Origin of the sequence: Nostoc sp. ChiQUE02, from assembly GCF_034531305.2 — a bacterium.
Classification (GTDB): domain Bacteria; phylum Cyanobacteriota; class Cyanobacteriia; order Cyanobacteriales; family Nostocaceae; genus Nostoc.
Window position 1 is genome coordinate 173,015 of record NZ_JAVRBN020000008.1, and the last position, 57,671, is coordinate 230,685.

53 protein-coding genes and 1 pseudogene (2 of these 54 running past the window's edge) are annotated in these 57,671 nt (G+C 42.2%); 23 read left to right on the forward strand and 31 right to left on the reverse strand.

The window, feature by feature from the left end:
* On the forward strand, positions 1-1,277 hold the 3' portion of the coding sequence (locus RM347_RS11280; protein WP_322721908.1) for a GTP-binding protein. Its footprint begins 70 nt before the window's first position; only the last 1,277 of its 1,347 coding nucleotides appear in the window; its start codon lies beyond the left edge, outside the window; its stop codon occupies positions 1,275-1,277.
* A 414-nt stretch (positions 1,278-1,691) separates the two neighbouring features.
* Positions 1,692-1,949, forward strand: coding sequence for a Calvin cycle protein CP12 (locus RM347_RS11285; RefSeq protein ID WP_322721909.1), 258 nt, complete (start codon positions 1,692-1,694; stop codon positions 1,947-1,949).
* On the opposite strand, the gene RM347_RS11290 is transcribed toward RM347_RS11285, so the two are convergent.
* Entirely contained in the window at positions 1,946-2,764 is an 819-nt protein-coding gene (locus RM347_RS11290) for a TlyA family RNA methyltransferase (RefSeq protein WP_322721910.1), read from the reverse strand. The genes RM347_RS11285 and RM347_RS11290 overlap by 4 nt on opposite strands.
* A 259-nt stretch (positions 2,765-3,023) precedes the next feature.
* Complete coding sequence (gene apcB / locus RM347_RS11295) at positions 3,024-3,533, reverse strand: allophycocyanin subunit beta (protein WP_322721911.1); 510 nt, start codon at positions 3,531-3,533, stop codon at positions 3,024-3,026.
* Between the two features lie 357 nt (positions 3,534-3,890).
* On the opposite strand from apcB, the gene glnA reads away from it, so the two are divergent.
* Positions 3,891-5,312 (forward strand): type I glutamate--ammonia ligase, encoded by a 1,422-nt coding sequence (gene glnA, locus RM347_RS11300; protein ID WP_322721912.1) that lies wholly within the window; start codon positions 3,891-3,893, stop codon positions 5,310-5,312.
* 122 nt (positions 5,313-5,434) lie between these two features.
* Here the strand turns inward: glnA and RM347_RS11305 are convergent, their stop codons facing one another.
* Positions 5,435-5,635 carry a hypothetical protein gene (locus RM347_RS11305; RefSeq protein WP_012411649.1) on the reverse strand — a complete coding sequence of 67 codons (201 nt, stop codon included), beginning with the start codon at positions 5,633-5,635 and terminating at the stop codon, positions 5,435-5,437.
* Positions 5,636-6,084: 449 nt separating this feature from the next.
* Here RM347_RS11305 and RM347_RS11310 point away from each other — a divergent pair, with 449 nt between their 5' ends.
* A complete protein-coding gene (locus RM347_RS11310) occupies positions 6,085-7,146 on the forward strand; it encodes a class I SAM-dependent methyltransferase (protein ID WP_322721913.1) in 1,062 nt (353 codons plus the stop codon).
* 629 nt (positions 7,147-7,775) lie between these two features.
* Here RM347_RS11310 and RM347_RS11315 read toward each other — a convergent pair.
* The 3 genes from RM347_RS11315 to RM347_RS11325 form a co-directional block, all read right to left on the reverse strand.
* A complete protein-coding gene (locus RM347_RS11315) occupies positions 7,776-7,898 on the reverse strand; it encodes a hypothetical protein (RefSeq protein ID WP_322721914.1) in 123 nt (40 codons plus the stop codon).
* Between the two features lie 13 nt (positions 7,899-7,911).
* The gene (patX, locus tag RM347_RS11320) at positions 7,912-8,139 is read right to left on the reverse strand and encodes a heterocyst-inhibiting protein PatX (protein WP_416211943.1); all 228 of its coding nucleotides are present in this window, start codon (positions 8,137-8,139) and stop codon (positions 7,912-7,914) included.
* Positions 8,140-8,246: 107 nt separating this feature from the next.
* Entirely contained in the window at positions 8,247-10,061 is a 1,815-nt protein-coding gene (locus RM347_RS11325; RefSeq protein ID WP_322721916.1) for an FAD-dependent oxidoreductase, read from the reverse strand.
* 174 nt (positions 10,062-10,235) lie between these two features.
* On the opposite strand from RM347_RS11325, the gene RM347_RS11330 reads away from it, so the two are divergent.
* The 5 genes from RM347_RS11330 to RM347_RS11350 all read left to right on the forward strand — a co-directional run bounded on the left by RM347_RS11330 (position 10,236) and on the right by RM347_RS11350 (position 17,328).
* Positions 10,236-10,703, forward strand: coding sequence for a helix-turn-helix domain-containing protein (locus RM347_RS11330; RefSeq protein ID WP_322721917.1), 468 nt, complete (start codon positions 10,236-10,238; stop codon positions 10,701-10,703).
* A gap of 153 nt (positions 10,704-10,856) precedes the next feature.
* On the forward strand, positions 10,857-11,549 hold the full coding sequence (locus tag RM347_RS11335) for a hypothetical protein (protein WP_416211944.1): 693 nt from the start codon (positions 10,857-10,859) through the stop codon (positions 11,547-11,549).
* 62 nt (positions 11,550-11,611) lie between these two features.
* Positions 11,612-12,658 (forward strand): zinc-dependent dehydrogenase, encoded by a 1,047-nt coding sequence (locus RM347_RS11340; RefSeq protein ID WP_322721918.1) that lies wholly within the window; start codon positions 11,612-11,614, stop codon positions 12,656-12,658.
* An 81-nt stretch (positions 12,659-12,739) separates the two neighbouring features.
* On the forward strand, positions 12,740-14,035 hold the full coding sequence (locus RM347_RS11345; protein ID WP_322721919.1) for an inorganic phosphate transporter: 1,296 nt from the start codon (positions 12,740-12,742) through the stop codon (positions 14,033-14,035).
* 806 nt (positions 14,036-14,841) lie between these two features.
* Positions 14,842-17,328 carry an EamA family transporter gene (locus tag RM347_RS11350; RefSeq protein ID WP_322721920.1) on the forward strand — a complete coding sequence of 829 codons (2,487 nt, stop codon included), beginning with the start codon at positions 14,842-14,844 and terminating at the stop codon, positions 17,326-17,328.
* Here RM347_RS11350 and RM347_RS11355 read toward each other — a convergent pair.
* Positions 17,325-17,447, reverse strand: a complete 123-nt coding sequence (locus tag RM347_RS11355; protein WP_322721921.1) for a hypothetical protein — start codon at positions 17,445-17,447, stop codon at positions 17,325-17,327. The two genes, RM347_RS11350 and RM347_RS11355, sit on opposite strands and share 4 nt — an antisense overlap.
* A gap of 252 nt (positions 17,448-17,699) precedes the next feature.
* Here RM347_RS11355 and RM347_RS11360 point away from each other — a divergent pair, with 252 nt between their 5' ends.
* On the forward strand, positions 17,700-17,852 hold the full coding sequence (locus RM347_RS11360) for a hypothetical protein (protein WP_322721922.1): 153 nt from the start codon (positions 17,700-17,702) through the stop codon (positions 17,850-17,852).
* 909 nt (positions 17,853-18,761) lie between these two features.
* Here RM347_RS11360 and RM347_RS11365 read toward each other — a convergent pair.
* Positions 18,762-19,067: a hypothetical protein gene (locus tag RM347_RS11365; protein ID WP_322721923.1), complete on the reverse strand. Its 306-nt coding sequence runs from the start codon at positions 19,065-19,067 to the stop codon at positions 18,762-18,764.
* A gap of 77 nt (positions 19,068-19,144) precedes the next feature.
* Between RM347_RS11365 and hetR the strand changes: the two genes are divergently transcribed.
* The gene (gene hetR / locus RM347_RS11370; RefSeq protein WP_322721924.1) at positions 19,145-20,044 is read left to right on the forward strand and encodes a heterocyst differentiation master regulator HetR; all 900 of its coding nucleotides are present in this window, start codon (positions 19,145-19,147) and stop codon (positions 20,042-20,044) included.
* Between the two features lie 512 nt (positions 20,045-20,556).
* Here hetR and RM347_RS11375 read toward each other — a convergent pair.
* Positions 20,557-21,192 (reverse strand): hypothetical protein, encoded by a 636-nt coding sequence (locus tag RM347_RS11375; RefSeq protein WP_322721991.1) that lies wholly within the window; start codon positions 21,190-21,192, stop codon positions 20,557-20,559.
* Positions 21,193-21,659: 467 nt separating this feature from the next.
* Between RM347_RS11375 and rpsD the strand changes: the two genes are divergently transcribed.
* Positions 21,660-22,268 carry a 30S ribosomal protein S4 gene (gene rpsD / locus RM347_RS11380; protein WP_012408407.1) on the forward strand — a complete coding sequence of 203 codons (609 nt, stop codon included), beginning with the start codon at positions 21,660-21,662 and terminating at the stop codon, positions 22,266-22,268.
* 73 nt (positions 22,269-22,341) lie between these two features.
* Here rpsD and moaA read toward each other — a convergent pair whose 3' ends face one another.
* Positions 22,342-23,328, reverse strand: coding sequence for a GTP 3',8-cyclase MoaA (gene moaA, locus RM347_RS11385; protein WP_322721925.1), 987 nt, complete (start codon positions 23,326-23,328; stop codon positions 22,342-22,344).
* A 161-nt stretch (positions 23,329-23,489) separates the two neighbouring features.
* On the opposite strand from moaA, the gene RM347_RS11390 reads away from it, so the two are divergent.
* The 3 genes from RM347_RS11390 to RM347_RS11400 all read left to right on the forward strand — a co-directional run bounded on the left by RM347_RS11390 (position 23,490) and on the right by RM347_RS11400 (position 26,070).
* Positions 23,490-24,521, forward strand: a complete 1,032-nt coding sequence (locus RM347_RS11390) for a hypothetical protein (protein ID WP_322721926.1) — start codon at positions 23,490-23,492, stop codon at positions 24,519-24,521.
* 439 nt (positions 24,522-24,960) lie between these two features.
* Positions 24,961-25,233, forward strand: a complete 273-nt coding sequence (locus RM347_RS11395; protein WP_322721927.1) for a transposase family protein — start codon at positions 24,961-24,963, stop codon at positions 25,231-25,233.
* A 279-nt stretch (positions 25,234-25,512) separates the two neighbouring features.
* Complete coding sequence (locus RM347_RS11400; RefSeq protein ID WP_322721992.1) at positions 25,513-26,070, forward strand: ISAs1 family transposase; 558 nt, start codon at positions 25,513-25,515, stop codon at positions 26,068-26,070.
* Between the two features lie 104 nt (positions 26,071-26,174).
* Here the strand turns inward: RM347_RS11400 and RM347_RS11405 are convergent, their stop codons facing one another.
* The 4 genes from RM347_RS11405 to RM347_RS11420 all read right to left on the reverse strand — a co-directional run bounded on the left by RM347_RS11405 (position 26,175) and on the right by RM347_RS11420 (position 29,309).
* Positions 26,175-26,750, reverse strand: a complete 576-nt coding sequence (locus tag RM347_RS11405; protein WP_322721928.1) for a TMEM175 family protein — start codon at positions 26,748-26,750, stop codon at positions 26,175-26,177.
* 312 nt (positions 26,751-27,062) lie between these two features.
* Complete coding sequence (hisS, locus tag RM347_RS11410) at positions 27,063-28,451, reverse strand: histidine--tRNA ligase (protein WP_322721929.1); 1,389 nt, start codon at positions 28,449-28,451, stop codon at positions 27,063-27,065.
* Positions 28,452-28,583: 132 nt separating this feature from the next.
* Positions 28,584-29,030, reverse strand: coding sequence for a DUF3598 family protein (locus tag RM347_RS11415; RefSeq protein ID WP_322721930.1), 447 nt, complete (start codon positions 29,028-29,030; stop codon positions 28,584-28,586).
* 105 nt (positions 29,031-29,135) lie between these two features.
* The gene (locus tag RM347_RS11420; protein WP_416211946.1) at positions 29,136-29,309 is read right to left on the reverse strand and encodes a hypothetical protein; all 174 of its coding nucleotides are present in this window, start codon (positions 29,307-29,309) and stop codon (positions 29,136-29,138) included.
* Positions 29,310-29,347: 38 nt separating this feature from the next.
* Here RM347_RS11420 and RM347_RS11425 point away from each other — a divergent pair, with 38 nt between their 5' ends.
* Positions 29,348-29,554, forward strand: a complete 207-nt coding sequence (locus RM347_RS11425) for a hypothetical protein (RefSeq protein ID WP_322721931.1) — start codon at positions 29,348-29,350, stop codon at positions 29,552-29,554.
* Positions 29,555-29,576: 22 nt separating this feature from the next.
* On the opposite strand, the pseudogene RM347_RS11430 reads toward RM347_RS11425, so the two are convergent.
* The 8 genes and pseudogenes from RM347_RS11430 to RM347_RS11465 form a co-directional block, all read right to left on the reverse strand.
* A pseudogene (locus RM347_RS11430) lies at positions 29,577-29,630 on the reverse strand (type II toxin-antitoxin system VapC family toxin); the annotation flags it as partial.
* Positions 29,631-29,699: 69 nt separating this feature from the next.
* On the reverse strand, positions 29,700-29,876 hold the full coding sequence (locus RM347_RS11435) for a hypothetical protein (protein WP_322721932.1): 177 nt from the start codon (positions 29,874-29,876) through the stop codon (positions 29,700-29,702).
* Positions 29,863-30,099, reverse strand: coding sequence for a type II toxin-antitoxin system VapB family antitoxin (locus RM347_RS11440; RefSeq protein WP_322721933.1), 237 nt, complete (start codon positions 30,097-30,099; stop codon positions 29,863-29,865). Before RM347_RS11440 ends, RM347_RS11435 begins: the two co-directional genes overlap by 14 nt.
* Before the next feature lie 373 nt (positions 30,100-30,472).
* Positions 30,473-30,679 (reverse strand): hypothetical protein, encoded by a 207-nt coding sequence (locus RM347_RS11445; RefSeq protein WP_322721934.1) that lies wholly within the window; start codon positions 30,677-30,679, stop codon positions 30,473-30,475.
* Positions 30,680-30,881: 202 nt separating this feature from the next.
* Positions 30,882-31,025 (reverse strand): hypothetical protein, encoded by a 144-nt coding sequence (locus RM347_RS11450; RefSeq protein ID WP_322721998.1) that lies wholly within the window; start codon positions 31,023-31,025, stop codon positions 30,882-30,884.
* Positions 31,026-31,592: 567 nt separating this feature from the next.
* Positions 31,593-33,017 (reverse strand): aldehyde dehydrogenase family protein, encoded by a 1,425-nt coding sequence (locus tag RM347_RS11455; protein WP_322721935.1) that lies wholly within the window; start codon positions 33,015-33,017, stop codon positions 31,593-31,595.
* Positions 33,018-33,095: 78 nt separating this feature from the next.
* Positions 33,096-34,130: a nitrilase-related carbon-nitrogen hydrolase gene (locus RM347_RS11460; protein ID WP_322721936.1), complete on the reverse strand. Its 1,035-nt coding sequence runs from the start codon at positions 34,128-34,130 to the stop codon at positions 33,096-33,098.
* 53 nt (positions 34,131-34,183) lie between these two features.
* Positions 34,184-34,951 (reverse strand): red chlorophyll catabolite reductase, encoded by a 768-nt coding sequence (locus RM347_RS11465; protein ID WP_322721937.1) that lies wholly within the window; start codon positions 34,949-34,951, stop codon positions 34,184-34,186.
* Positions 34,952-35,323: 372 nt separating this feature from the next.
* On the opposite strand from RM347_RS11465, the gene RM347_RS11470 reads away from it, so the two are divergent.
* Together RM347_RS11470 and RM347_RS11475 are read left to right on the forward strand one after the other, a co-directional pair.
* On the forward strand, positions 35,324-35,827 hold the full coding sequence (locus RM347_RS11470; RefSeq protein ID WP_322721938.1) for a hypothetical protein: 504 nt from the start codon (positions 35,324-35,326) through the stop codon (positions 35,825-35,827).
* A gap of 46 nt (positions 35,828-35,873) precedes the next feature.
* Entirely contained in the window at positions 35,874-37,478 is a 1,605-nt protein-coding gene (locus RM347_RS11475; RefSeq protein ID WP_322721993.1) for a sensor histidine kinase, read from the forward strand.
* A 278-nt stretch (positions 37,479-37,756) separates the two neighbouring features.
* Here the strand turns inward: RM347_RS11475 and pbpC are convergent, their stop codons facing one another.
* Positions 37,757-40,135, reverse strand: a complete 2,379-nt coding sequence (gene pbpC / locus RM347_RS11480; RefSeq protein ID WP_322721939.1) for a penicillin-binding protein 1C — start codon at positions 40,133-40,135, stop codon at positions 37,757-37,759.
* A gap of 496 nt (positions 40,136-40,631) precedes the next feature.
* On the opposite strand from pbpC, the gene RM347_RS11485 reads away from it, so the two are divergent.
* The gene (locus tag RM347_RS11485) at positions 40,632-46,301 is read left to right on the forward strand and encodes an alpha-2-macroglobulin family protein (RefSeq protein ID WP_322721940.1); all 5,670 of its coding nucleotides are present in this window, start codon (positions 40,632-40,634) and stop codon (positions 46,299-46,301) included.
* A gap of 20 nt (positions 46,302-46,321) precedes the next feature.
* Here RM347_RS11485 and RM347_RS11490 read toward each other — a convergent pair whose 3' ends face one another.
* On the reverse strand, positions 46,322-46,549 hold the full coding sequence (locus RM347_RS11490; protein WP_229549800.1) for a type II toxin-antitoxin system HicA family toxin: 228 nt from the start codon (positions 46,547-46,549) through the stop codon (positions 46,322-46,324).
* Positions 46,546-46,749, reverse strand: coding sequence for a type II toxin-antitoxin system HicB family antitoxin (locus RM347_RS11495; protein WP_109007161.1), 204 nt, complete (start codon positions 46,747-46,749; stop codon positions 46,546-46,548). The genes RM347_RS11490 and RM347_RS11495 overlap by 4 nt, the downstream gene beginning before the upstream one ends.
* 32 nt (positions 46,750-46,781) lie before the next feature.
* Here RM347_RS11495 and RM347_RS11500 point away from each other — a divergent pair, with 32 nt between their 5' ends.
* The gene (locus tag RM347_RS11500) at positions 46,782-46,949 is read left to right on the forward strand and encodes a hypothetical protein (RefSeq protein ID WP_428850543.1); all 168 of its coding nucleotides are present in this window, start codon (positions 46,782-46,784) and stop codon (positions 46,947-46,949) included.
* A gap of 110 nt (positions 46,950-47,059) precedes the next feature.
* Here the strand turns inward: RM347_RS11500 and RM347_RS11505 are convergent, their stop codons facing one another.
* Complete coding sequence (locus tag RM347_RS11505) at positions 47,060-47,320, reverse strand: DUF7219 family protein (RefSeq protein ID WP_322721994.1); 261 nt, start codon at positions 47,318-47,320, stop codon at positions 47,060-47,062.
* A gap of 280 nt (positions 47,321-47,600) precedes the next feature.
* A complete protein-coding gene (cbiE, locus tag RM347_RS11510) occupies positions 47,601-48,809 on the reverse strand; it encodes a precorrin-6y C5,15-methyltransferase (decarboxylating) subunit CbiE (RefSeq protein ID WP_322721942.1) in 1,209 nt (402 codons plus the stop codon).
* 124 nt (positions 48,810-48,933) lie between these two features.
* Here cbiE and RM347_RS11515 point away from each other — a divergent pair, with 124 nt between their 5' ends.
* Both RM347_RS11515 and RM347_RS11520 read left to right on the forward strand, forming a co-directional pair.
* Entirely contained in the window at positions 48,934-49,155 is a 222-nt protein-coding gene (locus RM347_RS11515) for a hypothetical protein (RefSeq protein WP_322721943.1), read from the forward strand.
* Between the two features lie 81 nt (positions 49,156-49,236).
* Positions 49,237-49,359, forward strand: a complete 123-nt coding sequence (locus RM347_RS11520; protein WP_428850544.1) for a hypothetical protein — start codon at positions 49,237-49,239, stop codon at positions 49,357-49,359.
* Between the two features lie 171 nt (positions 49,360-49,530).
* On the opposite strand, the gene RM347_RS11525 is transcribed toward RM347_RS11520, so the two are convergent.
* The 4 genes from RM347_RS11525 to RM347_RS11540 form a co-directional block, all read right to left on the reverse strand.
* Entirely contained in the window at positions 49,531-50,739 is a 1,209-nt protein-coding gene (locus RM347_RS11525) for a 4-hydroxy-3-methylbut-2-enyl diphosphate reductase (protein WP_322721944.1), read from the reverse strand.
* Between the two features lie 125 nt (positions 50,740-50,864).
* Entirely contained in the window at positions 50,865-51,692 is an 828-nt protein-coding gene (locus RM347_RS11530) for an SGNH/GDSL hydrolase family protein (protein WP_322721945.1), read from the reverse strand.
* 166 nt (positions 51,693-51,858) lie between these two features.
* Entirely contained in the window at positions 51,859-53,286 is a 1,428-nt protein-coding gene (locus tag RM347_RS11535) for an ammonium transporter (RefSeq protein WP_416211948.1), read from the reverse strand.
* A gap of 496 nt (positions 53,287-53,782) precedes the next feature.
* Positions 53,783-54,106 (reverse strand): YnfA family protein, encoded by a 324-nt coding sequence (locus tag RM347_RS11540; protein ID WP_322721947.1) that lies wholly within the window; start codon positions 54,104-54,106, stop codon positions 53,783-53,785.
* Positions 54,107-54,339: 233 nt separating this feature from the next.
* Here RM347_RS11540 and RM347_RS11545 point away from each other — a divergent pair, with 233 nt between their 5' ends.
* Positions 54,340-57,671, forward strand: the 5' portion of a protein-coding gene (locus RM347_RS11545; protein WP_322721948.1) for a GAF domain-containing protein. The gene runs 1,345 nt beyond the window's last position; 3,332 of the gene's 4,677 nt are visible here — the first part of the coding sequence; the start codon lies at positions 54,340-54,342; its stop codon lies off the right edge, out of view.

The following is a 57,671-nucleotide window of genomic DNA, read 5'->3' on the forward strand; positions in this document are numbered from 1 at the left end:
GATATCTTCGTAAATCAGGACAGTTGTCATCCAACCCAGAATTGGTAGGTTTGGTGAAACCAGAATTGGAAGCTTTGAACGCCACACTCAACAAGCTGGATTCTAACGTCATTAGAATTGCCGTCTTTGGTTTGGTGAGCCGGGGAAAGTCAGCAGTTTTAAATGCCTTGCTGGGAGACAAGATTCTGCAAACTGGGCCCCTGAACGGTGTCACTCAATGGCCCCGTTCCGTCCGTTGGCAGCCCGGTGGTAAGGTACTAGTAGAGTTAATTGATACCCCCGGATTAGATGAAATTGAGGGTGAGTCACGCGCGGATATGGCCCGAGAAGTAGTACATCAGGCTGATTTAATTTTGTTTGTTGTGTCTGGTGATATCACACGTACCGAGTATCAAGCGCTGTTGGAATTACGACAAGCACAAAAACCCCTGATTTTAGTATTTAACAAAATAGATTTATACCCAGATACAGACCAGGAAGCGATTTACCAAAATTTGCAACAACTGGGTGCGGGACATCCCCAAGCAAAGCCTCTACTACCTGATGAAATTGTCATGGTGGCGGCGGAACCAGCAGCAATGGAAGTGCGGGTAGAGTGGCCTGATGGGCGTGTCAGTTATGAATGGGAGACACCACCACCGCAAGTAGATGAACTCAAAGAGACAATTCTGAATATTCTCAATCGGGAAGGGCGATCGCTCCTCGCTTTAAATGCACTCATCCAAGCACGGGATGCAGAAGCCGCGATCGCTCACAAAACCATCGACTTACGCGAACAAGAAGCCGAAGATATCATCTGGCAATTTACCAAATACAAAGCTTTGGCAGTAATGCTCAATCCCATTGCTTTTTTAGATATCCTTGGCGGAGCTGTTGCTGATTTGGCTTTAATTCGCGCTCTAGCTAGATTATATGGTTTGCCGATGACTAGCTATGAAGCCGGGAAAATTTTAAAAACGATTTTATTTAGTTCTGGTGGCTTGCTGCTAGGTGAATTAGGTAGTAGTTTTCTTTTGGGTTTAGGTAAAAGTACGGCTGCAATAACCAGTGGTGACAATCCCAGCAATATTACTGCCTTTGCTGGCAGTGCGATCGCCCAAGCTGGTATCGCCGGTTATGGAGCATACTCTGTTGGCAAAGCCGCCCAAGTGTATCTCGAAAAAGGCTGTACCTGGGGGCAGTTGGGCGCTAGCAGTGTAATTCAAGAAATTCTTTCTCAAGTTGACCAAAACACAATTCTGTATCGTTTGCGACAAGAATTAGGAATAAAGTATTGAGAATAAATAAAAATTGTTTCCCGTTTGTTGCCGTTTATAAGTGTTTATCAACTTCTATCAAACTCTTCTGACAATTGACTGACATTCCCAATTTGGGATGCAAGACTGAGAACATGACCACCTCTGCTTGTTACCGCAACTAGTAGAATTGCTGTAGCTTTTTGAATCAAAGATGACAAGAGGGTAATTCCCACTCAAATTAGCTAAAAAGATGACGGTGTTTACCACCACCTCTTGTGGGAAGCCTATCTAAACTGGAAATGTGAGCCAGCCCGGTCTTGTTGCTCCAACAAAGAGGGACTGGCGTTAGCGCAGCGTTAGCGACGCAGGAGCGTCACCCGGAGGGTGAGCTTCCTGGGGTCATTGAAAGCTCACAGTTAATATCTATCTCTGTAAACTAAAGGTGAAAATATCATGACAACTACCCTAAAATTTGAAACTACTGGGGCGACAAATCTTGAAGAAGCCATTACTGAAGCCATTACTGAAGCCCGTACAACTTGTGAGCTAGATGGTAGTAATTCTGCTGGTTGTGCCGTAGCCTGGGACATTGTGGAAGAATTACAAGCTGAGAAAGCTCATCAACAGCAAGCAAAATCAAACAAAACCTCTTTGGAAAACTACTGCGATCACCATCCTGATTCCGTAGAATGTCTAATCTACGACCTTTAACTTTTCCGTAAATCAGTTGTTGCTGACTGCGTTATTTGCTTAATTGCCTCTAAATCAGGTAGTGGTATTTCACTTCCCATTCCCAACCACAAAAGATATTCGATATTCCCAGCAGGACCAGTGATCGGCGACCAAGTTAAGCCTTTGTATTTCCATCCTAATTCGTGGGCTGTTTGCAACACCTGGAAAATGGCATCAGCTTGGTCGTTTGGATCTCGCACAACACCTTTTTTACCCACACGGGATCTGCCGACTTCAAACTGTGGCTTGACTAACAATACAGCTTCTCGGTTAGCTTGAGTTAGTTGCCACAAAGCAGGCAGAATTTTAGTTAAAGAAATAAACGATACATCGACCACCGCCAAATCAGGAATCGGGTCATTTTCGCCATATAACTCATCTGGTCGTAGTTGCCGTAAATTGGTGCGTTCCCGCAAAATCACCCGCGAATCATTTCGCAACCGCCAATCAACTTGACCGTAACCGACATCAATGCCGTAAACTTGTTTTGCTCCAGCTTGCAAGAGACAATCAGTAAAACCACCAGTAGAAATCCCACCATCTAAACAAATGCGCTCTGCTACAGGAATGGCAAATACTGACAAAGCTTTGGAGAGTTTTTCACCACCTCTAGAAACAAAAGGCGATCGCTCTTTAATATTTATTTGAGCCGAAATATCAACTTCTGTACCAGGCTTATCAACTAGCTGCTGATTAACAGTAACTTCCCCCGCCTGAATTAACCGCTGTGCTAAGGCGCGAGAAGAACATAAATTTAGCTCTACTAATAGTGTATCGAGTCGCTGTTTAGCCAATTAATTAGACTCTCCTGGTCAGATTAAAGTCAAAGCACGATTGATAATTTCTTCTCGGTTAACTCAAGTTAATAATTTTTCCATAATCAGCGCCTCAAACATCGGCAACTTCTATTGTGCCTTACGAGCAAAACTTTACACCCTTTGCTCCTCATATCCTAATAGTGTCTAAAAAAAGCGATCGCTCTTTTCCAACACAGACAAAAGTGCGATCGCTATTTATGTTTATGTCGGGGCAGACACCTTGCCCGCTTAAAATCTAAATATCCTGTTCGCTCAACTCGCGTGTGATGTGATCGAATGGTTCATCGACAAAAGCAGTATTAACCACACCTGCTGCTGCTACTTGCTCTTTAATCAGATCCTTGAGAATCTGGATACCGCGAACTGTAGGCCCAATAGGCACTCCTAGAGAATTGTAAGTTTCCCGTAGCCCTTGTAGCACTCGTTCATCCAACACATTCGTGTTTCCTGCAACCAGCGCATAGGTGGCGTAGCGCAGATAGTAGTCCATATCCCGCAAACAAGCCGCATAACGACGAGTTGTATAAGCATTTCCACCGGGGCGAATCAATTCTGGCAGTTCTTCAAATAACTTCAAACCAGCCTGCTTGACAAGTGCGGCCGCATTAGTATTTATCGCTGCCGCCGCTTGTACTCTTGCTGTACCGCTGTCAAAGTAAGACTTCAGGCTATCGATCGCATTCCGGTCAAAATACCGACCAGCTAAGTCATAATTCTTAATTAAACTTGTTACTGCATCGCGCATTCTTTTTTCTCCCAATCCTTGCTATTTATGGTTTGATATTTATTTGGCTGCACTTATGCACCAGTAAATTTTTGTGCTATTTAAAATAGATTCGGCACAAAAACAATCTATCCACTATTTAAGGATTCTATGCCAAAGTTGACCCCTATGTGATGAACTTTCCAGTTTTGTACAGATGATCGCTGAAAGGTTAATATAACCTGATAATCTAGATATCTGTAACATAAGCTACAAAATTCGCTAATGTCTAGTATTTAAGATATTTCTGGTGTGTCACGGTCTGATTGAGATCAGCAGGGTTAGGATGCAATGTAAGATTCTGGTTTACTTTAGGAAATTGGTAGAGAAGGAGTAACAATGACAACACCACAAGAACTCTTGAAGAGAATTCAAGATGAAAAAATTCAGCTGATTGATCTCAAATTCATCGATACAGTAGGGACTTGGCAGCACCTCACACTGTACCAGAACCAAATCGATGAGACTGCATTCACTGATGGCGTAGCTTTTGACGGTTCCAGCATTCGGGGTTGGAAAGCAATCAACGAATCGGACATGACGATGGTACTCGACCCCAACACTGCTTGGATCGACCCATTTATGGAAGTGCCAACACTAAGTATAATTTGTAGTATTAAAGACCCCCGCACGGGTGAACCGTACAACCGTTGCCCACGCGTTATTGCCCAAAAAGCAATAGATTACCTGGTTTCTAGTGGCATTGGTGATACAGCCTTCTTTGGCCCTGAAGCTGAGTTCTTTATCTTTGATAGTGCTAGGTTTGCCCAAACTGCTAACGAAGGCTACTACTTCTTAGACTCCGAAGAAGGTGCTTGGAATTCCGGTAAAGCCGGTACAGATGAAAAACCCAACTTGGGTTACAAACCACGCTTCAAAGAAGGTTACTTCCCAGTTTCACCAACGGATTCTTTCCAAGACATCCGTACAGAGATGCTGTTGACAATGGCAGAATTAGGTGTGCCCATTGAAAAGCATCACCACGAAGTTGCTACTGGTGGTCAGTGCGAACTAGGTTTTCGTTTTGGTAAGTTGATCGAAGCGGCTGACTGGTTGATGACTTACAAATATGTCATCAAGAACGTTGCCAAGAAATACGGCAAAACCGTCACCTTCATGCCAAAACCGATTTTTGGCGATAACGGTTCAGGAATGCACTGTCACCAGTCCATTTGGAGAGACGGTCAACCTCTGTTTGCAGGTAATGAGTATGCTGATTTGAGTGAAATGGCGTTGTACTACATTGGTGGTCTTCTCAAACACGCACCAGCGCTGTTGGCAATTACCAACCCTAGTACCAACTCATACAAGCGCCTAGTGCCTGGTTATGAAGCTCCTGTTAACTTGGCTTACTCTGAAGGGAACCGTTCTGCTTCTATCCGTATTCCTCTATCTGGTAAGAACCCCAAAGCCAAGCGTTTAGAATTCCGTTGTCCAGATGCTACATCTAACCCCTACTTGGCATTTGCTGCAATGCTTTGTGCTGGTATCGATGGCATCAAAAACAAAATCCATCCTGGTGAACCCCTAGATAAGAATATCTATGAACTCTCTCCAGAGGAGCTTGCAAAGGTTCCCTCAACTCCAAGTTCTTTAGAACTGGCATTGCAAGCACTAGAAAACGATCACGCCTTCTTGACAGAATCAGGCGTATTCACGGAAGACTTTATCGAAAATTGGATTGACTACAAGCTTAACGAAGCCAAGCAGTTGCAACTGCGTCCTCATCCCTACGAGTTTTACCTCTATTACGATGCTTAATGAAGAGTCGTATCTAATTAAAAAGTAATAAATTTTGCCACCCTAAAGTAGAGGGTGGCTTTTTTTCCAAAGTTGTCAGTTGAGACTTTCACTCAAAAAATCCAGCTTAAAATTCCTGAAACTTAGCTCATGGAAGCGTGACTGGGGCCATAAATCATCCGACTGCTAGCATCTACCTTCCCTTGAATCGGGTTCCAGTAGTGAGATACTTCTTCAGGAAGACCAAGTTCCTGTGCCGCCCTCATCAGCATTGATTGTTGGCGATTCTTGACTTGCTGATGTTCACGCACCATCAAAGCACGAGATTTATCTGCGATAGACATAACCATACTCCTGTGTATTTTGTGAATATATAATTTTTTTTCCTCACAAGACTAATATAACAAAAATTCTGTAACATAAGCTACTTTTTACAAAAATTTATATTTTCTTTGCCCACAATATTAGGTATTTTTTGTCAAAAGCCGGAAAAATCTTCTGAATACACCTTTGAGAACTAAAATGATCTGGCTTAATATTTGTCTTAGCCCAGGGCACATAACCTTCCAAAGAGGAGATAATTTATACGTTATAATTGTTACACGGAATACAAGTAGTCAAAGCTCAAGCTCTTTTTATGCCTGATAAGGGAACTCCAAGAAATAAATTATCCAATTTCACGCCCATCAAAACGACTTTCTCTCCCCCTGCCCCCTCTCCCCCAATCCCCACTCCGTGGGGGCCCCGAGTCCCCCTGCTCCCCTGCTTTAAAAACGATGGGATATTTATTTATTTGGAAGTCCCCAATTTAACGAAGCTGACTTATCAGACCTTTCAACAAAGCAAAAATTACTTTGGTCTGGCACACAAAATATTAAGTTCACAGTTGAGGAACCTGGTGTATCCAACGCTTGAACAAAAGACCAAACCAATCCCAAACGAGGTTGTACTCAAACTTCAAGAGAGATTAAATCAGGTGCTGGAGACAGACTGGCAAGATGCCCAAAAAGGTGTTTATCCGGAAAGTCTGCTGTTTGACAACCCTTGGGAAGACTTTTTCCGCTACTATCCGCTAGTATGGCTAGATTTCCCTCAAATGTGGGAGCGGGTTAAACAACAGAATTACCAAGATTTTTCGCCCGAAATTGACACAGATGGTTATCCGAGCTACTACGTGCAGAACTTCCATCATCAAAGTAATGGCTACTTGAGTGACTTGTCAGCCAATTTATATGACTTACAGGTGGAAATTCTTTTTGGAGGGGCAGCCGATCCAATGCGGCGGCGAATTCTTGCTCCCCTCAAGCAAGGGCTGAAAGCTTTTGACTCTGTTCCACCAAGGCAAGTTCGGATTTTGGATGTAGCTTGTGGAACTGGGCGGACTCTGAAGATGATTCGGGCAGCATTGCCTCAAGCATCGTTGTTTGGTACGGATTTGTCACCAGCTTATTTGCGGAAAGCAAACGAACTATTATCCCAAATTCCAGGAGAACTACCGCAACTTTTACAAGCGAATGCCGAAGAGTTACCCTATCTAGATAACTATTTTCATGGTGTAACTTCTGTTTTTCTCTTCCATGAGTTACCAGCGATCGCACGTCAAAGTATCATTGAGCAATGCTTCCGGGTGACAAAACCAGGAGGAGTCTTTATTATCTGTGACTCAATTCAGTTGAGTGATTCACCTGAGTTGGAACAGATGATGGACTTTTTCCCTGAAGCTTTCCATGAACCCTACTACAGGCATTACACTACTGATGATTTGGTAGAACGCTTGCACAGAGCTGGCTTTGAGAATATTGAGATGCAAATCCATTTTATGAGCAAGTATTTCATTGCTCATAAGCCAGCTTGAGACCCTTTTCTTTAAATAAAATTCATCTAAAAAGGGCAGATGCAAAACTTTGCATCTGCCCTTGGGTGTAGAACAATTAAGATAACTAAGATGATCAAACAGATCCTTCTTAATATTTATTTCGTCGGGAGCCATTTGCGAAAAGAATGAACCAGGGTGCAAGAGTAGGTCAGGAATAGTAAGATTTGTTGCGAAGTGCAATAAACCTATACTACTTAGGCGAATCCATACCCTAAATAGCTCAGATGAAACGAAAGGGATTTTATGCTTCGGCAAGGGACGCTAAACAGGCGTCGAAGCGAAGAGCAATTAATTGCTGATGTAAATAACCAGCTAGTCAATGTATGAAAAGAAAACCTATTGGGGAATAAAGTGGAGTTGCCTTAAGACTGTTTCTTCAACAAGCAAAATGTTTGAATTAGATGTGCTTTAGATTAACTGATAGTCTAAGTAACATCTATTTCTAGAGCAGTTGAGAATTGAGACGCAGAGCTTCCTAAGAAATATGAGCAACAGTTGTGTAGCTTTTGAGGAGTTGGTAATGCTGTTGATCAAGGCACTGAATTTGATTTGCGTTTTGATCGGCAGGATTGAGGCCAACTATATATACAAAGCTTGCAGTTGAAATACTAAGCGATCGCTGAAGATTTTCGTGTGTCAACTGTATATATCTCTGCCAGAAAAGCTGTGTAAAATATGTTAACACAACATCCTGTTTTCTGGTAATTTGGTTCTTCTGGAAAAAGAGGCATTAGCCTATGATCGTTAAACGACAGCATAAATATTTCCGAATTTTTGCGTCACTTCTCTGCGCCCACTACCGCGATGACGTGGCGCATCATCTGGATTTTGTTCAGATGCCGCCGAGAGCCACTGTTCCGAAGCAGGCGTGGAAAGCAGCCCTGTTGATAAGTGATTGACCATTGTTTGGCAGTTAGAAGCTAAGGGGCCGAACACCAGACTCGAGACTAAAAGTGAAATGGCAGCACGCATAGCAGATGTCTATTTTGGAACTCTCCACTTCACTGATACTTAGCTTTTTAATGAATATCCGGACAATTAATCAAAAAGTATTGTGTTTTACTGAAAATAAACTCTTCTTATCCTCCGTTTAAATGTTCGACTAATAACCAATTACCAAAATGATTTTGACGACCCCACAATGTAACTAATTGTTCGTGGGGATAAGCGCGTAATTGCTCGTCGATATGCGATCGCAAAGTTACAAGCTGCCAATTTTGCCCTTGATATGCGGCTGGTGCTGTGACAGTGAATCTGTATTCCTGCTGATCCAAGCGGTAGAAAATGCCTTTGAAACAGTTACTTTCCCGAATTAATGCCTTGCCAAAAGTAGAGTCAGGGTACTCATTCCTCGATGAGCAATCGCAATCACCACTGGCTGGATAGGCTTGTGGGTTATTTAAGTAATACAGTTGCCAGTGCAGCCAATCCGAATGATTGGGTGGAAGATTAAATAAAGGAATAATTGCTGCTTTTGAGCGATTATCTTCTAATAAAGCCGTTTGCAGTGTTTTAACGGTCAAATCCCTCGGCTGGCAGTTTAACTCAACACATATCGCCGCTGCCATCCCCGCTGCTTGACCAATGCCCATAACCATAGGTTGTAATCTGGTGGCCCCATTGGCAATGTGGGAGACAGAAATATTTTTTTCACAAACCAAGAAACCATCTGTTGTGGCTGGAATTAGACAACTGTAGGGAATTGTAAAGGGAGTCCCAGTCCAGCGTCCCCCCCAACGGATAGATTTTGGTTGCAGTGAGAATTGAACACCAGGATAATGATGGTCATTGGCGTAGTTACCAACTGCGATTGCTTCGCAAACGCCAAGGGCGAACGCATCATTAAATATAGATGCAACTCTACCTCCAGCGATCGGCAAAATATCCTGTTCTCGGACAGTAGTTAGTCCCACTAAGCGGCGGCTTTCCCGGTAATAGGGATGTAGTGCAAAAGCTGTAGAGGTGTGAGGAAATACTTTTTCTGCTAAACCATAGCGACGGCCAAGCTGATTTTGGATAAAATGGGCAAAATTTTGGCTGTGCCAGTGAGATTCTTGGATGAATTCACCTCTGGTTACATCTGACTCTATCAACCGCCCTACCCCTTTACCGTAGTCATTGCCACAGATTGGCCAATTAATCATAAATAGACCACCAGGCAAGCGTCCATAATTCAAAAATGTCTCTGCTCCATAGTCATCCCAAGCACCTGTAAACTGGGATGGATCATAGTTAGGGGCAGCCGGAATTTCTGGTGCCGCAGCTACGCCCGTCGTAGACATCGCTTCACCAAAGTCTTGCATAATCACTACATAAGTCGGCGCTTGCACAGGATATCTCTGGGTTAAAGAGTTAAAAGTCACTGGGGCGCTGGGTTCTCCCCACTCAGATTGCAATTCCCAACCCCAGCGGTAAGGTATCTCACCTAAAGCCAATAAATCTCCTAACTCTGTGCCATCGAGAGTAATCTTGGCTGTGACAGCAAAATCAGTAAAGCGCACACCAGTAATAGAATCACCTTGTCGATAAACCTCCATTGGCACTTGTCCAGAAATCCAGTGCAGATTGGGCAATTCCTGCACCCAATCTGCAAAAATCTCTGCCCCAATCCGGGGAGTGTAACTAAAAAAGCTTACCCAGCTGTTATCTAATCCACCAGGCTGTCGTTCTCGCAATTCCTGCAAAAACGCACCCCATAAGCCCGTTTGAAAGGCTTCTAATTCGTTGCCATCGGGTACAGACACTCCAGCCGAAGTTAGCATCCCCCCCAACCAAGGAAATTCACTCACCAAAATCGTTTTGGCTCCTCGTCGCGCCGCTTGAATAGCAGCCGCAGTGCCTCCGGTTCCCCCACCGACAACTAAGACATCAGCTGTGTATGTCTGATTAACCATCACTTAACCTCACTGGAGTTCCGACATATTCTCTCCAGATAGCTTGGCATCAGACAAGATAATTTATTTTATTTTTCGGATATTTCGTTTGTGTAGTGTGTATTATAAGATATGAATAATATATATATAACATTGACGACGTAACGTCCCATAACACAAGAGGAAGTAATCACGATGTCTAGGCATAGCGTGCTTTCAGAGTCTGTAATGCCTCCAGAGCAAGAAGCGCAATCTATAAAGGAACTGGAGCGTAGACTTAAAATTGAAGGCTCCCAAACGAAACTAGTAGGAGCCAAAGGAGAAGAAATTTCCATTCCTGATTCGGTGTATCAGGTGTTACGTCAAGCTGTCCATGCAATGGCACTAGGTAAAGTGGTATCTGTAGTTATTCAGGATCGAGAACTGACAACTCAAAAAGCAGCAGACTTTCTTAAAGTTTCACGTCCCCATCTGATTAAGTTATTAGAACAGCGGGAAATTCCCCACATTATGGTGGGAACACATCGGCGTGTTCATTTTGAGGATTTAGTAAAATATAAGAAACAGCGCGATAGTAAGCGTAGGGAAGGACTTAAGCAATTTACTCAATTTTTAGAAGATGAGGGGTTCTATGATGACGAGAGTAGCGAATTAGATCAGTAAAATGGTTCTCTCGGTTGTTTTGGATTCCTGTGTTATCTACCCCATGCCTTTGTGTGATACGCTTATGCGTGCTCCTGAGGCAGAGTTATCGAACTTCATTTTTCACAAGAAATTCTGGATGGTGCGACTCGTAACCTTGTAAAAGATGGAAGAATGAAAACAGATGCTCAGGCGGCATACTTTCAACAACAAATCAAGACAAACTTTCCTGATGCGATAGTGGAAGTACCAGAGTATTTAGTTGCAGTGATGACAAACGATCCAGGCGATCACCATGTTCTCGCTGCTGCTATAGTTGCTAAAGCAGAAGTCATTGTTACCACTAACCTTGATGACTTTCCTATAGAATCTTTAGCTCCTTATGAAATTGAAGCTTGGCATCCAGATGATTTTTTGGTTTACCTGGATGAGCAACATCCAGGAACAATGATTAAAATTATTTGGGAGCAATCTAATGCGCTTAAACTTCCAAGGAGTGTTCCAGAGACCCTTGATAAGTTGGAAAAAAATAATTTAAAAAGAAAGAATAGAGTACCAAAATTTACTTGTAGTATTCGCTGCCAATTTTATTCTGATGAAATTGTGCAAATTGCTGAAAAAGCTTTGAAGAGTAAGTTTGCAAAGAAAGCATCGGAAGGTGGTCGATGCTTTGAGGGTAAACGGTATCGACTCTGGCAAAAAGGGGGAATTTTAACAATTACGGCTAAAGACAACCGGGGTGAGATCCTCAGGCTTGAGAATGGCGGAGTTGGGGGATATCTTTCATCGGCGGATGTTGAAGCATTCCAAATATTTAAACAAAGCTTAGAACAACAACTAGAACAAGCCAACATACAAAAATCATAAGCCTGATAGCCTAACGTTGCTGCTAATGTTACATCTAGTATCGTTGAGCGGGAAAAACCAACGTGAAAGCACAGGTATTTAGAGGCGTCAATCAACTGTCTTACGAAGATATCCCAGTTCCAACCTTAGAACCAGATGAAGTGCTGGTACAGGTGCGGGTTGTGGGGTTGTGTCAGTCAGATATTAAAAAAATTCGTTATCCCCTATATGAACCGCCGCGTATTTTTGGACATGAAACTGCTGGTACGATCGCAGCACTAGGCAATGATGTCAAAGGTTGGCAGGTTGGACAAAGAGTAGCAGTGATGCACCACATCCCCTGTATGCGTTGCGCCTACTGCCTAAATGATAATTTCTCTATGTGTGATGTTTACAAAAATATTTCTACAACCGCAGGTTTTAATGCTAGTGGCGGTGGTTTTGCCGATTATGTCAAGGTTCCCGGACATATTGTCCAAAATGGCGGACTAATTCCCATCCCGGATAATATCAGTTTTGAAGAAGCGAGTTTTGTAGAACCGACTAACTGCTGCTTGAAGGCAGTGAAAAAAGCCCAAATTGCTCCTGGACAAACTGTGTTAGTTACTGGTGCTGGACCAATTGGGTTAATGTTTATCATGTTGGTGAAGTATTTTGGAGCAAAAGCGATCGCTACTGATTTACTACCTTCTAGAATTGATAAAGCCTTAAGTGTCGGTGCAGAGGCGGCTTTTGATGCGCGTGATGCCGATTTACCCGCCAAAATCTCTGCCTTAACTGGTGGATTAGGTGTTGATGTTACTTTGCTAGCTGTCCCTAGTGAGAAAGCCTTCTTTCAAGCACTTGATAGTACCCGCAAAGGTGGCAAAATCTTGTTTTTCGCCGAATTCCCTGATGAGGTGGAAATTCCCATCAACCCCAATATCCTCTACCGTCGGGAAATTGACTTGATAGGCAGTTACAGTTCATCTTATCGGCTTCAGAATCTATCAGCCGATATTGTATTTAATCAGCGGATTGACGTGCAAGCGTTGATTAGCGATCGTTATCCACTAAAAGATTTATCAGCAGCTGTCGAAATTGCGATCGCACCCACACCGGATACTTATAAAATTTTAATTTATCCGTAAAAGGGGATAAGAAAGACGCGGGGACGCACAGAGTAATTTCCCCGTATCTTCTTGCCTCATCCCCCCATTAGCCTAAAAAAAATGCTGATCACCCAAGTTACAGTCGTTATACTAGCTTTCTACGTTGCCTGGAATCTCGGAGCAAACGATGTTGCTAACGCAATGGGAACCTCTGTCGGTTCCAAAGCCGTTACCCTCAAACAAGCAATTATTATCGCTGGAGTTTTAGAGTTTACTGGTGCTGTATTGTTTGGACATGAGGTAACGGAAACTCTAGCAACGAAAATTGCTAATCCCGCCTTATTCGCAGCTACACCCCAAATATTAGTTACTGGGATGGTAACGGTACTAATTTCTTGTGGTGTGTGGTTGCAAATTGCCACATCACGCGGTTTACCTGTATCGTCTTCTCATGCGGTGGTTGGTGCGATCGCTGGCTTTAGTTGGGTAGCTTTGGGAGTAGGTGCAATTGATTGGTCATCCATTGGCTTAATCACCATTGGCTGGATTTTGACACCGTTAATTAGTGGTGCGATCGCCGCTTTATTTTACAGTCAAATCAAGCGCTGGATTTTGGATCAACCCAATCAAGTAGTGCAGTTACAAGAATGGATTCCCTGGTTGAGTACTCTACTGCTAGGTATATTCGGCGTGATTGTATTACCATCGCTGACTAAACCGTTAACCAATTTTGTAATTGAGCAAGTTGGTTTCAAAATCCCCGCTTACGACATTCCACTGTTAACGGGTGCAATAGCAGCAGTTGGACTCACAATCATTAGTTGGCGACAGTTAGAGGAGGTTGGGAAAGGGGTATTAGAGGAAAAATTTTTACCCCAGACTCAGGAATTACCACCAATCCAAAATCCTGTTGAGCGATTATTTGGACGATTCCAACTGCTAAGTGCTTGCTTTGTTGCTTTTGCTCATGGTTCCAATGATGTAGGAAATGCGATCGCTCCTTTAGCTGCGATCGTTTACATCAATCGCACTGGTAGCGTACCTACAGATAGTATTACTATCCCCATTTGGATTTTAATCCTTGGTGGTGCTGGTATTGTCGGTGGTTTAGCTGTCTGGGGTAAAAAAGTCATCGCTACCATTGGCGAAAACATTATTGCCTTGCAACCCAGTAGTGGATTTTGTGCCGAACTTGCGACTGCTACCACCATCCTCATCGCCTCCCGGCTAGGTTTACCAGTCTCTACCTCTCACGCTCTTGTTGGTGGTGTAGTAGGTATTGGACTAGTGCAAAATCTCAAATCGATTAAGTTCCAAACACTAAAAGGTATTGCCGCCGCATGGCTAATTACAATCCCCGTTAGTGCAGTCCTTAGCGCTGCCATCTTTAGCATCGCCCGGATTTTATTCCTCTAAGAATTATTAATATTTTCCTAACTTTTCCCTCTAAGGCTTAATTAAATCAAAGTTCGCAGTTAGCGGCTCTAGCCATTGAGAACTTTATTATATAGAGTGATAAATTGCTCACTACGAACAAAAGTTTATCTTAAATTTAATTACTCTATCTACTTCCCGGATGTACTCAAAGTAGAACGTAGACTGCAACAACGCCAAAAAAGCGTAATTTTGCAGAATTGCTGCTCATTCATTAGAATGTTGTGCAGGGGATAGCGTAACTTTAAATTTCCACAGAAAGATACTTTAATCTCTATTTAGAGATGTAAACTGTCACACAAGTTACATTCCACACAAATTTACAGCTAGTTTCGCAAGTCAGACAATTTTGTGGCGATAGTGCACGCATCTGCAAGTCTTTGACAATTACTCTTGGCAGCAAAACAATAAATATTTTATTTGGAGTGAGATTTGTTTAAAAGTAAAAATCTCATTGGCAAATAATTGATGAAAATTAAACTGGCCAAAAACAAAAAAGGTCTCAGTTCAAGCGACTTCCAGTCGTGTCGATAATTCAAAACCTCAAAATCCAAAATCCAAAATCGAATGGCAAATACTTCTAAATTCTGAAGAGAACACGGTGTAGTAACCAGTAAAGCAAATTTTATGCTTTGCCAACCTGTGTCCAGTATGACAGAATTACGTTGAAATGCGGAAGTGCTGTTAAAATTTTTAATTTATCTGACAAAATACAGGAAATTAAGATGAGCGCCAATAAAGTGTACCGGAAGCAGCTTTATCGTCAAGGTGTTAGAGGTTAGAAGCTAATGGGGCGATTCGAGAAGCAACCAGAAAACCCGAGAGTCAGAGGCGAGTTATCTAGAGCAGCAGAAAATGCTCTTTGGGCTGTAGTTGAAGACTTAGAAAATCTTCAGCAGAATGTCCTCAGAGCGTTGCAGGAAGATGTAAAGCGGCTTCAGGCAGAAAAAAACCGATTATCTGATGACATTCAAAGCTTGGTAGAGGAAAAAGAGCATTTACAACAAGTGCGCCAAATCACTGAGCAGCAAGTGTTAATTCGTCAACTGGCAGAAGTTCTGGCCAAACATATATCTTCACAACTGCAATCCTCTCTGGCAACTTTAGCTAACCAAACCATAGAGGGCAAATCTTACGAACAAGCTGCGCTGAAGTCTGCTGAAGTGAGCAGCAATGTAGTAGGTGAAATCAATGAAAAAGTCGAACACATGTTTGACAGTCTGGATGACACCGTTACTGTTACCTTTAACTCGCTACAACAGGAGCTGAAGAACTATCAAAGTAATCTTTCCCAACAGTTGTCACGGATGTATAGCCAGCAGCAGCAAGGGGAAACGATTTTAACGGAGTTTGTTAATCGTCTGCATGGAGAGCTAGAAAAAACTATAGAAGAAACTTCACGCAAACCAGCAACAGCAGGTATACCTACTGTTTTGCAGTTTACGGAGCCAGAAAAAAACAGTTCTTTTGAGACATCCTCGCCACAGATTGGCGAAGGAGTAAAAAATTCCCCTGAGCCAATTTCCCCGATCCCTAATCAATTTTCACCAAGGGAAACGACATCAGAGCCGACCGTTGTTAAAGAAAACACGGCGAACCCAATTTCTGTCCCCAGCAAAGACTTATCCCAAAGGGAAACAAAATCACAGCCGCCGATTCTTAGAGAAAACGTCGCTAATCTAATTTCTATTCCTAACAAAGACTTGTCTCAAAGGGAAACGACATCAGAGCCAACCGTTGTTAGAGAAAACGCTGCGAACCCAATTTCTCTCCCCAGCCAGGACTTGTCCCAAAGGGAAACGACATCAGAATCAACCGTTGTTAGAGAAAACGCTGCGAACCCAATTTCTCTCCCCAGCCAGGACTTGTCCCAAAGGGAAACAACATCAGAACCAACCGTTGTTAGAGAAAACGCCGCAAACCCAATTTCTCTCCCCAGCCAGGACTTGTCCCAAAGGGAAACGACATCAGAGCTTCCAGCGGCTGTAGTTCCGCCACCAAAAGACAATGCTACCGAGCCAATTTCTGTCCTCAATCAGGACTTGCTGGAAAACGAAACGACATCAGAGCCTCCACCTGGATCTTTGCCACAGCCGAGAGTAATCCGACCTTCTCTAAAGCTAAATACTACTGAACCAATTTCTGTCCTCCGCAAGAACGGTTCACAGAGCAAAGCTCAATCCTCACCGACCACTGCGCTAGAGCCGCAGCCGGCAGCAAAACCTCCACAATCGCGATCGCGTAATTCCTCTGGTTTATCGTCGATCCAAATCGGTTTCTTGTTGATTGTCTTATCGGTAGTAGTATCGTCGCTTTACAATGTAGCCATCAAGGTAATTTTCCACGAAGGTTCCCAAATTTTTGGAGTATTAGAGGTAGAGCAGTTGCTACCGCCGACTTTGGGCAATACTCTGTTAATTTTGACGCTACGGTTTATGGTGGTAGTACCACTGATGGTATTGTTATCTCCTATACTGCATCCAAGATTGTGGCAAGACCTGGAAAACTTGGCCGCTTCAGTCCGAGGAAATCCCACACCTGCTAACGCAGCTACAAGGCAGATTTTGGTGCTGTCGATTGTGAGTGGGTGCTTTTTGTTTTTGTCTCAGGTGCTCATCTACATTGCGATCGCTCAAGTCACAACTGGAATGGCGATCGCACTATTCTTTATCTATCCAATGGTTAGTGGTCTATTGTCGTGGTTTCTGTTTCGCGATCGCCCTACAATATTCCGCATCGGTGCGATCGCCGCGATTTGCTGCGGTGAATTGCTGGTTTTAGGGGGTTCTCCCAGCATCGGTATGGATAATACTTCAATGGGAAGCAGCACTGCCATTCTTTCGGGCGTGGCTTTTGCTGCTTACATAATTCTGACGCGGGTTTGTGCTAGCAAACTGCATCCCGTGACTTTTACTTTGATTAACTTCGCTACCATGTTGTTGTTGAGCTTTATCTGCTTGATGCTACCTTTTTGGAACTTGGTAGTTGACAACTCTAAGATGCTGGAACTGGTTTTAAGCGCGTTTATTTTGGGTGTACTGACTCTTGCCGGCTATTTGCTCAACAATGTTGGTATTACTAAACTAGGTGCCTCACGATCGGCAATCATCGGTGGTAGCATCCCTGTTTTAACCGTGATTTTCGCTGGGTTAATCATTCAAGAAAATTTGGATATTGTGCAAATTCTGGGAGTGTTGTTAGTAACCTTTGGCGCGGCTGCTTTCAGCTTTGAAACAATGCGAAATCAGGTTAAACCCTCTAGTCCCACGAATTAAATGGCGAGTTCAATCAGTTTAGCTGTGATGGGAGCTACTTTACCTCCCATCACTCTCAGCATGAATTCTGACGCTAATGCACCCACTTGTAACTTCTCTAAATCATCTCTGATAAACAAGATCCCCGACTTCTTTGAGAAGTTGGGGATTTAAGTTTTCACGAATGATTTAGGACTGCTGTATAGGTGGATATAACACTTAATAGACAAGCGACCAGTAATCAGAATAACTTGACTTGTAATATATTTTTAGGGATTTAGCCTGATACAGGTGGGGAAAACACGTATATATAAGCAGCATGAGTAGTACTGACTCCAGCAATTGAGTCCGAGTACTTGCTCAGAGAGGAAATTGGCAAGGAGCTAAGACCATTGCAGTACGTTTTGGAACTAGAAAATGAAGAAGTAGCAGAAGTGTGTAGAGTAACCCGTTTTTTAAGCGTGGGAGACTATCTACATAAATATATGGAGCGATCGCCCATGAAACAGCTAGTACCTTTATCCTACGAAAACCTCTGCGAGTAACGCGGAATTTAAAATTTCTCATTTTCATACTCTTGTGTTTGGTGAGATAGTATCTTTATTTCTGCTCTTCTCTACTAGTCAACTTGGTCTGCGATCGCTCAGATCCCCAGACAAAGAAGCCTATATCATAGCCTGCTGCGTATTTTCCTTCTTTTATAGCAACAAACTAGCTACGAGATTCAAACCTCTCAAATAGACAAAACAGCGAGGTAAAAACATCCTTGAAAGTAGCCAATGAATTAGTTAAAACATGAAATTTTAAAATTTTTTCATGAAAAAAATATAAATTTATTAAAAAGCAATCTCTAAATAATTATCAGATGGAATCAAAAATATTTTATTAGATGTATGTCTAGTAACTAACTTTTCAGTTCTTAGCATAATCCAAAAAGCCTTATAGCTACGCGATTCAGTCTAAAATAATCGCGGCTTTCTGTGTCCAAGAATCAATACAAAAAGATAAATCAAAGTTAGATTTAAAAGTAAAAATAAAAATATCACCAAACCTTGATTTAGAAAAAATGTAAATTATTTAAATACAGATAATTGATATACTTTAAAAGAGATAAATTTTTTCCAAAGCCAAAAAACAATGATATGATAAGGAACAATATTTGAAAAAACAACAGGTATTTTGAAATTGGAATTATTTGCTCTACTTGATGTCTACTATCTTCCCTCAAGCCAACGGCTGATACTGCCGAGACATCGCTGGAGGTTGTAAAGGGGATAATAGTTCACAACGAGCCGTGTGGCTCAACTTCTATGGCTACACCTGGTAAGCGATTTCTTTTTAGACTACTCCCAATTATTTCTAGTCATCTGTGTACTACAAATAATTCGTCAAAGCTGAAAAAAAGCATCTTTTTCGAGTAATAGATATCCCAGATGAACCGTGCAAACTAGTTATTACTCCGAGTCGGCATAGCGCCATATTAGGTGTAAGCAGCTTGATATTGTTACTCTTGAAAGATGAGAAAAACTCCAGAGAACTGAAAAGCTTTGTAGATTACTTGCAAAACATTTGACTTCTGGGATGTAAACCGCCGTCAAGCTGAACTTGGTGATGTCTGTAATTTTCTGGTCAGATGCAGAGACAGTTATAGTCACAACCAACGAATCTGCCTTTGTACCAGAAAATATGCGAAAATGGTAGTTTGGACTACCACCGATTTCATAGTTATCGCATACTAATATAGTCTGAAGTAAAGACATTACCTTCAGCCAGGTGTATACTACCTATTTTCACTCGATTAAAAACTCTGTAAACGTGCTATTCAATTGTCTGTAATATGAGTAACGACATAGATCTGATCAAACGTCTTGACCCCAGTGCGATGGATCAGATCATGCTTTATCTGGCTTTCAGTGCCATGCGGACGAGTGGGCACAGGCATGGGGCATTTTTAGACGCAGCCGCAACAGCAGCAAAGTGTGCAATTTACATGACCTATCTAGAGCAGGGACAAAACCTGCGGATGACAGGGCATTTGCACCACCTGGAGCCGAAACGGGTAAAAATTATTGTAGAAGAAGTCAGACAGGCGCTAACAGAAGGCAAACTGTTAAAAATGCTGGGTTCTCAAGAACCTCGCTACTTGATTCAATTGCCTTATGTCTGGCTAGAAAAATATCCTTGGCAACCGGGGCGATCGCGCGTTCCTGGTAGCAGTCTGACCAGTGAAGAAAAAAGACAAATTGAGCAAAAACTGCCAAGCAATCTACCTGACGCCCAGTTAGTTAGCTCTTTTGAGTTTTTGGATTTGATCGAGTTTTTGCACAAGCGATCGCAAGAAGATTTGCCACCCGAACACCAAATGCCTTTGAGTGAAGCTTTGGGTGAGCATATCAAGCGCCGTCTGCTCTATTCAGGCACGGTAACTCGCGTTGATTCTCCTTGGGGAATGCCCTTCTACGCTCTTACCCGTCCTTTTTATGCCCCAGCAGACGATCAAGAACGTACTTACATCATGGTAGAAGATACCGCTCGGTATTTCCGGATGATGAAAAATTGGGCAGAACGGCGACGAAATGCCATGCGCTTGTTGGAAGAACTTGATATTCTTCCAGAAAAAATGGAGCAAGCTATGGAAGAATTGGATGAAGTTATCCGTGCTTGGGCAGATAAATATCACCAAGACGGAGGGATTGCAGTGGTTTTACAGACAGCTTTTGGCGAAAGAGAAGACTAGTACAATTGTGCAAAATTCCAAATTCCCAAAGGCGATCGAGTAACGTGACTTTGACCAACCTCTCTCCAACTCCTTTCCGTGTTGGAGAGGAGTATTATAGTGTTTTTCATTTATTTGAATCACAATTACCAATAGGGGCGTACATCTGTGCGCCCCTATAGTATGGTTTATTGGAAAAAATTCAAGTTTTGCCCAAATTTATCTTCAATATCTACTGATTATTGATGGAATTGGTGGTGCTGAACAAGTTTAGATAGACCAGTTCTCGAATCAGGCAGTGCTTGCTAATACAAATATTACTGCGATCGCCTAACTTTGCTATAGAGTCAGCAAAAGTAAATTACCCAGTCAGGTTGAGGCATTGTAATATACAAGGTTGGGTTGAGCTGTTGCTCAACCCAACCGATAAATTCAAATCGGATGATTTATTTTTGGTAGTCCCTGAATCGGGTTGGCAAATAGCCAACTCTATATTCAACCTGTATTTTCAATCAATTACAAAGCACTGTAATTTAATTAGTCCCGCCGGGTTGTGCTGGAACAAGCGGTTGCGTTGGAAATGGGGTATTCTCGATACTTGGACTTGATCCCGCAGGAATTAGCGTCGGCGGTGTAGATAAAGATGAAGCGCCAACAACACTATCATCAGCACTGATACAGGTATCTAGCGCTTGAGTAGGGGGAAAGTCGATTTGACTACGCAAGCCAACCACACACTGGCCAAAGCGCACGGGTAATAAACTACGTCCACAGTAATCTAAAACTGCCGGATTAGCTTCTTCCTTAATACTTAAGCTAACACCAACTACACAAGTAGCTAACTCTTCAGGACGCCGGGCCTTACCACAAGAAGAAAGCGCATCTGTCGCGGCAATTTGGGTTTCCTTATCAATTTTAACCACGCAAGCAGCCAAATCCCTTGGACGCAATGCTGCTGCACAACCTTGTGATGCCGCTTCTGCCGTTACGCCCACTTTTAGGAGGCGACCCGCACAGACACTATAATCATTGCTGTAGGAGGCAGCGATCGCTGTATTGGGTAAGATCGTTGTCAACCATCCAGCTATAGCCAAAACTGGTATTGTTAAATTCCTAAAGGTGGAACTGGCTTGTTTGTTCTTACCTCTATTAACCGCTTTATTGCTCATTGACATTGCCATTCTCCAAACACCCAAGGTTATGCTAACTCAAATATTTTAAAAATCCTCTGCAATTAAAGAATTTCAGCGGGAGCAAGCTATAGACATAATTAATTATGTCGAAAATTGTGTTAATATAACTGTTTGAAAGATAAGTAGGCAACGTAAAAAGTATTTCAGAGTAAGAATACTGCGTAAACCAATCTGATGATTGAGTAGCCTACGAAACTAAATAAACACAAAAAACTTATTGGCAGGAGTACGGCGGGGCACGTCGGAATTCAGGCTTGGAAGCCAGTGCGTCGGCTCTACCGACTTCAAACAGCTGGTGTAATGAAGATGCCTCTACATTGGTAGGATACGTCATACCAAAGCAAGCAGCCTCAAAAAACCAAGAATCCTCTGATTTTTAATCAGGGGAATGTCAAAATTGAATGTTTGGGTAAAGTTTAAACAGGATTAGATTAAGGAAACTCATGTCCCGATATAGAGGGCCACGCCTCAGAATTGTACGCCGCTTGGGCGATTTACCAGGATTGACTCGGAAAAGCGCTAGACGCGCTTACCCACCTGGTCAGCATGGTCAGAACCGCAAGAAGCGCTCTGAGTATGCTATCCGTCTAGAAGAAAAGCAAAAGCTCCGCTTCAACTACGGTTTGACTGAAAAGCAATTGCTCCGCTATGTGCGGAAAGCCAGACGTGTTACTGGTTCTACCGGACAAGTGCTGCTGCAATTGCTAGAAATGCGTTTGGATAACACCGTTTTCCGCTTGGGTATAGCCCCGACTATCCCAGCGGCTCGTCAACTGGTGAATCACGGTCACGTAACTGTTAACGGTCGTGTGGTTAATATTGCCAGCTACCAATGCCGTCCTGGTGAAGTAATTGCGGTCAGGGATCGGGCACAATCACGGAAGTTGGTGGAAGCTAACTTGCAATATCCCGGTTTGGCCAACCTCCCCAGTCATTTGGAGTTTGACAAAAATAAGTTGGTTGGTAAAGTCAACAGCGTTATTGAACGGGAATGGGTGGCACTACAAGTTAATGAACTACTTGTGGTGGAATACTACTCACGACAAGCGTAATAGTCATTTGTCCTTAGTCATTTGTCCCTAGTTATGTGCAAAGGACAAATGACAAATGTCCAATGACCAATGACTATCCACCAATTTGCGACATGGTGCGGGTATATGTACTTAAAATGCCAGAATTGCGCTGTTTAAAGTTAATTTCTGGTTTAATCCCGAGTAAATCTCTGACCTGCTCTTGTAATTGAGCGGTGCTGATACCAGATCGCAAAGCAGTTTTTAAATCTATTTGACCAGTTTCATTCAATAAACAGGGACGCAGCCAGCCATCGGCACTCAGGCGCATCCGGTTACAACGATCGCAAAAACATTCCGACATCTGACTAATAAATCCCAGTGTCCCCTTCGCACCGGGAATTTTAAAGACATCAGCTGGGCCAGCACCACGAACTTGGGATTCGGTCAAGCCCCAGCGATCGCGGATTTGTTGCCGTAATTCGGCTGAAGATACCCAACCGCGATCGCCAAACAAATGCAAATTGCCAATAGGCATAAATTCAATAAATCGAACATGCCACTGTTTGTCAATTGTCAGGGCGGCTAAATCTAGAATTTCGTGGTCATTGACGCCAGGAATCACCACCACATTCAGCTTCAGGGGGTCGAATCCGACTTGATGGGCAGCTTGAATTCCGTGCCAAACTTGTTGCCAACGAGAACGACCTTGGTTACCGATAATTTGATTAAAAGTGTCGGGATCAAGAGAGTCTAGACTAATATTAATTCTTCGCAGACCTGCGTTGTAGAGATTTTGTGCCATCGGAGCCAGCAAAAACCCATTGGTGGTCATTGAGAGGTCTTGAGTTTGGGGCAGAGTTGCGATCGCATTTACCAAATCCACCACACGGGGACGCAATAAGGGTTCACCCCCAGTCAAACGAAACCGATTAAAGCCTACTGGAATAAATACCTCTTGAATTAGGGTAAGCAGCTCCTCATCACTCAACATCTGTTGCTTGAGAATATAGTCCAGTTCTACTCCCTCTGGCATACAGTATTGACAACGAAAATTGCAGCGATCTATTAAGCTAATCCGGAGGTAGTCTACCTGGTTCATCGTTTTATTTTTATTCTCTTCGATCAATTAAAGACCTCACTGAGGTGGGTTACCCCTTTCTACTATTTTGTTGTAATTCAAAATACCGTACTCCCCCTTAAGTGTGAGTCCACAGATTGTGGCATAATAAGCCGATCGCATCCACTAGTTAGTCATCAATCGTGCAAGACACCGACTCCATCAACGACCTTGCTGCTGCTTTACTACAGCCAGCAGATATCAGTTTTGAACTGCCCGATCCAGAAGATGAACAGATTCTAGAGTCAGATTTTCAACAGCAACTCGAAATAGCCTGGCAGGTATGCGATCGCTTTGATTTGCAAACTGAAATCTGGCGGGGGCGAATTTTACGGGCGATCCGCGACAGAGAGAAAGTCGGTGGTGACGGACGCGGTACTGGCTTTCTGCGATGGCTAAAAGAGCGGGAAATCACCAAAAGTCAAGCATATTCCTGGATTCAACTGGCGAATAGTGCTGATACTCTCATCGAAGATGGTAAACTTGACCCCGGATCTGTAAACAACTTCAGCAAACGGGCTTTTGTCGAAACCTCCAAAGCTGTCCCAGAAGTGCAACAGATGGTGAGTGAAGCCGCCCAAAAAGGCGATCGCATCACCAGACGGGAAGTTCGTCAACTCAGTGATGAATGGACAGCCATGTCCTCAGATTTATTACCTGAAGCAGTCAAGGAAAAAGCAGCAGATAACACCCTTCCCCCGCGTTACATTGCCCCACTAGTGAAGGAAATGGAAAAACTGCCAGAATCGCACCAAAAGTTTATCCAAAAGGAAATTGCTGCCAATCCTGATGTGGATACCCTCAAACAAGTTACTACAGAAGCGCGTAACTTGGCCAAATATCTCAAAGGGGCGGCTCAAGTTCAGGCGCTGACGCAGGAAAATATTGATATTGAAACAGCTTTAGAAGAAGCGCAAAGAGTCGGCTGTTTGAGCATTGCTGCTGATTTGGTCAATCAAGCATCGCAGATTGAACAAACGATCGCTAAACTCTACATGACTTGGAAACGAATCGGCAATTTGGCAGATAGATTATATGTAGATACAGGCGCAAGTACACCCAACTTGCGATCGCTCCTCACTTGCTTGGAACCTCTGGGTGGTGAAATTATGGAATTGCAACTTAGTGGTGCGACTGAACACACTGTACGTCTGCAAATTCAGGAGACGAGTTAGGGAGTGGGGAGTTAGGAGTTAAAAGGGAGGTTAGAAACCGCGTCTACACAGACAAAACCCACCTCCGTGGGTTTCAAACACTCAATTTTGTTTTTGTCTTAGTCCGCGGAGACGGACTTTGTTTGTATAGCCGCGTAAAGCCTTCTCTACGAGAGGCTTGTCTGCGACACGCTGCGCGAACGCCAACGGCATAGCTTCGCTTAACGCGTCAGCGTGCCGGAGGCTCTATTCTATTCGCCAGAGCTTAAGCGATCGCAGTTCAATACTTCTCGGTTAAGGTGCATAGTCATTGGAGATCCCCCTTAGTCCCCCTTAAAAAGGGGAAAATAAGGCGTTCTTAGCCCCCCTTTTTAAGGGGGGTTGGCAGGGTGGTTTCATACAACGAGAGAAAAATAATAATGATTTGTAGAGGGTAGAGAAAAATGGATAACTAACAAGTATGAATCTCGTCGAACAATTACAGCAAGTCCCAGACTATAGGCACATCCGGGGACGAAGACATGAATTATGGTTAGTATTATTGCTCATATTGCTGGGAGCAATGACTGGGTATTGGGGCTACCGTCCACTGGAAGATTTTACCAAAGAACACAGACAAAGCTTAATTGAACTGTTAAACCTAGATGAGACAATTAAGTTTCCATCCTATTCAACGTTCCGACGAGTACTAAAAACAATAGATTTTCAGCCATTTACCGACTTGATTTTTTAATTGGGCATCAGTTTTTGTCCCACCAATACCAGGAGAACGTTTGGCAATAGATGGCAAAGGCATTCGTTGCACAGTTACAGATTACAGTCAGTCCTACCAAAACTTTATCAGTACAGTATCAGTTTATAGTCATGAGCGGGGCATTGTACTCAGGATGCAACCAATGTCCAACAAAAAAATTAGTGAAGTGGCGTAGGCGTAGCCCGTCGTAGACATCGTAAAACAATTAATCTCCGAGTTTTGTGGTCAACAAGTCGTTTTTACCCTTGATGCTTTACACTGCCAAAAAAAACTGTATCGCTGATCGTCGATAGTGGCAATGATTACCTGATTGGACTAAAAGAAAATCAACCGACACTCTATAAAATGGCTCAAACTGAATCACAACAGGATACTCCACTTAGCAGTGCCACAACTGTAGAGAATGTTCATTCTAGACTAGTCCAACGTGAGTGCAAGGTTTTTGCTGCCCCCGAACAACTTCAAAAAAAATGGTCTGGACTCAAAACTTTTGTGGTTGTCGAGCGTCAGGGTGAGCGCAATGATCAGCCATTCTACGAGCGTCAATTCTATATCTGTAGTCAATGTCTCGAAGCTCAACAGTTACTTGCCGATATTCAAGGGCATTGGGGCATCGAAAATCGGCTCCATTGGGTGAGAGATGTGACATTCAAGGAAGATTTTCCACCACGCCGTGGTGGAAATGCCCCTGTGAATTGGTCTATCTTACACAACTTTTTCATTACGATCGCACGCAAACTTCGTTTCCGAACTATTCCTCAAGCACAACGCGCCCTCTCCAATCAACTGCACAAAGTTTTTTCTTTCTTTGTATGAAACCACCCTGCCTTGCCAAGGGAAGCCAGCAGGGGGGTTTTATAAAGTGCATCTTCATACAGAATTGCTATTAGGTATTTTACTTGTGGTAATTCGTAATTCGTTTAGAGTGTGAGAGTCTTCTCAATGCGACGGTCAGGGATGAGCCACATAACTGCAACCAGAACGTATAGTATACAGGCAAACCATGAGTTCACAAAGGCAAGTGGAATTGCCACAGCATAGAACACCACCGATATTTTTCCTTTGAAATCTCGACCCACTGCGATCACTAGAGTCGAATCGCTGCCATGATAAGAAATGAGGGTGCGGGTAAGGATGAAGTAAGCGATTGCAGACAACAACAATACCGTACCATAAAGGGCAACTGGCATAGCAGCAAAGTTATTCTCACCCATCCAGCCAGTGGCGAAGGGGATTAGCGACAACCAAAATAGCAAATGCAAATTCGCCCAAAGGATACGCCCATTAACATGTCGGACTGCCTGTAAGAGATGATGGTGATTGTTCCAGTAGATGCCGAGAAAAATAAAACTCAGCACATAGCTGAGAAATACTGGAATCAGCGGACGCAGCGCAGCTAAATCGAACCCATGCGGCACTTTGATTTCCAGCACCATAATGGTGATGATGATGGCAATCACTCCATCGCTGAATGCTTCTAACCTTCCTTTCCCCATCTGTGCACGCCATCCTTTACCTCAATTGGAATGTTTTAAATATCAACTGCTGTGGCTAAAAAATACAGCAGCTATAACAATTAAACCTAAAAGTGCTAGAGGAACCCAGAGATTAGGGAGATCGGACAAACTCATAAAGGGCTTCCAAATAATACCAGTTTGAAAAATGATTGCGACTGATGAATTCACACCAAGTCAGATATACCAAGGCGATTCCTAATGTAAAATATAAAATCCCAAAAGCTACAAGTAGGGTGTGTTAGGCGAAAGCAACGCATCGCAATAGACACTCACTACTTGATAAATCAAATTTTAGGTAAGCCTTCTTTTAACTTCCTCAGCCAAATTTTCTAGTAGCACTTCTACTTGTTCGCCTGTTTTCAAATCTTTGAGCGAGGATTTTTGTGCTGCTGCTTCTTCAGAACCAATAATTACACAGAATTGAATCCCTTGTTTGTCTGCTAATTGAAATTGTTTACCCAAAGGACGCTTATCAAAGTTAGTTATCACATTAATTCCTGCCTGACGCAGATGTTGAGAAACTTTTAAATAAGTAGGCATTAAATCTTCTTGCATATTCACTACCATCACCTGGGCTGGTGTAGCAGCTAAAGTACTTAGAATCCCAGCTTTTAACAAACGACTAATTAAACGAGTTAAGCCAATAGAAATGCCTACACCAGGCATTTTTTCGCCCAAAAATACCCCAACTAATTCTTCATATCTACCACCAGAACAAATACTGCCTAAAGCTTCATGTCCTAATAAAGTTGTTTCGTAAACTGTGCCAGTATAGTAATCAAGACCACGCGCAATAGATAAATCAATACAGAAACGATTGTCGGAAACTCCCAGATTACGCACCCCTGCAATTACCGTTTCTAATTCGGTAACTCCTAAGCTCAATTGCTCAGTTTCTGGCAGATTTTGGGCGAGGTGCTTGAGCTTATCTAAGACTTCATCAACCGAGCCGCCAATTTTAATAAATTCAATTATTTTTTGAGCTTGCTCTGCTGAAATTCCTTCTTTTTCTAAATCTTGTTTTACTTTACTTTCACCAATTTTTTCGAGAGTATCAACAATCCCAATACAGGACTTAATTTGATTTTCGGCAATTCCCACTGACTTAAAAAAACCAGTAAGAATTTTACGATTATTGATGCGAATCAGAAAATCACCAATATTAATTGCTTCAAATATCTCACTAATAATTGCAGGCATCTGAGCATCATACAGCAAGCTGAGTTCACGACGAGCAACTACATCAATATCACACTGACGAAACTGACGAAAGCGCCCATCTTTCGCCCGTTCACCCCGAAAAACCACATCCGTTTGGTAACGGGCAAAGGGAAAGGTTAATTCATTCAAGTGACGGGCAATATACGCCGCTAAAGGAACCGTTTGATCAAACTTTAAAGCTCTTGCTTCCGAACCAGTTTCGCCCGATTTATCTCTCTCGGCTTGTCGATTTGGTGGCAGTATAGGATCAATTCCATAAATGATATTGTCGCCTTGATTACCTTTAGCTTGCAGCACTTCTAAACGTTCTACAGCAGGTGTTTCGATGGGCGTAAATCCATAGCTTTCAAAAACTCTACGGATGGTATCTAGCAAATATAATTCTAGACGCTTTTCGCTAGGAAGAAATTCTGGAAACCCACTAGGGGTAGAAAAGTTTATTTTGTCACTTTTTGCCATGCGTGTACCTTACTAAGCTGAGGTTTGAGATGAAAGCCTAACGATTGGAAGCCGTGTTTACACAAACAAAGTCCGCCTGCGCGGACTGGAGAATAATGAGTGTGGTTATTTCTGAAAGGAGAAATTAAATTACTATCTTAGCCGTTCTTCTTGAATTAGGGTGCGTTGAAAGATTTGATTGTTCTTAAACCAATGCCAAGTGCGGGCACGATTGTTATTGTCAGGACTAATGTAGATCATTTCATATAAGCTCATTTCTGGGTTTGTTTTATAACTAAACCACAAAATCACAATTGAATCATCGGCTTCCCAGGCTTTTCCGTCAATGCGATCGGTGTCAAACCAGAGCTTATTATCTTTATATATTCCTGGAAATTCATACTCCTCTCGTTTACCATCAGACCACTTGTAGCGATTTATTTGGTAATAGGGATGAGGACCATTTTCTGGAAATTGACAAGTTAAGTGAGACTCATACTTGTCGAGGATTTTTCCTGCTGTATCAATTAATGTATAAGTTCCTACCCAATCTCCTTCATGACGGGCAAGTACGGGCATTCCTTCTCGAATATTTGACATTGCAATTCACCTTTTATTGTTCTAACATCTGGAAAAATCGAGTAAAGTAATCGGGAAAAGTTTTCGCTGTACAACCAGGGTCTTTTATTACAAGGCTTGGAACCTTTAAGCCAGTGACAGCAAATGCCAATCTTCATTAAATAAGGCATTTTCTAAAATCGAGTCACCTGGGGCTAGGGCCGCGACGAGTAATGCCCGATTGGTAATACTTTTAAAAACAGGAATCTCTACCGTGGCATCTACTAGGCGATTCAGAACAGGGATTGCAATGGTATCCATTTTAAATCTCTGTGCAGGTAGTCAGCTACAACTTAATTATGTTCGCATATTATGAGTGGGGAGTGGGGAAGGTTGTCAAAGACGGCTTTAATCATCGCTGGCATAACTTGACGCGAAGCATAACGAATTCCGTTTGTAGCACTTGCCCGTCAGTTTTTCAGGATAAACTCAAGGTTGAAAGCGAAGGTGTTGGAGCGATCGCACTTGGGCAATGGTTTCAAAATCGCGATCGCTGTGAATCATAAGCAAATTATTTTCCAGAGCCGTTTGAGCAATGCAACAATCGATTGGGCTGCGAACGGTAAGCCCTTGGCGGCGCAAGTCATAGTAAATACGAGCAGCCGCTTGCCAAGAATGAATCGAAGGTTCAATATAATTTTGTGTTTCGAGCTAGGTGGAGAGGAGAGTCCATTCTTGCTCGTTCAGGCTACCTTGAAGCAATTCAAGCTGAGTGAATCGGGTGAGCAGAACTTCTCTATTAGCAATTAGGGTTTCAAGCTGCTGGCGAACTTGACCGTTGCGGTCGCGGAAGACTACTATCCAAACGGATGTATCAATCAGCAGCATGACGAGTCTCGCGCAGAGCTTTGTGGTCAAAGTCTGGGACTAACTGAATTTGTCCTGCGAGGTCGAAAAGGTTTTTCTTGCGGTGTGATGTTTCAGAGGAGCCACTTCGTGAACGCACAAGTTCTTGCAGAGCAAAATTGACTAGTTCTTCTTGAGTAGTGAGGTTGGTGAGTTGTAAGGCTTCGTTAAGGAGAGATTCATCTAGGTTAAGGGTAATTTGCATAGGTATGAGTTGAGATAAACACAATATTCTCCTCACATTTTAATCCGATAGACGACCGACTCACTTCAGGGCATAAAGTTACTCTAAGTAGGGCGTGATGAAGATTTAACGCTAATTAGTGCCGGAATCCTGACTAAAAATTTTGCAATGCAAAGAGTCTGCGAAAAATTGGGCTTCTGTATTCATCCCACTGCTGAGACTTCAGTCGTGCAGAAATTATAACTTAACGTGAAGCATAACGAATTCGTTTTTCTTCCAAGCGATGCCTGCGGCGGGCTACGCCTACGCATTTATCGTCGGCTTCTAATGTTCTTCTGTATCCACACCAATATCTTTCGTCAGTACCGCCGCCTGCGATCGCCAGTTTACGCTTTTATTGTCCACGCCCTGGCTTGCAATCTGCAAAAGCCAACGCCTCTGTGTCGAGAAAACTTGCGATCGCCATCTCAATAACTGCTTCGATTGGATATTCAATTTCAGTAGCACGAGCAATTAGAGCGGCACGAATTTGTTCAGGTAAGCATCCTAAAATAACTTCGGCATCATTGGGGGAAAGTTGCTCTTGGGATTTTGCTTGCATCGCTTTACTACCCTTCGGTTGGAATTTGAACGTTGTAAGGAGGTTCGGTAGCTCTATCTCCAGCTTCATTACCGAAATCTATCCTTTTAAGAATCTGGTTTGGATTGGTAGTCATAAATCAAAGCAAGGTCAACAGTAACCGACAGCGCTTCAACTCTAGCCGATGCCTCAGTGGTCGTCCAGTACTTTTAGGGTTGAAAAGTTACGTATGTAATACCACTAAGGACATTAAATACTGACAGATAGTCTTGTAGTAACTGCTGGTGGCTTTACGAATGCGATCGCTTTTGCGTACCCCGCCTGTCATCTCATATTCCCGGCTGTCTTTGCCATACTTCAACACCACGCCACTGACCAAGTGAACGAATGGACTTGTGTTCTGAACGAATAAGCTCGTGTTCTGAACGAATGGACTTGTGTTCTGAACGAATAAGCTCGTGTTCTGAACGAATAAGCTCGTGTTCTGAACGAATAAGCTCGTGTTCTGAACGAATAAGCTCGTGTTCTGAACGAATAAGCTCGTGTTCTGAACGAATAAGCTCGTGTTCTGAATGAATAAGCTCGTGTTCTGAACGAATAAGCTCGTGTTCTGAACGAATAAGCTCGTGTTCTGAACGAATAAGCTCGTGTTCTGAACGAATAAGCTCGTGTTCTGAACGAATAAGCTCGTGTTCTGAACGAATAAGCTCGTGTTCTGAACGAATAAGCTCGTGTTCTGAACGAATAAGCTCGTGTTCTGAACGAATAAGCTCGTGTTCTGAATGAATAAGCTCGTGTTCTGAACGAATGGACTCCTGTTCTGAACCAAAACTATGAAAATTCTTCCAGATGCTTTGGTTATCGTAGACGAAACTGTGGCAGAGGCGATCGCCATTGGTTAAGCTAATGAGTTACATAGTGATGATGGCATTGGTCACTCCCCATTCCCAAACCACCAAGGGTCATTAGTATCGTTAGTTTTGATCAAAATAGCTTTTTTTCGCATGAACCGTTTCAGCGCCGCCGCACCCATGCGTGACCCTCCCAAACCGGAGAATTTGAAGGCGTTTTTCTCTCCTTCATGCATGATGGCGGTGAGTCCAGCATCGTTGATACTAATAGCACCTGCATCTATCTGTTGAGCAACTTCTAAGGCTTCGGCTTCCGAGGCAAACACAGCAGCACTTAATCCATAAATTGAGTCATTAGCTAAAGATACTGCTTCCTCTACTGTGGAAAAAGGCATCACTGGCATAATCGGGCCGAAAGTCTCTTCCATCATCACTTTCATGGAATGATTAACCTGGGTAAGTACTGTGGGACGACACCACCAACCGCCACCTAAATCTTCAATGACACCGCCGCAGTGAATTACTGCTCCCTTTTCCACTGCATCTAAGAGATGGTCGCTAATAATGGCTGCTTGTCTTTCGGCGATGATGGGGCCAATTTCTCCACTTTCAACTGTGGGATAAGCTAGCCCCAGGCGATGGGCTTTGGCTACTAGTTGATGATAAAACTTTTCAAATATGGAGTCTGCAACGTAAATTCGCTCAATTGAGAGGCACGACTGTCCCGTGTTAACGACGGAACCCCATAAGATGGCTGAGGTTGCTAATTCTAAATTGGCTGATTCTAAAACGATCGCAGGATCTTTTCCTCCTAATTCCAAAAAAGCTGGAATAAACTGTTTTGCAGCCGCCTGTGCCACTTTTCGTCCTGTCGCTACACTGCCTGTAAAGCAGACCAAATCTACATTTTCAATCAAAACAGATCCGGTTGCGCCTGCTCCTTCAACAAAAGTTAATACCTCGCGCAATTTGGGAACAGCGTTGAGTGCTGTAGTCAGTGGTGCTACGAACCGGGGAGCAATTTCACTGGGTTTGACAATGACAGCACAACCCGCCAGCAATGCCGGAATGGTATCAATGGTAGACAGCAACAACGGAAAATTCCACGGGCTAATTATTCCAACTAGGGGATAAGGAACGGATGTTTGTTGCAAGGCGATAAACGGAATTGCTGTGTTTTTTGCAGTTTCTTGCAGCAACTCCGGTGCTAATCGACACCAGCGATCAATGCTAGATAGGAAGGAGTCTATTTCTAATACCGAGGTTGACAATCTTCCCGTATCATTTACCAAAGCCTCCGTTAAGCGATCGCGTCCAGATAATATCGCTTGCTTCCACTGCTGTAAAGCTTCAATTCTCCCTTCTAAACCCATTTGCTGCCAGCGGACTTGCGCCCTGCGGGTGCGCTTACATTGCTGTACCAGCAGCCTTGGGGGCGGCGGGATAATTACATAGTCAAATTTGCCAGTTCGCGGGTTACGGACTTCTATGGTTTTGTCATTAGTCATTAGTCATTAGTCACTTGTACTGAGCGAAGTCGAAGTATTAGTCATTTTTTATTACTCGCAATACCCCCATTCCCAAATTCAAATTATGCCTAATTGGGTTAAGCGCTCAATGGTGGCTTGCTGCGTTTGCAGGAAGTGTTTGCGGTCTACTTCTCCCTCCAGCATAGTATTAGCTGGGTAAAAGTGTGATTGGTTGTAACTTTCGGCGTATAGTTCAAATCGTTGGCGTGCAAGTAAATTATTTAACCCTGGTCGGCGGCGATCGCGGCGTAATGCTGCTAAATCAATCTCTGCAAAAGCTGCCATGCTTTCGCCTGCACCTGTCTCTGCTAAAACGATTCCGCGATGGTCAATGATTTTAGAACCACCATCAGCCGAGGCGATGGGGATGGCAATATTAGCGATGCCTGCGGTATTAGCTGAAACCACGTAAGCCATGTTTTCGACGGCGCGAGTGATTTTTGCCGCGTCTTTGGGCGTGAGGTTTTTGTTGTATACTTCCGAGGTGGAATGGACAAAAAGCTCCGCTCCTCGCATCGCCAGACACCGCGCCACTTCTGGATACAAAATTTCTTCTGATGCCAAAGCTGCCAAATTACCGATCGCAGTTTTAGCAATGGGGAAAACTCCTTCTAAACCATAGCAGTCGAGATACTTATCCCAAACATCATGGGGTGTGGGAGCAAACAAAGAATTCAGCCGCCGATACCGCAAGACAATTGAGCCAGAGGGGTCAAGAATAAAGCAGGTTTGGAAATACAATCCGGGAAAGTTGGGGTCAACTTCGTAGGCGTTACCAGCCAAAAAGATTTTATGCTTTTGGGCTATTTTACCAAGGGCCTCATATTCAGCACCAGCCATTTCTATACAAGCTTTTTCTGCCCACCCTGCTAGAGAATCTCCCATCGGAAAACCAGTGAGAAAATACTCTGGCAGTACAATTAAACGACAATCAAAGCCGATGAAAGCGATACTGGCAGCAATTTGTTGGGCTAGGCGGTTGATGGAGTTTTGTATGAGCGATCGCGCTTGGTGGCGGTCGCTTGTTTGGTTGACTGCATGACAGGTAACTTGCAGTGCCAAAGCGCGGTAGGATTCTAAATTAGTGGGCATAGGGCATAGGACTAAGGACAAATGACCAATGACAAATGACAAATGACTAATGACTAATGACTAATTCGATCGCCACCCCAGAGCGATCGCACAAGTTTATCTGTCAATTCCGATCCAAACATCTGTGCGGCAAATTTATTACCAGGGTCACGTTCAGCACTAGTACGCCGTACCAACAAATCACGAGTAGCCAAAGCCTCTCGTACATCTTCTGGTACAGGTTCAGCTGCATTTACCCAAGTTAGCCAGCGATCAAGTGTTTCATGTGCAAGTGTGCGAGTTAGTTCGAGAGTCTCAAAAGTAGGTGCGCCGGTGTAGCACAAGCTAACAGGCGATTGAAATAGGCGAACATACACACTTTTGCTGGTAAATACCTTTAGGCGCGAATCGTCCTGCAACTTCAAGAATGTTTGGTTAACTGGCTCATAGTAGCGATCGAGATATACCAAATCGGTTAAAAGCTCAGTCCGGGGAATGTAATCTATATAAAAGAAAATATTCGGAAGTGTGCCAAACTCAAAAGCCAAATGAGGAACCTGGATATGCGACTTCAACCAAGCGGTGAGACGCATGGTGCTGAAGTTTGATCTTTCAGGGTTTCCTAACCACGAATGAATTAGCCAGTCAATTTCTTCCGCCGAAAAAGCGGTGAGCGAACCCTTCATATTGCCATCGAGACTGCTGTATTGCTGTAAATTTTCTACAGAAGGGTCTGGATGTAACTGAAAACGAGCCTCTAGTTTTTGGCGGAGTTCCTTTGTAATCTCCCAGAGATGGTCAAATACAGCTTTATTGTCTAAATCTGTTGGTTGCTGAGTCATAGTTTGAGTTTGCGGCTTTTCTATAGACTTAATATTTAGTTTGACACTTTCTGGTATCTAGCTAGTTGCCCATATCGGGCAACATATTCACCGAATTCAGGACTGTGGTAAACAGCCCATCAACTAAACCATGATAAAGCTATTGCAGCAACATCCTTTTTTCACAGCAGAATTGCAGAAATCTCTATCAGTCGATGATTCTTCATTTAGATGCCTTTGCCTTTGGTCACAATCTCAGTGATAATACTGAAATTTTATGTAAAATTGTTTTTAATGTACTTAATTATAAAAATAAAAATAATTTTGTTGGTAAATATAGACAAATTAGAAGAAAAACAAATACTAATAAGTTAGTTGTTTTATTGTATATATATGGCTTTTGATTTAGATGAAACTTTTCAAATAGATATAGCTCAAATGAATTTAAAAAAAGCACATTCATTAGTATTTAGGTTGTATAATGAGCCGAAAATCCCTTTTGTAATTTGGTTACTAGAGAACCCTAGTAGCCTATTGGCATTACCTGGAAAAATTAGTCTGCGCCATCATGATTATATTCACATACTTTTAGGGAGGGGGATTTCTCCTCAAGATGAAGCTTTTGTAATAGGCTTTACAATGGGTAATGACTTAAAGACCAATCAACTCCATTTATTCATCTATCAATTCTTTGCTAAATTTATATATCCAGTTCCTTATAATTTTTCAAAATTAGACTTAAAGAATTTCAACTTAGGATTTATCTATGGTAGAAAGATTAAAGTTAAACAAATAAATGAGATTAATTTTGGAATGTATCAAAATGAAACCATAGAATTTTTAAGAGAGTGTTTCGGTATTAATACTGATGAAACCAAACTTATGCGAGAGTATTAAATTGGGTTAATGCCCAATTAAAATGTATTTAAAAAATAGTATCAAAATGCACCTGCCTTATAAACTGAGATTGGTTTCCTCTCAACTAGTAACTTTAACAGTACTACTGACATTACTCTTGTTTATTCCTCAAATTTGGCTCAACTGGCAAGCATATTATAACTTCAATAGTATTACTAAAAATGAATTTAAACTACAAAGATTGAGTGATGAAATTACTTATCTGGATGAAGTACTAACGATGTCAGCCCGAATGAACGCTGCTACAGGAAACTCTATTTGGGAACAACGGTATCGCCTATTTGAACCTAAACTTGATATTGCTATTAAAGAATCTATTAAACTGGCTCCTGAAGCATATAAAAATGAAGATGCCCAAAAAATTGATACTGCTAATCAGCGTTTAGTTACAATGGAATATCAATCTTTTGATTTAGTTAAAAAAAATCAAAAAGAGGCAGCACAACTACTACTTTTTAGCCGAGATTATGAAAATCAGAAGCAAATTTATGCTGAGGGGGTTCTGAAAAGAAAGCATAATATTTCACTAGAGTTACAGCAGAAGGTTGATGAATATTATAAAAGCATCTTATGGGCAATTTTAGAATCTATTATAAGTTTAGCCATGCTGGTTCCAGCATGGCTTTTAGTATTGCATTTATTACAGCAATACTTAAAAGCTAAAAAAGTTGCTCAAGCCGCTTTAGAAGAAACTAATTCTAGATTGGAAATAGAAGTTGCAGAGAGAACGGCAAAATTAAAACATAAAAATATTCAGCTACAGCAGACACTGCAAGAATTACAACACACTCAAGTACAACTTATTCAAACTGAAAAAATGTCTTCATTGGGTCAGCTAGTTGCTGGTGTTGCTCATGAAATCAATAATCCAGTTAATTTTATTTATGGTAATCTGACGCATGTTAGAGAATATAGTCAGCAATTACTAACTTTAATTAACTTATATCAGCAACAATATTATAATTGCAACCCAGAAATAACTACTCTAATTGATGAGATAGATTTAGAGTTTATTATTGATGATATGCCGAAAATATTATCATCAATGGAAGTTGGTGCTGAACGGATTTGCGAGATTGTACTAACTTTGCGGAACTTCTCGCGTCTTGATGAAGCAGAAATGAAACTTGTTGATATTCATGAAGGAATTAATAGCACCCTACTAATTTTACAGCATCGTCTCAAAGAAAAGCATAAACAGCAGGAAATTGCAATTATCAAAGATTATGGTAATTTGCCTGTTATTGAATGTTATGTAGGAGGATTAAATCAGGTATTTATGAATATATTGAGTAACGCTATTGATGCTTTACATCAACGGGAAATAGAATATTTAAAAGGAGAGATTGAAAAACAGCTTAGTTCTATTATTATCCATACTCAAGTTAAAAATGAAGAGTCGATAGTTATTAGTATTAAAGATAATGGTTCAGGAATAACTGAGGAAGTTCAAACTAGATTATTTGACCCTTTCTTTACTACTAAACCTGTAGGTAAAGGTACTGGCTTAGGATTATCTATTAGTTACCAGATTATTGTGGAGAAACATAAAGGAAAAATTAACTGTATTTCTGCACCAGGAAAGGGTACAGAGTTTGTGATTGAGATTCCGATCAAGCAGACGCGGTAAGCTAATATATACACTGTGCAGCTTAACCGAATCCTATTGACCCGCCCACTGGCTTTAGCGTAGTTCTAAAAAAGCAGGAAGTCTACGCCTGTGCTCAAGCTTACATTGTTGCTGGAACAGATATATTATTTGTGGTCACACCTTTGACATAATTTTGCAATGGCTTTGTCAATATGATCTGCAATAGTTTACTTATCAAACTGTCTAACGGAACTAGGCAGGTAATCCCTGCCTTTTTTAATCAATGCCCTCTAGCACTGCATTCCCCTGCTATTTAATTATGGACGATTCCCCTTTACCTGAGAATTACTAATAGAAAATCCTCGACGCGTAGGTTTAATACTAGCTAATTCCACCTGAAAACTTACCTTGTCGGTCATTTCCCCGCTTCTTGCTTCCAAAGTCCACTTGCCAGGACGCAAATTCCAAAATAAAGAATTAGCTGAGTTTGTATCTAGCTTTTCCCCATTTAGCCACCACTCCACAGGCGCAAATTTATTTCCCGCTAGCTTAAATTCGAGTTTTTGCTTCGCTTCTTCACCTGGATACAATAAAAATAAATCGCCATGATGCGGAGATAAAATTCTCAAATTGGTAGAAGTAAAATTTGATTGCTGTTGTTTTGCCAACCACTCATCATACTCTGGTGGTAAATTGAATTGATTTTCACGTTCGTAATTACTTTTATCTTCAGGATAGAAATATTCCTGCACCACTGAGGTACAATTTTGTGTTGGTCGTAACCCAGAAATTGCACAAATAGGTAGTTGCACTAAACCTTCTGGAGATAGAAAACTTGCTGGTTCTTGATGTTCGTGTAGATGTAACATAATCCGATTCCATAAGGGTGCAGCCCCTGTCACACCTGAAACTTGTCGCATTGGTTCGCCGTTGAAATTGCCTACCCAAGTAGCGACGGTGTAATCGGTAGTGAAGCCAACTGTCCAAGTATCACGAAAATTGGAAGAAGTGCCAGTTTTAACAGCAGAAGGAAAGGGTAAATTTAATACAGAGTCTACACCAAAGGCTGTTGCACGAGCATGGCTGTCACTGAGCATATTAGTTATTAATTGCCATATTGTCGTCGAATTTGGGATTTTAGATCGCACCTTTGGTGTGCTTCCAGCGAAACTTGGATTTTGGATTGGGGAATCGGAAAATCTGCTTACTAGCGGCATAGCTTCTCCGAGTTGTGCCATAGTAACGTAAGCTCTAGCTAATTCCCAGAGACTGACTTCACCACTACCGAGAGTTAATCCTAAACCGTAATGTTCTGGAGTTTGATTCAGGTGTTCAAATCCCAGTTGATGCAGACGTTCTAGGAAAGTTTGCACACCTACTTTTTCTAACACTCGCACTGCGGGTACATTTAAGGAATTTGCTAAGGCGATTCGCACCCGCACTGGGCCAAGGAAGCTTTCGGTGTAATCTGTCGGGCTATAAAGTTTCGCGCCGGGAATTGCATAATGGGCGGGTACATCTGCCAAAATGGTATTTGGGCGAATTAAACCTTTTTCTAAAGCTAATTCATACACAAAAGGCTTGAGGGTAGAACCTGGTTGACGTAGTGCTTGCACTCCATCATTGCGTCCCAGTTTGGCTTCATTAAAGTAATCAGGTGAACCGACATAAGCCAATACTTCGCCGGTGTGATTATCAATCACCAACGCCGCTGCATCATGGACATTGTTGGCGGCTAGAGAAGAAATTACCTGTTGCACCTGTGCTTCGACAAACTGCTGTAAAGGGCGATTTATAGTCGTGCGAATAACGGATTGATCCCCCTGCTTAGAAAGGGGGGCTTGATTCTCCGCTTTGTAAGCAAGGCTAGGGGGGATTTGATTGGCTAACCAAAACAAAAAATGTGGTGCGGCGATAATTCCCCGTTGACGAGATTGAAACACAACCTTTTCGGTGGATGTTCGGGCTGCGATCGCTTCACTAATATACTTTTCCTGTACCATCCGATTGAGGACGTATTTTTGCCGCTGCTTCAGCCGTTCCCAATGTTCATAAGGATTAAAATATGTGGGATTATTAGGAATAGCGGCCAACAAACTAGCTTGGGCAAGATTCAACTCACTAGCTGGGATGGAAAAATAAGTCTGCGCGGCTGCTTCCACACCATATATATTCCCGCCCATTGGTAGCCGATTAATATATGCAGAGAGGATTTCATCTTTATTCATCCCTGCTGTTAACCGCCAAGATAGCCAAATCTCACTCAGTTTACCAGAGAAGCTGCGGGGTACAGGATCTAACATCCGCGCCAACTGCATAGTAATTGTGGAAGCGCCGGAAACAATTCGTTTCGCGTGGATAGCTTCTTTGCTAGCGCGGACAACAGCTTTCATATCCAACGCCCCATGATGGTAAAAGCTAGCATCTTCGGCGGCTAAAATAGCATGGGTAAACTGGGGCGAAACCTGATTGAGTGGTACTACTGATGTATGCTCTTGGTCACGGGTGAGCAATGTTCCTAATGGTAAACCATTGCGATCGCTAAATTGCATTGCCAACTGATTTTGGGCAATATCTGCGGCACGAATGGGCGCAAAATAAGGGAGTAAGCGTACCACCAGACAGATTAGCAGCACAGCCAGAATAACTTTGCTACTGTGCTTAAGTTTGAGTAGCGATCGTAAAATTAGTTTCATCAGGGAATCCCCTGTCCAAGAAAACCTACCTTAATCTTGACGCAGCGATTACATCTACATCAGTAAATATGTCAAATCCTTAATAATTCATTTGTCATAACTTAGCAGATGTAAATTAATGTTTGCGAAATTTAAATACTTCTTTATAGTTAAGAATTGTAGTCATTTTTGGAACAATAACACTGGATTAGTTATCTATGTAAATAAACATAGGTTCCATCCACAGTTTGGGTATAAATAACTATTCATATTGCGTTCTTTATTAGTCTTGGCATCGCCCACCCCATGAGGTAATGCAAATTTTTATTTGCTATAATTTGTGAATTTTTTATTTTTAATTACTAGAAAGATGATTATCAGAGTTTTACTTCGTTTCTACCATAAGATTACCTATCGCGTTCTTCGCGTTCTTGGCAGTTCATTAAAAAAAATTGGGCATTCTTCAAGCCGGAAGAGAACAATACAGTTTCTTCTGATCTTTACATTTATATTAGGGATGGCAGGGTGCAATTTTTTTGGTATCAACTCAAGTAAAGAACAACTACCAATAGTTTCCTCACTCACGCCCCCGAAATTACCAGACTGGATTGAACAAATTAGTCCCATTGGGGATGCAAAATCTCTTAACCAAATCCGCATCCGTTTTAAAGAGGCTTTAATACCAGTTGAAAGTCTTGACAGTCCAGAACAGCAGAAGTTATTACAAAAATTTGCTCTTTGGCCGCCTCTACCCGGTCAATTTCGCTTTTTAACACCGCGGATGGTGGGTTTTCAAGCTGAGAAAGCTTTGCCCATAGCGACAAGATTTCAAGTCACTCTCAAAGCAGGTTTAGCCGATTTAAAAAATCATCGCCTAGACAAAGATTTACCTTGGACTTTCAATACTGAATCTATCAACTTAACTAATTTACCCGGTGTAAATCCTATTGAGAAGGCTGAGATTGAACCAATTAATTTACAAGAAAAGTTACAGTTTACTTCAAATGTAGAATTGGATTTAGCTTCTGTACAAAAACATTTACAGTTAATTCCTGAAGGTAAAGATAAAGGTACAGGTTTTAAAGTTGAATTAAACAAAGAAGAAAAACCATTAAAAAATGAAGAAGACCCTTTAGAAAAATTTGACCCTTCAGCACGCAATTGGATTTATAATCTCATCCCCCAGCAAAATCTCGAAAAAGCAACTCTTTATCGCCTGGTATTTTCTCCAGGAATACGTCCTGCTTATGGCAATCTACCTACAGAGAAAGAATTTGTCAGTAAGTTAGCAACTTATTCGCCTTTAGCATTTCAGAAAATTAACTTTTACGGACAGCCAGATGCAAGTGGTACTTTTGGAAGATTTATTAAAGGTAGTCCTCAGTTAGAATTTAATAACATCTTATTAGCAGATTCAGCTAAAGAAAATATTAGTATTAATCCAGCACCAAAAGAAATTTCGAGAATTCTGCAAGTTAATGATGAAGATAGAATTGTCGGTATCAATCCTTATGCGCTAGAACCTGCCAAGACTTATACAATTACTATTGGCGGAAATCTCAAAGATAAGTTTGGGCAAACTTTAGGTAAACCAGTCACCTTTAAATATGATACTGGAGATTTAGCCGGGGATATCTGGGTACCATCAGATTTGAATATTTTCCCCACAGGTAAAGATTTACAGCTAAATATTAGTACGGGAAATCTGCCAGAATCTAAATACAAAGCAGCTTATCGAGTAGTTAAACCAACAGATTTAGTTTATTTTAATTATAGTAATGATTTATTACCACAACCTTCTGAATGGCAAAGCTTTAAGGTATCGGGTAAGAAAAATCAATCAGTTGATATTGCTGTTCCTCTGCGAGAAAAAATAAGTTCTACTACGGGAATGTTAGCTTACGGAGTGCAAGCCCGCACTAATAAATATCAGGATAATGGTAAGGAATTGTGGCGTGAACCTACGACTTATGGCATGGTTGAATTGACAAATTTAGGCGTATTTACTCAGTGGTTTCCTGAGTCAGGGTTAATTCGCATTAATCATCTTACAGATGGTTCGCCAGTTAAAAATAGCGCTATTGAAATTTATCAATCAAAATTACAAGCAAAATCTCGCCCCGAACCTTTACCTTGTGCAACGGGTAAAACTGATGAAAATGGAACTTTTACACTTGTTGGTGAAGGATTACAGCAATGTTATTCTGGGAATGAAAGCTCTAGTAAATCACCACAATTATTAGTAATTGCCCGTGAAAATCAAGATTGGGCATTTGCCAGAGTTGAGGAATATAGCGGTGTTTATGGATATGGTATTGATGCAGGTTGGCAAGATAAGAAGCCAGAATCACGCGGGGTAATTTTCTCAGATAGACAGTTATATCAACCAGGCGAAAAAGCTTGGTTGACTGGTTTCGCGGACTATTTACAAAATGGTGTAATCCAGCAAGATAAAAATGCTGCTTACCAGTTAACCTTAGTAAATCCAGATGGTCAAAAGACCAATTTAGGTACGCAAACTACAAATGAATTTGGCACTTTTTCTCTGGAACTGCCAATCAAAACTACTCAGCGCTTAGGCTACTATACAATCCAGGCGAAAGGGAAGAATGGACAAGAGATTTCTGGAGAATTTCGGGTAGCGGAGTTTAAGCCACCCAATTTTAAAGTCGAACTCAACTTAGATAAAGAATTTGCTTTCATTGACGAGAAAGTTGATATTAATGCTACAAGTAATTATTTGTTCGGTGCACCTGTAGAAGGTGGAGAAGCAAAATACTTTATCACTCGCCAGCAGGCTGATTTTGTTCCGAAAGGTTGGGAGGAATTTACTTTTGGTAGGCAATGGTTGTGGCCGGAGGAAACCCCCACCATATCTAGTGATGTATTGCAAACTAATGCCCAGCTAGATGCTAATGGTAAAAGTAGTCAAACTGTGAATGTGGCAAATGATTTACCATATCCAATGACTTACCGAGTAGATGTACAAGTTGCAGATGTTTCTAATCTATCTGTAGCGAATTCCAAAACTTTTACAGCCTTACCGAGTAATCGCCTCATCGGGTTAAAAAGTAATTTCATCGCTGATGCTGGTAAGGCTTTCCCTATTGAAGTGATTGTTACTGACCCTACAGGAAAACCGATAACAGGTCAACGGGTGCGCCTGGAATTACAACAGATTAAATACAGCAGTGTCACGCAGTTGGTGGAAGGTAGCCGAACACCAAAAAACCAAGTTGAATATAAAACAGTTGGACAAGCAGAAATTACATCTGCTAGCAATCCGCAATCGGTAAATTTAACAGCGCCAGAATCTGGTTCATACCGGATTAGAGTTAATTTTAGCGACGCCAAAAGCGAATTAAGCGCCACAGATTTACAAATTTGGGTAACTGGAGGAAATCCTGTATTTTGGGGTTCTAGAGAAGAAGATGTCTTAGAAGTTAAATTAGATAAAAAAGAGTTCAAACCAGGCGAAACTGCTACTGTACTAATTCAATCTCCCTATCCAGATGCAGAATTATACTTTGCTGTAATTAAAGACAAACCCCTTTATCAGCAAATTACCAAAGTTCAGGGAGGCACACCAAAAATCCAGTTTCAAGTTACACCAGAAATGCTGCCAAATGCAGCTATCGAAGCTGTCTTAGTAAGACAGGGTAAACCCATAAACCAAGTGGAAGCGGGAAGTTTAGATAACTTGGTGAAGATTGGTTTTACACCTTTTAAAGTTAACTTAGAAGATAAGTATTTAAAAGTGCAAGTTAAGCCGGTGCAAGCATCATTAGAACCTGGTGCAGAGGAAACGGTACAACTGGAACTGAAGGACAATCAAGGAAACCCCACCAAAGGACAGTTTACAGTCATGGTGGTAAATGAAGCGGTGTTACAACTTTCTGGTTATCGTCCGCCAGATTTGGTGGATACAGTTTATGCAGAACAGCCAATATCTACCCGTTTTAGCGATAATCGCCCAGATGTCATATTACAACCACAAGATGTAGCTAAACCCAAAGGTTGGGGTTATGGCGGTGGTTTCTCAACAGGTGCAGCTAATACTCGCGCCCGCACAGACTTTCAAGCCTTAGCTTACTACAATGGTTCTGTTCTGACCGATGCAAATGGTAATGCACAGATAACCTTTAAATTGCCGGATGATTTAACTACATGGCGGGTGATGGCTGTCGCCACTGATGGAAATCTGCGTTTCGGGAATGGGGAAGGGACGTTTATCGCCACAAAGCCACTGCTAACTAATGCCATCTTGCCACAGTTTGCCCGTCCAGGCGATCGCATCCTCGCTGGTTTATCTGTAACTAACAACACAGGGAATACAGGAAATCTCTCAATTAATGGCGAACTTAGCGGTAATGTGAAGTTTACTGAGAAAAACCCCACAACTACTGCTTTGCAAACCAAAGCTGAATCTGCAACTCATGCTTATCGCTTTCCAATGGTGGCGGATAGCGTGGGAGTTGGGAAAGTTCGCTTTACCACTCAATTAAATGGTACAGCTGCAGATGCTTTTGAAGTACCTTTGGAAATTAAGCCAATTGAAATTACAGAACAAGTCGTTGAAACTGGTGTCACTGAAAAACAGGTAAAAATTCCCTTGAATGTTGATAAAAATACCTTCCCTGATGCGGGAGGTTTAGATATTCAGTTGGCGAGTACTTTGATACCAGAGATTCAAGCACCAGCAAAGCAGGTTTTAGAAGATGATGATTTGCCGTTTACAGAACCTGCTGCAAGTCAGTTAATGATTGCGGCTAATCTCCAAACTATTGCCCAAAAATATGGCCAGACATTTGCAGAGTTTAATCCTAGCCAACAGGCAAAACAAGCTATTGAAAAATTACAAAAACTCCAAATAGCAGATAGTGGTTTTGCTGCTTTCCCCGGACAAGAAAAATCAGACCCTTGGGTTTCTTCTTATGCGGCTGAATCTTTGGCTAAAGCCAGTCAGGTGTTCCCTAATTTAGCCGATTCTGCAATGGTGTCTCGCCTGAAAGCTTATCTGCAAAAAGTTCTCGCTAATCCTGGAGAATACGATTTTTGTAAACAACTACTGTGTAAAAGACAGCTGCAACTTCATACTTTAATCGCTTTAGCAGAACTGGGTGATAAACGCAATACTTTCCTCGCAGATATTTATGAACAGCGCAATAACTTTGATGTAGTAACTCAAATTAAACTGGCGCGATACTTATCTCAATTCCCAGAATGGCAAGACGAATCTCAACAACTGGTGAACAAGCTGCAACAGAATATCTATGAAACTGGTCGCACAGCAGTTGTAAGTTTACCTCGTAGTTGGGGATGGATGAGTTCATCTACCACGACGCAAGCGCAAGCTTTACGATTATTTATTGCCAAACAAAGTAAACCCGAAATTATAGATAAATTATTCCAAAGTCTTCTCGCACTCCGACGGAATGGTACATGGCAAACTAATTATAATAATGCCCAAGCCTTAACAGCCCTGGTAGAATATAGCCAACTGCAACCCACACCACCTAATTTTGTTGCCACAGTACAATTAGCTGGTAATAAGTTAGGAGAAGATCGGTTTAATGGCTACCAAAATCCTAGCTTACAACTAATTGTGCCGATGAATCTATTACCTCGTGGGCGTCAAGATTTAACGCTGCAAAAATCAGGTAATGGCACTTTACACTATCTGGTTGCTTATAATTATCGCTTGCAGGAAAATCAACCAGGCAGATTTAATGGTCTACGCATAACACGAGAAATTAGTCAAGTAAATAAAGAGAAAATTTTACAAAAAACAGGTCTTTACGCATTCGATAAACCCTTGACTTTAGCCTCTGGACAGGTGTTTGATATTGGTTTAGAAATCATCGCCGATCATCCTGTGGATCATGTGGTGATTAAAGATCCGCTACCATCAGGTTTTGAGGCTGTGGATGCAAGTTTTCAAACTACCACAGCTGCATTACAAGCAAAAGCCGACAGTTGGGAACTTGGCTTTAGAAATATCTACCGCGATCGCATTATCGCCTACGCCGACCACCTGGAACCAGGAGTTTATAGTTTGCATTACTTAGTCCGTTCTGTGACTCCTGGTACATTTTCTTGGCCTGGTGCGGAAGTTCAATTGCAATATGCACCAGAAGAATTTGGGCGTACTGCCGAGTCTACATTGATATTGGAGGATGGAAAGTAATTACTTTATGCCATCTTTAGCTACAACAAATCTAAAAATCTTTCCAAGTCTATACGAGCCTGCTTTAAAATCTTGGCTAGGGTGGAACGCTTAACTGACCGATGAGCTGGAACAGTCAATTTCAAGACTTCATCTGGTATGCTTTTTTCTAATCTAATGTGACTACCTCGCTGGCGTACAACTATCCATCCATCCCGTTCTAAAGCAGCGATAATCTGAGTGTAGGGTAAATTGGGAACTTTGCTCACAGTACCAATTCTCTGACAATTACGCCTTCTTGAGTAATCAATTCATCTTCCAATGGTTCAAGGTAAAGTTCTATTGCTTCTTGGATATTCTCTAATGCTTCTTCCACAGTTTCTCCTTCACTGATACAGCCAGGAAGTGAAGGAACATGGACGGTGTATCCGCCTTCGTCACTGGGTTCTAATACAACTTTAAGTTTCATAACTTGATAATGAACCTACTTTTCTATTTTTAATGATTTATAGCAATCGCATTGTAATTAAAGTGCGAAGAATTGAAAGGGGCGATGCCTACAGCGGGCTACGCCTACGCATTATCGCCTACGCAGACCACCTGGAACCAGGAGTTTATAGTCTGCAAAATCTATCTATTATGACTCTAGATCCTTTAATTTCCCAGTAGGATGTAAATGTTATTTGGTAGTTAATCCAGTATTTTTTAGGAAGCGATGCCTACGCAATACTACAACATAAACAAAAAAGCGATCGCATTATCGCGTTTCCTAAGCAACTTCAAGATTTTTCTCGTGGTTCCTCACCAATGAACAATGCTTTTTTACTACGCTTCAACTTTTTCCAAAGTGCTTTAATCTGTTTGTAAGCATCTTCTGGGTCAAGCTTACCATTGGTTTCTAAATTGGTAATGTAGCCAACTTTTTGAGCAAATTCTTGAAGGTTGGCATTAAATACTAAATTCTCTGGCTTAACTTGACCGTAATAGTGACTACGAAGGTAGAGAAATTTGTTTTTGTCGTCAAGATTATGCTTGTCCATTATTTGACTCCCAATAAGTGACTTTTTGCCAACGATAATCACAACAGAAATCGCTTCAATAAAGAAATTGCCGCGATTGTTGCAAACCATGAGCGAGTCTAAAAGGGAACACAAAACTAATTATACAGCAATTAGCTGCTTATAAGCTGCGATTATAGTAAGGTTTTTCAATTATGAACATTAAGTGTGGACTATACTAGCTTCTGGTAATAGCGTTGCAATCGTAATTAATAGAAATTTCAATTTGAAATTAAGTTCCCTTAACTTATGATTCATCTTGTTATTTGACAACTACCCATTGCGTCACACCCGCCATTGCTCGCCAGCCCAAAAATTTACCAATAGGTTCCGCCCGTTGGATGGCAATACGAGTTAAATCACCACCGACTCGTTCATGCCATTTAAATAAAGTTTGCTCACCCTCTACCGTCACAACATTTGCCACCAAACGTCCACCTGGCCGCAGTGCTTCCCAACACACATCAAAAAGTCCCGTTGCTGTCACCCCACCACCAATAAATATCGCGTCTGGTGCTGGCAAATCTTTCAGAACATGGGGCGCTTTACCTTCAATGATTTGCAGATTTGGAGTACCGAGAGTGGCGGCATTATCGGCAATATATATTAGTCTAGAAGCATTTTGTTCGATCGCGATCGCTCGACACCGAGCATTACTCCGCATCCATTCAATAGAAATTGAGCCGCAACCCGCGCCCACATCCCACAATAATTCTCCCGGTGTGGGAGCTAAAGCTGCTAGGGTGATTGCCCTAACTTCACGCTTCGTTAACTGTCCATCATGGTGGTAGGCGTTATCTGGTAATCCTGGTAATCTTGGTAATGGGACAACCCCAGCATCAGCAATACAATCAACTGCGATCGCATTCAACGCAGCAACTTCAGTTTCACTCCAGGATGCAGCCGTACCTTCCACAATTCTTTCATGAGTACCACCCATACGCTCCAATACAGTGATTTTGCTGCCACCATAGCCGCGATTTGTCAAAATTTGAGCAACAATGGCGGGTGTGTCCTTTCCTTCACTCAAAATCAACAGCCGCGCTCTTGGGTAAATGTAAGACTGGAGTAGGGAGGATGGACGACCATTCAAACTCAAGGTTTCCACCTCAGTTAAAGACCATCCCACCCTGGCACAGGCGAGGCTGAAGGCTGAAGGTGCGGGGATAATCGTCATTTCAGAGACGGGAATTCGCCGCATCAAGGTGACACCAATGCCGTAACACATCGGATCGCCGCTTGCCAGTACACAGATTGACTGACCCCGACGCTGAATGATTTCCTCAACTGAAGTGCTAATAGGAGATGCCCAGACTAGTTTCTCACGTTGGTCATCTTTAGGGAGCATTGCTAAATGGCGATCGCCTCCCACAATTACTTTAGCTTGATCGACTAGAGAACAAGCGATCGCGCTTAATCCCTGTAATCCATCTTCCCCAATACCGACGATAGAAAGCCATTTCTCTGTCATGCTAATTCATGATTAAATTAATAATTACTACTTCATAATTAAGATTTGACGCTAATTTTAATTCGGAATTAGTCTGTCAATTTTGGTAGGATATATTTTATAGTGCTGGATTGATGATAACAGGATGAACTCACTCCCAGAAATAGAAGCCGCTATTATGCAACTGTCTGAAGGTGAAATTCGGAATCTATCGAACTGGCTCCAAGAATATCTCAATGATGCTTGGGACAAGCAAATTGAAGCAGATGCAAAATCGGGTCGATTGGATCAGTTAATCCAGCGTGCAAAAGCAGATATTGAAGCTAATCGGGTGAAACCGTTAGATGAAATCCTTAACAACCCCTGATTTTTGGCGCTCTTATGCTGCACTTTCAACTGAAGTTAAAGAGCAAGCTAGAAAGGCGTATCGTCTTTGCATTTCAAAAAAGTGGGAAATGATTTGTGGTCAGTCAGGATTAGTGGTGGATATCGCGCACTAGCACTTAAGAACGGCCAGGATTATTACTGGATCTGGATTGGGTCACATGATGAGTATGAGGCTCTGATTTAATAAAAATATTACTGCTTCATTCTTCACAAATTTTTAAAATAGTGAACAGTCAGCATTTATCAGTAAATATTAGTACTTTATCAAGCTAGTTTTTAGGGTTTGTAGTAAGGACTTTAATGCTGAAAAATAAGGACTAAAGTCTTTACTACGAACTTGCTTACTTGATAACTGTTAAACCAGCGCGGCTGTTGCTTTCACCGCAAAAATCTTCTCAATCACATCTTCTACCACCTTATCTGGTGTAGAAGCACCAGAAGTAATTCCCACGACAATTTCACCATCTGGCAACCAGTTTTCTGTAGTTATTAACTGCCCATTTAATTGCCGATGTTCTATGGAATCTCCTGATTTAATCCGTTCAACAGTATCAATATGATAAGAAGGAATTCCCCGCTCAAAAGCAATTTGTTGCAATTGAGTAGTATTAGATGAATTAAATCCACCAATTACTACCATTAAATCTAAATTATGTTCCACTAACTCCAACATGGCATCTTGCCGTTCTTGGGTGGCGTCGCAAATAGTGTTAAAGCTTTGGAAATGCTGATTTAACTCGGTAGGCCCATATTTTTGCAACATAGTACGCTCAAAAAGCTTGCCAATTTGCTCAGTTTCACCTTTAAGCATGGTAGTTTGGTTAGCAATACCAACTCTTTCTAAATCACGATCGGGGTCAAATCCTGCTGAACAAGCTTTCGCAAATTTTGTCAAAAATTCTGTACGGTTCCCACCATTGATAATATAGTCAGCAACATATTGTGCTTCTTGCAAATTCAACACAATTAAATACTTGCCAGCAAAAGAACTTGTAGCAACTGTTTCCTCGTGCTTATATTTACCATGAATTATTGATGTATAATCGATTTTTTTGTGCTTTTCTACTGTATTCCAAACTTTAGATACCCAAGGACAAGTTGTATCAACAATTTTGCAGCCCTTATCGTGAAGTATCTGCATTTCTTGAACGCTAGCCCCAAAAGCGGGTAATATAACTACATCACCAGTTCCAACAACAGAAAAGTCTTTATTCTTTCCTTCAATGGGGATAAATTCTACTTCCATCTCCTGCATCCGCTGATTTACAGAAGGGTTGTGGATAATCTCGTTAGTAATCCAGATGTGTTCTGTAGGGAAGTGCTGACGAGTTTCGTATGCCATCGCTACAGCTCGTTCTACACCCCAGCAAAATCCAAAGGCTTGTGCTAGTCGGATGGTTACATTACCCTGTTGCAGGATGTAATTGCGATCGCGAATTTCTTGAATCAAGTTACTCTGATACTCAGATTGCAACTGGGTGGCAACTTCTGCTTGATGACCAAACCCCTTGCGATTGTAATTTTCTGAATGTTGGAGGCTGCGCTTAAATGCTTTTGTATCCATTAGATTTGTTTACTTAAACCACTATTTTTTATTTTCTCGCGCCCAGACGCGATTTATACAGAGTTGTATTCAAAGATATTACTTCTTTTTGTCCTTTAGCCTTTTTCTCCCTAAGGACGTTGATGCTAGGGTTTTAATTCGATCTCGCTATAAATCTGCAATGCAGAACGCCAAACTAGATAACCTTCAGGACTTAAGTGCAAGCCATCAGTAGTAAATTCGCGGCGGAGATAGCCTTGCTTGTTGGTAAACAGGGGATATAAATCGAGATATTTGACACCTTTTTTGGTAGAAATACTTTGCAGTTGCTGATTCAACTCGCGAATGCGACTATTGGCAACAGCCAGAAGTTTATCTCGTCCTTTCCAACTTGCTTCCTCTCCCCCATGTGGCAAAATCGATTGGACAACAATTTGCGCTGTAGGATGCGTCTTTCGCAGATAACTGATAATTTGCCGCTGATTATCTAAAATTACCTCGTCGCTCATCCCCCGAATTAGGTCATTAATGCCAATCATCACAAAAATCACCTCTGGCTGGGTGCGGTCAAATATCTTCAATCTTTTCAAGAGTCCATTGCTGGTTTCGCCAGAAATTCCTTGATTGAGCCAATTTTTTCCTTCGGGTAATAACTCAGGGGGAAACCACAAACTCAGAGAATCTCCCACCAGGATAGTTAAATGCGGAGGACGTTGGTCAGCGGCTACCTGGGCTTCTTGCTTGAGGATTTCCACCCACTCCTGGTAAGTGAGTTGGTGACGGCGGCCCAGATCGGGTGTAGCAATTTGCGGTGAGTTGTTCAGGCTGATTGGCTCTGGGGATGTTATTATCCCAAAAAAAGCGGCCAATCTCTGCTGTTGCCAAATTAGCAGGATGACCGCCAACATTAGGATGCCGTTGGTTAACAGCGAGAAAAATGCCCAGATAGGAAAGGTTTTTGCAGATGTAGACACGACTAGCGAAATTTACCAATTATTTGAATCAAATTTTAACGCTAGCGATCGCAAATTACCCAATTTTAAGTTGGGGAGCAGGGGAAGCCAACAGAAAGTTCTTCCCTTCTAACCCCTAACTCTTTTACAGACGCGATTAATCGCGTCTCTCCTAACTCAGCACTCTTTACTGAGTAGGACGATCGCCAAACTCAGAGTTGTAACCTTCTTCACCGTGTTCGTTGATATCCAAACCTTGCAATTCAGCTTCCTCTTTGACTCGCAGCCCGACTGTAGCATCGATAATCTTGAGAATAATCCACGTACCGACACCTGCGATCGCATAAGCAATGGCAATTGCTACTAGTTCAACTCCCAATTCACCCAAATTACCACGCAGCACTCCGTCTTTACCTGCTCCGTTGACTTGAGTTGTGGCAAAGATAGCCGTTAAAATGGCCCCTACTGTACCACCAACCCCATGCACTGGAAAGGTATCTAAAGCATCGTCAATTTCTAGCTTGTGCTTGAAACTGATTGCATAGAAGCAAACAAAAGCGGTGATGAAACCAATTAAAATTGCTGATAGCGGTGTGACAAATCCGGCAGCGGGAGTGATCCCCACCAGACCAGCAACGGCTCCTGTAGCTGCTCCGACGGCAGTTGGTTTACCCCGTAAAACACTCTCCAAAATTAGCCACATTAAAGCCGCCGCCGCCGCCGCTGTATTGGTGGCAACAAAGGCTGTTGTTGCTAAATTTGTTGTGAAGTTACCAGAAGTTCCACTAGCAACAGATAGGGCACTCCCAGCGTTGAAACCAAACCAACCAAACCACAGCAAGCCAGCACCCAGCAAAATGAAGGGAACATTGTGCGGCGGGCTAAGACGATCGGGATGGGTTTTACGAGGGCCAAGGACGATCGCAGCTACCAGGGCTGAAACGCCAGAACTAATGTGAACTACTGTACCACCCGCAAAGTCGAGAGCACCCAATCCACCATACAAACCTAAAAATCCACCTTTCGCCCATACCATGTGGGCCAAGGGGGCGTAAACAAAAGTTGACCACAGCAGCACAAACAGCGAATAGGCGCGGAAACTCATCCGCTCTGCGATCGCTCCAGAAATCAAAGCTGGGGTGATAATGGCAAACATGGCTTGATAGATCATGAATGCTTGGTGGGGTATCGTTCCGGCATAGGAGACGACATCAGCATATTTGGCGTCTGTTGCTTTGAGCGCATCTTCGTATGGCAGATGCGGCAAGTAGCCTTGAGTCTCTAAACCGACACCATTCAACCCCAACCATTGCAATCCACCAATAAACGGTAAACCTGGTGCAAAGGAAAGACTATAACCCCAGAGAATCCAGGTAACTCCGACGATCGCCATCAACACAAAGCTCATCATCAATGTGTTTAGGATATTGCGCGATCGCACAAATCCACCATAGAAGAACGCCAATCCTGGTGTCATTAGCAGTACGAGTGCTGCTGAAATCAGCATAAATGCTGTATCTCCTGTATCAGCAGCAGGTGGAGCCGCTGGTGTTTGGGCAAAAGCATTGCCCATCAGCGGTACTCCCAAAAACAGTAGGGTGATAGCCCCAATCATCACAACTTTCTTCAACACTTGTTTTTCTTCCTAAGCACCAATGATTTGTATACTTAACTACATTTGATTACTTTTAGTTACACATTTTTGTCTTGAAAGTTACTTAACGTTAATTTTGTGGAAAATGTTAACAAAAATATAATCCTGATTGTAGTTGCCAAGATTTAAATAAGGGTGTATACATCCAATGATTGCATGTTTGTTTTTTGAAGAATAGCATTTTATTCAAGCGCTACAAAATTCCAAATTTTTAGTTACCTACTGTTACAAAGCAAAATATTTGACAATTCTGACAATTCTTGGAAATTACCAGAAAATTTGCCCAAATATTTCATGTTTTATCTTGATATCTCCCGTAAAAACGCATAAATAACTGCATAGCTGCTTCTCACAGTTTGGTCGCTAAAAAACTTTTGCAATTTTGTGTGAGCTTATTATCTGTATTAAAAGCGAATACTGTAAAAGTTATTGGTCAAAAATAATATAGAAATTATACTTAACTTCTGGGTGCAAACATGATAATTAAAACACTAACTAAAGCTAAACATGCTCCGATTAAGTCGTAGCGGTCTGGAGTTACCCCGTCTACCTTCCAACCCCAAAGCATTGCCATTGCAATAAACACGCCACCGTAAGCCGCATACACTCTGCCAAAATTTGCCGATTGGAGAGTTGCAATTACCCCATAGAAAGCTAAAGCAATTCCACCTAATATGCCCCACCAGAACGGCTTACCTTCCCGCAACCACAACCAAATCAGGTAGCCGCCCCCGATTTCAAATAAACCAGCCCACAAAAAATATAGCAGGGACTTAATCATTTGACTGATTCTTTAATAAGTCGAACTCAGTAAAATTACGCTAACGCTTTTAACTAAACTATTGTCATTAATTAAAGTAAGTTTGTTGAACTGGGCATTGGGTATGGGGCATTGAAAAGAGGCATAGGGGCAGTTCTTGCTGGGGGCAGAGGGGAAAACTCTTCTCCCTTGCTCCCTGCTCCCTGCCTCCCCTGCTTCTTCCCCAGTTCCCAGAATGTAGATAAGGCTAAAGGATGAAAGCACTATTACCTGATAACGAAGCACAGAGAGTTGAGACGCTTTTGCAGTATAAAATTCTCGATACGCCACCTGAAGCCGCCTTTGACGACCTCACCCGTTTAGCCTCGTATATTTGTCAGACTCCTATTGCCTTAATTAGCTTAATTGATACAAATCGTCAGTGGTTCAAGTCAAAAGTCGGTTTGGATGCCCTAGAAACACACCGAGATTTTGCATTCTGTGCCCATGCCATTCTCCAGCCTGATATTTTGGTTGTGCCTGATGCAACACGTGACGAACGGTTCGCCGCCAACCCATTAGTAACATCTGACCCAAATATTCGGTTTTATGCTGGTGTACCTCTGACTAATCCTGAGGGATACGCGCTAGGAACCCTATGTGTAATTGACTACGTACCACGAGAACTTAATCCAGAACAACTGGAGGCATTACGAACCTTAGGTCATCAAGTCATTAAGCAACTGGAATTACGTCGAAATTTAGCAAGTTTGGTACTTATTACCAAGAAAAGCAAACAGGCACAGAAGGTAAGCAAGCAATTTTTCAAAAAGATTGCAGCAGGTTTTGGTTTGGCATCGGCAATTTTAGTTCTGATGGGCGTGGTTTCTTATCAAAATACAAATGTATCTATAAATAATCGCAGTATAGTAAAAAATACTTATAAAAAAATTGACAGTCTAGAAGAACTACTGTCCCACCTCAAAGATGCTGAGACTAGACAAAGTGCTTATATCCTCACTGGAAAACAAATTTATCTCAAACCGTATCAGGTAGCACTTGCTAACGTCGCTCAAGAAATTGCCAAGCTGAAGAGTTTAACAGCAGACCAACCAAACCAACAAAAACAGATTGCAACGCTTGAATCTCTGATAACGGCTAAACTTACTGAACTAAAACAAATTATAGGCTTGCGCCAGAACAAGGGATTTGAAGCAGCGTTGCAAGTACTACTGAGAAATGATGAACAAAATCTCATGGATGATATCCGCAAGGCGATCAATGAGATTGAAAATGAGGAAAGAGGACGACTCCAGCAGCAGTCACAAGCAAAAAAAGGCACGAGTCGCAATACAATTCTGAAACTTGCGATCGCCATCTGCCTAAGTTTTATTGTTCTTGCCGTAGTCTACTACTTCATCTATCGTGAAGCCATAAAGCAGAAGAGAACAGAAGAAACCTTAAACCAAGAACGCAACTTTACCTCAGCAGTCCTTGATACAGCTGGCGCATTGGTAATAGTTCTCGATTCTCAAGGGCAAATCGTTCGTTTCAATCAAGCTTGTGAGCAAATAACAGGTTACTCCTTCGATGAAGTGAGTGGTAAGTATTTCTGGGACTTGTTCCTACTTCCTGAAGAGCTGGAGTCAGTCAAAGGAGTTTTTGAGCAATTGCTAACTGGTAGAGGCTTCCTGGAGTACGAAAACTATTGGGTAATGAAGGATGGCAGTCGCCGACTAATTGCCTGGTCGAATACCTTTTTAAAAGACTATGAAGGAGTAGTGGAATACGTTGTTGGTACTGGCATTGACATCACTGCTCGTAAACGAGCGCAACAGCATCTAACTGCACAATATGCTACAACCCGCGTTTTAGCAGAGTCCGCCACGATCGGCGAAGCTACTCGCCAAACCTTGCAAGGGATCTGCGAGAGTTTGGCATGGGATTTGGGTGAAATTTGGATGGTGGATGAGCAAGCAAATGTGCTGCGTTTTCTCGATATATGGCATAAATCATCCCTTGAGATGCAAGAGTTTGAAGCACTGAAGCGACAGACCACGTTTGCACCCGGAATTGGACTACCTGGACGGGTTTGGGCTAGTTTTGAACCTGTTTGGATCGCTGATATCGTTAAAAACATTAATGTCCCTAACTTCAAAATTGCTGCTCAAGTAGGACTACATGCAGCTTTTGGTTTTCCGATCCGCAGCGGTCACAAAATCCTTGGTGTTATTACTTGCTTCAATCGTGAAATCCAGCCGCCTGACCAAGATTTAATAAAAACGATGAATTCTATCGGTGAGCAAGTGGGGCAGTTTATCCAGCGTAAACAGGCTGAAGAAGAAATCCAACGCCAAAACTTGCGATCGCAACTATTTACCGAAATCGCCCTCAAGATTCGCCAGTCTTTGCAAATCGAAGAAATTCTCCAAATCACTGTTGAGGAGGTACAAAAGATTCTCCAGACTGACCGAGTTTTAATCTATCAGCTTTTGCCAGATGAGTCTGCAACCACGGTTATTGAAGCAGTAGTTTCTGGCTTACCAGCAATCAAAGAGCAAAGCATCACTCCCCCCTACTTCCAAGCGGAATATCTACAACAATACTATCTACAGCAGTACCGTCAAGGACGGGTTTTAGGGTTGGCTAACTTGGATCTGCTGGAAGTTGAACAAAGCCATCTAGAATTAATGCAAGAGTTTGGGGTCAAAGTCAATTTGGTTGTGCCCATTCTTGTCAAAGAAGAAGTTCGTGGTTTGCTGATAGTTCATCAGTGTGATGATTCCCACCACTGGTCTAGCTTTGAAACTCATCTCTTGCGGCAAATAGCGGACCAAGTGGGTATTGCCTTAACCCAAGCCCAACTATTAGCAGCAGAAATTCGTCAGCGACAAGAACTTGAAATTGCCCGCCGCCAAGCCGAATTAGCTTCTCAAACTAAAAGTGCTTTTTTGGCAAATATAAGTCATGAAATTCGCACTCCGATGAACGCTGTATTGGGGATGACCAGTTTGGTGTTAGATACTCCCTTAGACCCAGAACAGCGAGAATTTATTGAAATAATTCGGAGTAGTGGAGACGCCCTTTTAAGTTTAATCAACGAGATTTTGGATCTTTCCAAACTTGAGGCTGGAGAGATGGCTCTCGAAACTCTAGATTTTGATCTATCTACTTGTGTGGAAGAAGTGGTGGAATTATTGGCTCCCTCAGCTCATAACAAGGGATTAGAAATTGCCTCTATGATTGAGCACAATGTCCCCACCCACCTCAAAGGAGATACTGGTAGGCTGCGACAAATTCTGATGAACTTAATCAGCAACGCGATCAAGTTCACCAGTGCTGGTGAAATATTAGTGCAAGCCGAATTGCGTACGCTTTCTTCTACTACAGCCACCATCCATTTTGCGATCGCAGATACAGGTCTTGGTATTAGCCCTGAAGACCAACGCAAACTCTTTATGCCATTTACCCAAGTGGATGCTTCTACCACTCGCAAATATGGTGGTACCGGTTTGGGACTCGCCATCTGTAAACAACTAGTGACCTTGATGGGAGGAGTGATTGGGGTAGAAAGTCAGGTAGGTAAAGGATCTAAGTTTTGGTTTGA

Bases quoted from the DNA above. Each gene is read 5' to 3' on its own strand.
- RM347_RS11285 (WP_322721909.1), top strand. From the start codon at position 1,692: ATGACAACTACCCTAAAATTTGAAACTACTGGGGCGACAAATCTTGAA.
- apcB (WP_322721911.1), bottom strand. From the start codon at position 3,533: ATGCGCGATGCAGTAACAAGTTTAATTAAGAATTATGACTTAGCTGGT.
- glnA (WP_322721912.1), top strand. From the start codon at position 3,891: ATGACAACACCACAAGAACTCTTGAAGAGAATTCAAGATGAAAAAATT.
- RM347_RS11305 (WP_012411649.1), bottom strand. From the start codon at position 5,635: ATGTCTATCGCAGATAAATCTCGTGCTTTGATGGTGCGTGAACATCAG.
- RM347_RS11315 (WP_322721914.1), bottom strand. From the start codon at position 7,898: ATGCCTCTTTTTCCAGAAGAACCAAATTACCAGAAAACAGGATGTTGT.
- patX (WP_416211943.1), bottom strand. From the start codon at position 8,139: ATGCGTGCTGCCATTTCACTTTTAGTCTCGAGTCTGGTGTTCGGCCCC.
- RM347_RS11325 (WP_322721916.1), bottom strand. From the start codon at position 10,061: ATGGTTAATCAGACATACACAGCTGATGTCTTAGTTGTCGGTGGGGGA.
- RM347_RS11330 (WP_322721917.1), top strand. From the start codon at position 10,236: ATGTCTAGGCATAGCGTGCTTTCAGAGTCTGTAATGCCTCCAGAGCAA.
- RM347_RS11335 (WP_416211944.1), top strand. From the start codon at position 10,857: ATGAAAACAGATGCTCAGGCGGCATACTTTCAACAACAAATCAAGACA.
- RM347_RS11345 (WP_322721919.1), top strand. From the start codon at position 12,740: ATGCTGATCACCCAAGTTACAGTCGTTATACTAGCTTTCTACGTTGCC.
- RM347_RS11350 (WP_322721920.1), top strand. From the start codon at position 14,842: ATGGGGCGATTCGAGAAGCAACCAGAAAACCCGAGAGTCAGAGGCGAG.
- RM347_RS11365 (WP_322721923.1), bottom strand. From the start codon at position 19,067: ATGTCTTTACTTCAGACTATATTAGTATGCGATAACTATGAAATCGGT.
- hetR (WP_322721924.1), top strand. From the start codon at position 19,145: ATGAGTAACGACATAGATCTGATCAAACGTCTTGACCCCAGTGCGATG.
- RM347_RS11375 (WP_322721991.1), bottom strand. From the start codon at position 21,192: ATGAGCAATAAAGCGGTTAATAGAGGTAAGAACAAACAAGCCAGTTCC.
- rpsD (WP_012408407.1), top strand. From the start codon at position 21,660: ATGTCCCGATATAGAGGGCCACGCCTCAGAATTGTACGCCGCTTGGGC.
- moaA (WP_322721925.1), bottom strand. From the start codon at position 23,328: ATGAACCAGGTAGACTACCTCCGGATTAGCTTAATAGATCGCTGCAAT.
- RM347_RS11395 (WP_322721927.1), top strand. From the start codon at position 24,961: ATGAATCTCGTCGAACAATTACAGCAAGTCCCAGACTATAGGCACATC.
- RM347_RS11405 (WP_322721928.1), bottom strand. From the start codon at position 26,750: ATGGGGAAAGGAAGGTTAGAAGCATTCAGCGATGGAGTGATTGCCATC.
- hisS (WP_322721929.1), bottom strand. From the start codon at position 28,451: ATGGCAAAAAGTGACAAAATAAACTTTTCTACCCCTAGTGGGTTTCCA.
- RM347_RS11415 (WP_322721930.1), bottom strand. From the start codon at position 29,030: ATGTCAAATATTCGAGAAGGAATGCCCGTACTTGCCCGTCATGAAGGA.
- RM347_RS11420 (WP_416211946.1), bottom strand. From the start codon at position 29,309: ATGGATACCATTGCAATCCCTGTTCTGAATCGCCTAGTAGATGCCACG.
- RM347_RS11425 (WP_322721931.1), top strand. From the start codon at position 29,348: ATGTTCGCATATTATGAGTGGGGAGTGGGGAAGGTTGTCAAAGACGGC.
- RM347_RS11435 (WP_322721932.1), bottom strand. From the start codon at position 29,876: ATGCTGCTGATTGATACATCCGTTTGGATAGTAGTCTTCCGCGACCGC.
- RM347_RS11440 (WP_322721933.1), bottom strand. From the start codon at position 30,099: ATGCAAATTACCCTTAACCTAGATGAATCTCTCCTTAACGAAGCCTTA.
- RM347_RS11445 (WP_322721934.1), bottom strand. From the start codon at position 30,679: ATGCAAGCAAAATCCCAAGAGCAACTTTCCCCCAATGATGCCGAAGTT.
- RM347_RS11455 (WP_322721935.1), bottom strand. From the start codon at position 33,017: ATGACTAATGACAAAACCATAGAAGTCCGTAACCCGCGAACTGGCAAA.
- RM347_RS11460 (WP_322721936.1), bottom strand. From the start codon at position 34,130: ATGCCCACTAATTTAGAATCCTACCGCGCTTTGGCACTGCAAGTTACC.
- RM347_RS11465 (WP_322721937.1), bottom strand. From the start codon at position 34,951: ATGACTCAGCAACCAACAGATTTAGACAATAAAGCTGTATTTGACCAT.
- RM347_RS11470 (WP_322721938.1), top strand. From the start codon at position 35,324: ATGGCTTTTGATTTAGATGAAACTTTTCAAATAGATATAGCTCAAATG.
- RM347_RS11475 (WP_322721993.1), top strand. From the start codon at position 35,874: ATGCACCTGCCTTATAAACTGAGATTGGTTTCCTCTCAACTAGTAACT.
- pbpC (WP_322721939.1), bottom strand. From the start codon at position 40,135: ATGAAACTAATTTTACGATCGCTACTCAAACTTAAGCACAGTAGCAAA.
- RM347_RS11485 (WP_322721940.1), top strand. From the start codon at position 40,632: ATGGCAGGGTGCAATTTTTTTGGTATCAACTCAAGTAAAGAACAACTA.
- RM347_RS11495 (WP_109007161.1), bottom strand. From the start codon at position 46,749: ATGAAACTTAAAGTTGTATTAGAACCCAGTGACGAAGGCGGATACACC.
- RM347_RS11500 (WP_428850543.1), top strand. From the start codon at position 46,782: ATGATTTATAGCAATCGCATTGTAATTAAAGTGCGAAGAATTGAAAGG.
- RM347_RS11505 (WP_322721994.1), bottom strand. From the start codon at position 47,320: ATGGACAAGCATAATCTTGACGACAAAAACAAATTTCTCTACCTTCGT.
- cbiE (WP_322721942.1), bottom strand. From the start codon at position 48,809: ATGACAGAGAAATGGCTTTCTATCGTCGGTATTGGGGAAGATGGATTA.
- RM347_RS11515 (WP_322721943.1), top strand. From the start codon at position 48,934: ATGAACTCACTCCCAGAAATAGAAGCCGCTATTATGCAACTGTCTGAA.
- RM347_RS11525 (WP_322721944.1), bottom strand. From the start codon at position 50,739: ATGGATACAAAAGCATTTAAGCGCAGCCTCCAACATTCAGAAAATTAC.
- RM347_RS11535 (WP_416211948.1), bottom strand. From the start codon at position 53,286: ATGATTGGGGCTATCACCCTACTGTTTTTGGGAGTACCGCTGATGGGC.
- RM347_RS11540 (WP_322721947.1), bottom strand. From the start codon at position 54,106: ATGATTAAGTCCCTGCTATATTTTTTGTGGGCTGGTTTATTTGAAATC.